The organism is Gottfriedia luciferensis (genome assembly GCF_002156865.1).
Lineage (GTDB): Bacteria > Bacillota > Bacilli > Bacillales > Bacillaceae_G > Gottfriedia > Gottfriedia luciferensis.
In genome coordinates this window covers 1-57,671 of the sequence record NZ_NCTA01000018.1, presented here as the reverse complement: position 1 = coordinate 57,671, position 57,671 = coordinate 1, and the positions used below count along the sequence as shown (strand labels likewise).

Annotated in this window: 50 protein-coding genes, 21 tRNA genes, 3 rRNA genes and 1 riboswitch (1 of these 75 running past the window's edge); of the genes, 15 read left to right on the top strand and 59 right to left on the bottom strand. The window is 34.1% G+C overall.

What is annotated here, in order from left to right:
• The 4 genes from B7R67_RS13685 to B7R67_RS13670 form a co-directional block, all read right to left on the bottom strand.
• Window positions 1–523, bottom strand: a 16S ribosomal RNA gene (locus tag B7R67_RS13685); its annotated part reaches 140 nt to the left of the window's first position; the annotation flags it as partial.
• Between the two features lie 82 nt (window positions 524–605).
• A tRNA-Gly gene (locus B7R67_RS13680) sits at window positions 606–679 on the bottom strand.
• 5 nt (window positions 680–684) lie between these two features.
• Window positions 685–761 (bottom strand) — tRNA-Pro (locus B7R67_RS13675).
• A 5-nt stretch (window positions 762–766) separates the two neighbouring features.
• Window positions 767–843, bottom strand: a tRNA-Arg gene (locus tag B7R67_RS13670).
• A 549-nt stretch (window positions 844–1,392) separates the two neighbouring features.
• Between B7R67_RS13670 and cls the strand changes: the two genes are divergently transcribed.
• Both cls and B7R67_RS13660 read left to right on the top strand, forming a co-directional pair.
• Window positions 1,393–2,835 (top strand): cardiolipin synthase, encoded by a 1,443-nt coding sequence (gene cls / locus B7R67_RS13665; protein WP_088071305.1) that lies wholly within the window; start codon window positions 1,393–1,395, stop codon window positions 2,833–2,835.
• A 122-nt stretch (window positions 2,836–2,957) separates the two neighbouring features.
• Window positions 2,958–3,749 carry a M15 family metallopeptidase gene (locus B7R67_RS13660; protein WP_158095109.1) on the top strand — a complete coding sequence of 264 codons (792 nt, stop codon included), beginning with the start codon at window positions 2,958–2,960 and terminating at the stop codon, window positions 3,747–3,749.
• 130 nt (window positions 3,750–3,879) lie between these two features.
• Here B7R67_RS13660 and B7R67_RS13655 read toward each other — a convergent pair.
• The 10 genes from B7R67_RS13655 to B7R67_RS13610 all read right to left on the bottom strand — a co-directional run bounded on the left by B7R67_RS13655 (window position 3,880) and on the right by B7R67_RS13610 (window position 5,581).
• Window positions 3,880–3,962 (bottom strand) — tRNA-Leu (locus B7R67_RS13655).
• Between the two features lie 13 nt (window positions 3,963–3,975).
• Window positions 3,976–4,048, bottom strand: a tRNA-Lys gene (locus B7R67_RS13650).
• 84 nt (window positions 4,049–4,132) lie between these two features.
• A tRNA-Gln gene (locus B7R67_RS13645) sits at window positions 4,133–4,207 on the bottom strand.
• A gap of 151 nt (window positions 4,208–4,358) precedes the next feature.
• Window positions 4,359–4,433: transfer RNA gene (locus tag B7R67_RS13640), tRNA-Gln, on the bottom strand.
• A gap of 181 nt (window positions 4,434–4,614) precedes the next feature.
• Window positions 4,615–4,690, bottom strand: a tRNA-Asp gene (locus B7R67_RS13635).
• A 12-nt stretch (window positions 4,691–4,702) separates the two neighbouring features.
• Window positions 4,703–4,778 (bottom strand) — tRNA-Val (locus B7R67_RS13630).
• Between the two features lie 11 nt (window positions 4,779–4,789).
• Window positions 4,790–4,864 (bottom strand) — tRNA-Glu (locus B7R67_RS13625).
• A gap of 7 nt (window positions 4,865–4,871) precedes the next feature.
• A tRNA-Ser gene (locus B7R67_RS13620) sits at window positions 4,872–4,962 on the bottom strand.
• A 7-nt stretch (window positions 4,963–4,969) separates the two neighbouring features.
• A tRNA-Asn gene (locus B7R67_RS13615) sits at window positions 4,970–5,044 on the bottom strand.
• A gap of 84 nt (window positions 5,045–5,128) precedes the next feature.
• Entirely contained in the window at window positions 5,129–5,581 is a 453-nt protein-coding gene (locus B7R67_RS13610) for a SprT family protein (RefSeq protein ID WP_088071304.1), read from the bottom strand.
• A 315-nt stretch (window positions 5,582–5,896) separates the two neighbouring features.
• Between B7R67_RS13610 and cmpA the strand changes: the two genes are divergently transcribed.
• A complete protein-coding gene (cmpA, locus tag B7R67_RS13605; RefSeq protein ID WP_088014579.1) occupies window positions 5,897–6,007 on the top strand; it encodes a cortex morphogenetic protein CmpA in 111 nt (36 codons plus the stop codon).
• Here the strand turns inward: cmpA and B7R67_RS13600 are convergent.
• The 13 genes from B7R67_RS13600 to msrA form a co-directional block, all read right to left on the bottom strand.
• Window positions 5,997–8,195 (bottom strand): Tex family protein, encoded by a 2,199-nt coding sequence (locus tag B7R67_RS13600; RefSeq protein WP_088071302.1) that lies wholly within the window; start codon window positions 8,193–8,195, stop codon window positions 5,997–5,999. The two genes, cmpA and B7R67_RS13600, sit on opposite strands and share 11 nt — an antisense overlap.
• A gap of 120 nt (window positions 8,196–8,315) precedes the next feature.
• Window positions 8,316–8,666 (bottom strand): type II toxin-antitoxin system endoribonuclease NdoA, encoded by a 351-nt coding sequence (ndoA, locus tag B7R67_RS13595; RefSeq protein WP_056476047.1) that lies wholly within the window; start codon window positions 8,664–8,666, stop codon window positions 8,316–8,318.
• A gap of 4 nt (window positions 8,667–8,670) precedes the next feature.
• The gene (locus B7R67_RS13590) at window positions 8,671–8,952 is read right to left on the bottom strand and encodes a CopG family ribbon-helix-helix protein (RefSeq protein ID WP_069033898.1); all 282 of its coding nucleotides are present in this window, start codon (window positions 8,950–8,952) and stop codon (window positions 8,671–8,673) included.
• Between the two features lie 133 nt (window positions 8,953–9,085).
• Window positions 9,086–10,264: an alanine racemase gene (gene alr, locus B7R67_RS13585; protein WP_088071300.1), complete on the bottom strand. Its 1,179-nt coding sequence runs from the start codon at window positions 10,262–10,264 to the stop codon at window positions 9,086–9,088.
• A gap of 165 nt (window positions 10,265–10,429) precedes the next feature.
• On the bottom strand, window positions 10,430–11,446 hold the full coding sequence (locus tag B7R67_RS13580; protein ID WP_088071298.1) for a LolA family protein: 1,017 nt from the start codon (window positions 11,444–11,446) through the stop codon (window positions 10,430–10,432).
• A 247-nt stretch (window positions 11,447–11,693) separates the two neighbouring features.
• The gene (acpS, locus tag B7R67_RS13575) at window positions 11,694–12,047 is read right to left on the bottom strand and encodes a holo-ACP synthase (RefSeq protein ID WP_088071296.1); all 354 of its coding nucleotides are present in this window, start codon (window positions 12,045–12,047) and stop codon (window positions 11,694–11,696) included.
• A gap of 24 nt (window positions 12,048–12,071) precedes the next feature.
• Window positions 12,072–13,037 carry a UV DNA damage repair endonuclease UvsE gene (uvsE, locus tag B7R67_RS13570; RefSeq protein ID WP_088071294.1) on the bottom strand — a complete coding sequence of 322 codons (966 nt, stop codon included), beginning with the start codon at window positions 13,035–13,037 and terminating at the stop codon, window positions 12,072–12,074.
• A 123-nt stretch (window positions 13,038–13,160) separates the two neighbouring features.
• Window positions 13,161–14,705: a DEAD/DEAH box helicase gene (locus B7R67_RS13565; RefSeq protein ID WP_088071293.1), complete on the bottom strand. Its 1,545-nt coding sequence runs from the start codon at window positions 14,703–14,705 to the stop codon at window positions 13,161–13,163.
• Between the two features lie 439 nt (window positions 14,706–15,144).
• Window positions 15,145–16,530, bottom strand: coding sequence for a UDP-N-acetylmuramoyl-tripeptide--D-alanyl-D-alanine ligase (locus B7R67_RS13560; RefSeq protein WP_158095108.1), 1,386 nt, complete (start codon window positions 16,528–16,530; stop codon window positions 15,145–15,147).
• A gap of 292 nt (window positions 16,531–16,822) precedes the next feature.
• Window positions 16,823–17,923 (bottom strand): D-alanine--D-alanine ligase, encoded by a 1,101-nt coding sequence (locus B7R67_RS13555; RefSeq protein ID WP_142289560.1) that lies wholly within the window; start codon window positions 17,921–17,923, stop codon window positions 16,823–16,825.
• A 146-nt stretch (window positions 17,924–18,069) separates the two neighbouring features.
• Entirely contained in the window at window positions 18,070–19,341 is a 1,272-nt protein-coding gene (locus B7R67_RS13550) for an MDR family MFS transporter (RefSeq protein ID WP_088071288.1), read from the bottom strand.
• A gap of 163 nt (window positions 19,342–19,504) precedes the next feature.
• Window positions 19,505–19,732: a hypothetical protein gene (locus B7R67_RS13545; protein ID WP_088071285.1), complete on the bottom strand. Its 228-nt coding sequence runs from the start codon at window positions 19,730–19,732 to the stop codon at window positions 19,505–19,507.
• Between the two features lie 360 nt (window positions 19,733–20,092).
• Complete coding sequence (msrA, locus tag B7R67_RS13540; protein WP_088071273.1) at window positions 20,093–21,043, bottom strand: peptide-methionine (S)-S-oxide reductase MsrA; 951 nt, start codon at window positions 21,041–21,043, stop codon at window positions 20,093–20,095.
• 152 nt (window positions 21,044–21,195) lie between these two features.
• Here msrA and mscL point away from each other — a divergent pair, with 152 nt between their 5' ends.
• The gene (gene mscL, locus B7R67_RS13535; protein WP_088071271.1) at window positions 21,196–21,585 is read left to right on the top strand and encodes a large conductance mechanosensitive channel protein MscL; all 390 of its coding nucleotides are present in this window, start codon (window positions 21,196–21,198) and stop codon (window positions 21,583–21,585) included.
• 78 nt (window positions 21,586–21,663) lie between these two features.
• On the opposite strand, the gene B7R67_RS13530 is transcribed toward mscL, so the two are convergent.
• Window positions 21,664–22,869 carry a coiled-coil domain-containing protein gene (locus B7R67_RS13530; protein ID WP_088071269.1) on the bottom strand — a complete coding sequence of 402 codons (1,206 nt, stop codon included), beginning with the start codon at window positions 22,867–22,869 and terminating at the stop codon, window positions 21,664–21,666.
• 197 nt (window positions 22,870–23,066) lie between these two features.
• Complete coding sequence (gene lysA, locus B7R67_RS13525; RefSeq protein WP_088071267.1) at window positions 23,067–24,389, bottom strand: diaminopimelate decarboxylase; 1,323 nt, start codon at window positions 24,387–24,389, stop codon at window positions 23,067–23,069.
• Window positions 24,390–24,526: 137 nt separating this feature from the next.
• Window positions 24,527–24,700, bottom strand: a riboswitch (Lysine riboswitch).
• 310 nt (window positions 24,701–25,010) lie between these two features.
• Here lysA and B7R67_RS13520 point away from each other — a divergent pair.
• On the top strand, window positions 25,011–25,883 hold the full coding sequence (locus B7R67_RS13520; RefSeq protein WP_088071265.1) for a cation diffusion facilitator family transporter: 873 nt from the start codon (window positions 25,011–25,013) through the stop codon (window positions 25,881–25,883).
• A gap of 41 nt (window positions 25,884–25,924) precedes the next feature.
• Here the strand turns inward: B7R67_RS13520 and B7R67_RS13515 are convergent, their stop codons facing one another.
• From B7R67_RS13515 to B7R67_RS13505, 3 genes are all read right to left on the bottom strand, one after another.
• A complete protein-coding gene (locus B7R67_RS13515) occupies window positions 25,925–26,578 on the bottom strand; it encodes a VC0807 family protein (RefSeq protein WP_088071263.1) in 654 nt (217 codons plus the stop codon).
• 143 nt (window positions 26,579–26,721) lie between these two features.
• A complete protein-coding gene (locus tag B7R67_RS13510) occupies window positions 26,722–27,189 on the bottom strand; it encodes a DinB family protein (protein ID WP_158095107.1) in 468 nt (155 codons plus the stop codon).
• Between the two features lie 124 nt (window positions 27,190–27,313).
• The gene (locus tag B7R67_RS13505) at window positions 27,314–27,700 is read right to left on the bottom strand and encodes a DoxX family protein (RefSeq protein ID WP_088071259.1); all 387 of its coding nucleotides are present in this window, start codon (window positions 27,698–27,700) and stop codon (window positions 27,314–27,316) included.
• 195 nt (window positions 27,701–27,895) lie between these two features.
• On the opposite strand from B7R67_RS13505, the gene B7R67_RS13500 reads away from it, so the two are divergent.
• Complete coding sequence (locus B7R67_RS13500) at window positions 27,896–28,540, top strand: TVP38/TMEM64 family protein (RefSeq protein ID WP_088071257.1); 645 nt, start codon at window positions 27,896–27,898, stop codon at window positions 28,538–28,540.
• Between the two features lie 98 nt (window positions 28,541–28,638).
• Window positions 28,639–28,950: a DUF4870 domain-containing protein gene (locus B7R67_RS13495; protein WP_088071256.1), complete on the top strand. Its 312-nt coding sequence runs from the start codon at window positions 28,639–28,641 to the stop codon at window positions 28,948–28,950.
• Window positions 28,951–29,099: 149 nt separating this feature from the next.
• Here B7R67_RS13495 and B7R67_RS13490 read toward each other — a convergent pair whose 3' ends face one another.
• The 3 genes from B7R67_RS13490 to B7R67_RS13480 all read right to left on the bottom strand — a co-directional run bounded on the left by B7R67_RS13490 (window position 29,100) and on the right by B7R67_RS13480 (window position 32,441).
• Window positions 29,100–29,987 (bottom strand): TVP38/TMEM64 family protein, encoded by an 888-nt coding sequence (locus B7R67_RS13490; protein ID WP_158095106.1) that lies wholly within the window; start codon window positions 29,985–29,987, stop codon window positions 29,100–29,102.
• 372 nt (window positions 29,988–30,359) lie between these two features.
• Window positions 30,360–31,199: an aldo/keto reductase gene (locus B7R67_RS13485; protein WP_088071252.1), complete on the bottom strand. Its 840-nt coding sequence runs from the start codon at window positions 31,197–31,199 to the stop codon at window positions 30,360–30,362.
• 27 nt (window positions 31,200–31,226) lie between these two features.
• Window positions 31,227–32,441 (bottom strand): MFS transporter, encoded by a 1,215-nt coding sequence (locus B7R67_RS13480; RefSeq protein ID WP_088071249.1) that lies wholly within the window; start codon window positions 32,439–32,441, stop codon window positions 31,227–31,229.
• Window positions 32,442–32,846: 405 nt separating this feature from the next.
• Here B7R67_RS13480 and B7R67_RS13475 point away from each other — a divergent pair, with 405 nt between their 5' ends.
• A complete protein-coding gene (locus B7R67_RS13475; RefSeq protein WP_088071247.1) occupies window positions 32,847–33,212 on the top strand; it encodes a winged helix-turn-helix transcriptional regulator in 366 nt (121 codons plus the stop codon).
• A 45-nt stretch (window positions 33,213–33,257) separates the two neighbouring features.
• Here the strand turns inward: B7R67_RS13475 and B7R67_RS13470 are convergent, their stop codons facing one another.
• A complete protein-coding gene (locus B7R67_RS13470) occupies window positions 33,258–33,932 on the bottom strand; it encodes a hypothetical protein (protein ID WP_088071245.1) in 675 nt (224 codons plus the stop codon).
• Between the two features lie 73 nt (window positions 33,933–34,005).
• Window positions 34,006–35,373 (bottom strand): alkaline phosphatase, encoded by a 1,368-nt coding sequence (locus B7R67_RS13465; protein ID WP_088071243.1) that lies wholly within the window; start codon window positions 35,371–35,373, stop codon window positions 34,006–34,008.
• 307 nt (window positions 35,374–35,680) lie between these two features.
• On the opposite strand from B7R67_RS13465, the gene B7R67_RS13460 reads away from it, so the two are divergent.
• Together B7R67_RS13460 and B7R67_RS13455 are read left to right on the top strand one after the other, a co-directional pair.
• Complete coding sequence (locus B7R67_RS13460; protein ID WP_088071241.1) at window positions 35,681–36,220, top strand: copper resistance CopC family protein; 540 nt, start codon at window positions 35,681–35,683, stop codon at window positions 36,218–36,220.
• Window positions 36,217–37,299: a copper resistance D family protein gene (locus B7R67_RS13455; RefSeq protein ID WP_088071239.1), complete on the top strand. Its 1,083-nt coding sequence runs from the start codon at window positions 36,217–36,219 to the stop codon at window positions 37,297–37,299. The genes B7R67_RS13460 and B7R67_RS13455 overlap by 4 nt, the downstream gene beginning before the upstream one ends.
• A 196-nt stretch (window positions 37,300–37,495) precedes the next feature.
• On the opposite strand, the gene B7R67_RS22180 is transcribed toward B7R67_RS13455, so the two are convergent.
• Entirely contained in the window at window positions 37,496–37,663 is a 168-nt protein-coding gene (locus B7R67_RS22180; RefSeq protein WP_158095105.1) for a hypothetical protein, read from the bottom strand.
• 75 nt (window positions 37,664–37,738) lie between these two features.
• Window positions 37,739–38,161 carry a methylglyoxal synthase gene (gene mgsA / locus B7R67_RS13450; protein WP_088071238.1) on the bottom strand — a complete coding sequence of 141 codons (423 nt, stop codon included), beginning with the start codon at window positions 38,159–38,161 and terminating at the stop codon, window positions 37,739–37,741.
• A 546-nt stretch (window positions 38,162–38,707) separates the two neighbouring features.
• Between mgsA and B7R67_RS13445 the strand changes: the two genes are divergently transcribed.
• From B7R67_RS13445 to B7R67_RS22510, 4 genes are all read left to right on the top strand, one after another.
• On the top strand, window positions 38,708–39,265 hold the full coding sequence (locus B7R67_RS13445) for a DUF1003 domain-containing protein (RefSeq protein WP_088071236.1): 558 nt from the start codon (window positions 38,708–38,710) through the stop codon (window positions 39,263–39,265).
• A 378-nt stretch (window positions 39,266–39,643) separates the two neighbouring features.
• On the top strand, window positions 39,644–40,291 hold the full coding sequence (locus B7R67_RS13440) for a 2OG-Fe(II) oxygenase (RefSeq protein ID WP_088071234.1): 648 nt from the start codon (window positions 39,644–39,646) through the stop codon (window positions 40,289–40,291).
• A 196-nt stretch (window positions 40,292–40,487) separates the two neighbouring features.
• A complete protein-coding gene (locus B7R67_RS13435) occupies window positions 40,488–40,838 on the top strand; it encodes an ASCH domain-containing protein (protein WP_088071232.1) in 351 nt (116 codons plus the stop codon).
• 5 nt (window positions 40,839–40,843) lie between these two features.
• Entirely contained in the window at window positions 40,844–41,278 is a 435-nt protein-coding gene (locus tag B7R67_RS22510) for a hypothetical protein (protein WP_088071230.1), read from the top strand.
• Window positions 41,279–41,434: 156 nt separating this feature from the next.
• On the opposite strand, the gene B7R67_RS13425 is transcribed toward B7R67_RS22510, so the two are convergent.
• Window positions 41,435–42,796, bottom strand: coding sequence for a D-serine ammonia-lyase (locus B7R67_RS13425; protein ID WP_088071228.1), 1,362 nt, complete (start codon window positions 42,794–42,796; stop codon window positions 41,435–41,437).
• Window positions 42,797–43,184: 388 nt separating this feature from the next.
• Here B7R67_RS13425 and B7R67_RS13420 point away from each other — a divergent pair, with 388 nt between their 5' ends.
• Entirely contained in the window at window positions 43,185–43,730 is a 546-nt protein-coding gene (locus B7R67_RS13420; protein ID WP_088071226.1) for a helix-turn-helix domain-containing protein, read from the top strand.
• A 306-nt stretch (window positions 43,731–44,036) separates the two neighbouring features.
• Here B7R67_RS13420 and B7R67_RS13415 read toward each other — a convergent pair whose 3' ends face one another.
• The 19 genes from B7R67_RS13415 to B7R67_RS13325 all read right to left on the bottom strand — a co-directional run.
• Window positions 44,037–45,824: a helix-turn-helix transcriptional regulator gene (locus B7R67_RS13415; RefSeq protein ID WP_088071224.1), complete on the bottom strand. Its 1,788-nt coding sequence runs from the start codon at window positions 45,822–45,824 to the stop codon at window positions 44,037–44,039.
• 94 nt (window positions 45,825–45,918) lie between these two features.
• Window positions 45,919–46,497, bottom strand: coding sequence for a sensor domain-containing protein (locus B7R67_RS13410; protein ID WP_088071222.1), 579 nt, complete (start codon window positions 46,495–46,497; stop codon window positions 45,919–45,921).
• A gap of 205 nt (window positions 46,498–46,702) precedes the next feature.
• Entirely contained in the window at window positions 46,703–48,043 is a 1,341-nt protein-coding gene (locus B7R67_RS13405) for an erythromycin esterase family protein (RefSeq protein ID WP_088071220.1), read from the bottom strand.
• A 561-nt stretch (window positions 48,044–48,604) separates the two neighbouring features.
• The gene (gene glmS, locus B7R67_RS13400) at window positions 48,605–50,407 is read right to left on the bottom strand and encodes a glutamine--fructose-6-phosphate transaminase (isomerizing) (RefSeq protein ID WP_088071219.1); all 1,803 of its coding nucleotides are present in this window, start codon (window positions 50,405–50,407) and stop codon (window positions 48,605–48,607) included.
• A 538-nt stretch (window positions 50,408–50,945) separates the two neighbouring features.
• The gene (gene glmM, locus B7R67_RS13395) at window positions 50,946–52,289 is read right to left on the bottom strand and encodes a phosphoglucosamine mutase (RefSeq protein ID WP_088071217.1); all 1,344 of its coding nucleotides are present in this window, start codon (window positions 52,287–52,289) and stop codon (window positions 50,946–50,948) included.
• A gap of 13 nt (window positions 52,290–52,302) precedes the next feature.
• On the bottom strand, window positions 52,303–53,586 hold the full coding sequence (locus B7R67_RS13390) for a CdaR family protein (RefSeq protein ID WP_088071215.1): 1,284 nt from the start codon (window positions 53,584–53,586) through the stop codon (window positions 52,303–52,305).
• Window positions 53,579–54,397, bottom strand: coding sequence for a diadenylate cyclase CdaA (gene cdaA, locus B7R67_RS13385; protein ID WP_088071213.1), 819 nt, complete (start codon window positions 54,395–54,397; stop codon window positions 53,579–53,581). The genes B7R67_RS13390 and cdaA overlap by 8 nt, the downstream gene beginning before the upstream one ends.
• 633 nt (window positions 54,398–55,030) lie before the next feature.
• Complete coding sequence (rocF, locus tag B7R67_RS13380) at window positions 55,031–55,930, bottom strand: arginase (protein WP_088071211.1); 900 nt, start codon at window positions 55,928–55,930, stop codon at window positions 55,031–55,033.
• Between the two features lie 361 nt (window positions 55,931–56,291).
• A tRNA-Ala gene (locus B7R67_RS13375) sits at window positions 56,292–56,367 on the bottom strand.
• Between the two features lie 25 nt (window positions 56,368–56,392).
• Window positions 56,393–56,467 (bottom strand) — tRNA-Gly (locus B7R67_RS13370).
• 16 nt (window positions 56,468–56,483) lie between these two features.
• A tRNA-Lys gene (locus tag B7R67_RS13365) sits at window positions 56,484–56,556 on the bottom strand.
• Between the two features lie 25 nt (window positions 56,557–56,581).
• Window positions 56,582–56,656: transfer RNA gene (locus tag B7R67_RS13360), tRNA-Gln, on the bottom strand.
• A gap of 8 nt (window positions 56,657–56,664) precedes the next feature.
• Window positions 56,665–56,749, bottom strand: a tRNA-Tyr gene (locus B7R67_RS13355).
• Window positions 56,750–56,767: 18 nt separating this feature from the next.
• Window positions 56,768–56,843 (bottom strand) — tRNA-Val (locus B7R67_RS13350).
• A gap of 10 nt (window positions 56,844–56,853) precedes the next feature.
• Window positions 56,854–56,928, bottom strand: a tRNA-Glu gene (locus tag B7R67_RS13345).
• 17 nt (window positions 56,929–56,945) lie between these two features.
• Window positions 56,946–57,018 (bottom strand) — tRNA-Thr (locus tag B7R67_RS13340).
• A gap of 9 nt (window positions 57,019–57,027) precedes the next feature.
• Window positions 57,028–57,102, bottom strand: a tRNA-Asn gene (locus B7R67_RS13335).
• A gap of 10 nt (window positions 57,103–57,112) precedes the next feature.
• A 5S ribosomal RNA gene (gene rrf / locus B7R67_RS13330) occupies window positions 57,113–57,228 on the bottom strand.
• Window positions 57,229–57,347: 119 nt separating this feature from the next.
• Window positions 57,348–57,671 (bottom strand): 23S ribosomal RNA (locus B7R67_RS13325); the annotation flags it as partial.

Sequence of the window (57,671 nt, the reverse complement as noted above, 5' to 3'; positions counted from 1 at the left end):
ACGTAGTTAGCCGTGGCTTTCTGGTTAGGTACCGTCAAGGTGCCAGCTTATTCAACTAGCACTTGTTCTTCCCTAACAACAGAGCTTTACGACCCGAAGGCCTTCATCGCTCACGCGGCGTTGCTCCGTCAGACTTTCGTCCATTGCGGAAGATTCCCTACTGCTGCCTCCCGTAGGAGTCTGGGCCGTGTCTCAGTCCCAGTGTGGCCGATCACCCTCTCAGGTCGGCTACGCATCGTCGCCTTGGTGAGCCGTTACCTCACCAACTAGCTAATGCGCCGCGGGCCCATCTATAAGTGATAGCCGAAGCCATCTTTCAATAAAGGAACAGGAGTTCCTTTATGTCATCCGGTATTAGCTCCGGTTTCCCGAAGTTATCCCAGTCTTATAGGTAGGTTGCCCACGTGTTACTCACCCGTCCGCCGCTAACTAATTGGAGCAAGCTCCAATTAGTCCGCTCGACTTGCATGTATTAGGCACGCCGCCAGCGTTCGTCCTGAGCCAGGATCAAACTCTCCATAAAAGTTAAGTTTAAATCTTGTATTGCTCAAAAAACTAATAATTGACGTTTACTTCATGTTTTGTTTAGTTTTCAAAGTTCATAATGGAGCGGGTGATGGGAATCGAACCCACGACCGAAGCTTGGAAGGCTTCTATTTTACCATTAAACTACACCCGCGAAGATGGTCGGGAAGACAGGATTTGAACCTGCGACCCCCTGGTCCCAAACCAGGTGCTCTACCAAGCTGAGCCACTTCCCGTAATATGGCGCGCCCGAAAGGACTCGAACCCATAACCTTTTGATCCGTAGTCAAACGCTCTATCCAATTGAGCTACGGGCGCATATTGTAAAGTGTGTCGTCTTCGTTAGCGACTTTTATAGTTTATAACATCTTTCGTTCGAAGTCAACATATTTTTAAAAGTTTTTTTCTTTCAAAAGCTTACTACGATAAGCTTTTATTTGACTTCGTTAAGTTCTAACGTGACTAGAACTATATTAAAGTAATGTACACTAAATGTCAACATTATTTCAATAAAAAGTTTACGATTTATTTACTAATGTTTGATTACATATAAATTTTGATCGATTAGTTTCAATTTAGACTAGTTGAATACTGTTAATTGGCGCAAAAGAATACTAGGAATAGAGCGTAAAGCCTACTACTGCCAAGACCTTCTCCGTCCACTACATTTACTAACCCTCTTTCTATTTATACTATTATATAGAATAAGTTCTTTAAAAAGTTTATGTCCTTTTTCCATATAAATAGGATTTATTATATTGTCATATTAAAAAGTGCAACTGTATAGTTTGGCTTATTTAAAAAATGATATTATTAAAGCTCATATAAAAATTATTTAAGAAACCCAAATTTAGGAAGTGTTTATAAATGGATATTAATATACTGACGATTCTTCTTATCGTTAATATTCTCTTAGCTGGAGTATTAGTATTTATCGAAAAAAGAGATGTCGTGGCCACATGGGCATGGCTAATGATTTTACTTTTTATACCGATAGTAGGATTTTTAATCTATCTATTTTTAGGTAGACAGTTAAAACAAAAAAATTTCTATCACCTATCAAGCAAAGAAAGAAGTTATCTTCAATTAGCAGTTACTGAACAAGCTAATCAAATAAATCATGATAATAACTTCCGCCAAGATGATTTATTATCAAGACATTCCCATTTAATTATGATGAATTTAAAATCTGCTAATGCACTATTAACAACAGATAATGAGATTCAAACATTCAGTGATGGGCATAAAAAATTTAATTCGCTTTTTCAAGATATCAAGTTGGCAAAAAAAGAGATAAATATTCAATATTATATAATCCAGCGTGATTCATTAGGGATAAAACTTAGGGATGAGCTAACTAAGAAAGCCAAAGAAGGCGTAAAAGTACGAGTTCTCTACGATGACATCGGCTCCAAAAGAATAACCCCTTCTTTTTTTAAAGAGCTTGTAAATCACGGTGGCGAAATAGAAGCGTTCTTCCCTTCGTTTCTACGACTTATCAATTTCCGATTGAATAATAGAAATCATAGAAAACTATGCATTATCGATGGGGAAATCGCATACATTGGTGGTTTTAATGTAGGTAATGAATATCTTGGAATAGATAAGAAATTTGGATACTGGCGTGATACGCATTTTCGTATTAAGGGTGAAGCAGTTAATCAAATCCAAGGTAGATTTATTTTAGATTGGCAGCAAGCTACAAATCAACATGTACATAGTATGGAGGACTTCTCTTTTAATACCGGTAAAGTCAATGGACATATCCCTATACAAATTGTTGCGAGCGGACCGAATTCAGAAACAGAACACTTAAAAAATATGTATGTGAAATTGATTATGTCCGCCAAAAAAAGTGTTTATATTCAAACCCCATATTTTATTCCTGATGCAAGCTTTATGGATGCGTGTAAAATTGCTATATTATCCGGTATTGATGTAAGAATTATGCTGCCAAGTAAACCTGATCACCCATTCGTGTATTGGGCATCATTGTCATATGCAGGCGAACTACTAAGCTATGGTGCAAAAATTTTACTTTATGAAAATGGTTTTTTACATGCTAAAACAATCGTTATCGACCAAGAAGTTGCTTCAGTAGGAACTACTAACATTGATACACGTAGTTTTAAATTGAATTTTGAAATAAACGCCATCGTCTATTCAAAAAAAGAGGCAACTGAATTACAAAATCTGTTTATACTTGATAGTGACCTTTGCAGTGAGCTTACATTTGAAAAATATCAAGAGCGATCAGTCATCATTAAATTAAAAGAAGCTATATCCCGACTTTTATCTCCAATATTATAAATTTCGTAAAACATTACACTTAGTAATTTTTCATTTGATAATTTTTAAATTGAATGATGATTTGTTCTATAGAATAATTGAAGAGTTGACAGTTATTAAATAAACTAATAAGAAGGTGAACGATGAAAAATAGTAATAGGTTGTTAGTATGTTTTTTAACTTTTTCATTTATATTAATCAGCTTTCTTATAAATTCAAACTCTACATATGCAGCAAATACTATTTATACAGTAAATGCTAGTACAACAGATAAATCAATCGGTTCTGTAGTTAAGGGACAAACTCTAACAGTTATTAGCAAACAGTCTGATGGATGGTACAAAATACAATTTAAAAACTCGACTGGATTTATAAGCAGTAAATATGTGGTTTCAGAATTCACAAACGTTAAGTCATTAGATAAAAGTATAATTGTCGATTTACGATACAATACAACAAATAACTTTACCGGTAAACGCATCTATCATTTCAGCCAAGCTATACTTAGGACAAGTACAGCAAAAAAGTTAGCTAAAGCAAACTCAATCCTTAAAAAACAAGGATATACAATTAAAATATGGGATGCTTACCGTCCTTTATCTGCTCAACAAACACTTTGGAACGCATATCCTAATTCAGATTACGTAGCAAAGCCTGATACTAAAAATATACGGGGACATCAATTAGGTGCAACAATTGATATGACAATTTGTACATTAGACGGCAAAGAAGTACAGATGCAATCTAAATTCGATGACTTTTCTTCAAGGGCATCTAGAAGCTATAAACGAAACAGTGTACAAGAAAAAAATTATCAAATGATGGACAAAGCGATGAGACAAGCAGGTTTTGTAGGTTATTCTAAAGAATGGTGGCATTATTCGGATACTAATCAAAATTTCAAACCGATTCAAGTAAATCCAGCTAATTATTAATGTTTAACTCACTTTTTAAAAAATTAAAAGTGAGTTTTTTATTTCGTAGTTTTTACCTTACGATGTAAAAACAAAAAAGAACGTTACATGTCATGTAACGTTCATATAATTTCATATTCAAATTTTTAGATGCGGCCGAGAGGACTTGAACCTCCACGGAGAAACCTCCACTAGGCCCTCAACCTAGCGCGTCTGCCATTCCGCCACGACCGCGAATAAACAAAAGTGAGCCATGAAGGATTCGAACCTTCGACCCTCTGATTAAAAGTCAGATGCTCTACCTACTGAGCTAATGGCTCATAATATAAAGATATTACAAGTATAACTAAAAAACTTGCTGTTTACACGATCGCATTTAAGATAAAAGAAAAACCCAATTAAAATGGCTGGGCTACCTGGATTCGAACCAGGGCATGACGGAATCAAAATCCGTTGCCTTACCGCTTGGCTATAGCCCATTGATCTAACATCATGAAATAACTTCTTCGAATATACTTCATGAACCCGCTCCGCAGGATTTTTTTATGTTGATTGCTCCCACATCTCGAATTAACTCCTCAAGATCAAAACAACCCACATTTAAAACTAAATATTTCTATCAAAACTAAATGGCTGGGCTACCTGGATTCGAACCAGGGCATGACGGAATCAAAATCCGTTGCCTTACCGCTTGGCTATAGCCCAATGAAGTTGCTGCGAGAATTACTCCAACGAATAAGCTACTTGGAATTGCACCGCACGATTTTTTTATGTTGTATTGCTCCTACTTCTCGAATTAACTTTTCAAGATAAACAATCCAACATCATACTGCACTACTATTTTCCTCCAAATAAAGAAAAAAATACTACAATTTGTAGTAAATAGTGGCGGTCCCGACCGGGATCGAACCGGCGATCTCCTGCGTGACAGGCAGGCATGTTAACCGCTACACCACGGGACCGTATAAAATGAATGGTGGAGGATGACGGGCTCGAACCGCCGACCCCCTGCTTGTAAGGCAGGTGCTCTCCCAGCTGAGCTAATCCTCCGTAATATAAAATGGTGACCCGTACGGGACTCGAACCCGTGTTACCGCCGTGAAAGGGCGGTGTCTTAACCGCTTGACCAACGGGCCTTATGTATGGCAGAGAAGAAGGGATTCGAACCCTCGCACCGCGTTAACGATCTACACCCTTAGCAGGGGCGCCCCTTGAGCCACTTGGGTACTTCTCTATAAAAATGGCTCCGCAGGTAGGGTTCGAACCTACGACCACTCGGTTAACAGCCGAGTGCTCTACCACTGAGCTACTGCGGAAAAATACAAAATTTATTCATCACATATAGTAATGTGGTGACAAGTAATAATATAAACTATACAGATATTACCTGTCAATACTATTTATAATTGTTTTAACGGGCTTTTACATATTCCACATACAAACCGTTTTATATCTACTTTCCTTTTTCTTAAAAAAGTTTGTCCACACCCCGAACATTGATATTTGTATTTATATGACACGGTCCTTTTTTTTATTGAAGTTAATGGTTTACAGTATCTCGGTGCACCTACTTTTTTTAATAAATCTTTAAAATCTTTATCCTCGTGTTTATAACCTTTCTTCATGAGATGAAGATGATAATGGCATAATTCGTGTAAAATTATCCCTTTTAGTTCGTCAATCCCATGCTCTTGATAGTACAGCTTGTTTAATTCAATATTACTTGTTTTTAGTAAATATCTTCCACCAGTGGTTCTCAATCTAGTATTAAAGGAGGCTTGATGGAGGAATGGTCGCCCGAAATATTTAATTGATAATTCTTCAACTAACTTTTGTATTTGTTCATTTTCCATCCTTACATCGTCCTTCTAATTTTCTTTTTATCATCTATATTCTAGTTAAACCACTCACAAATCCTTGGGTATGCGCATACATTAAACATACAAATGAGAATTTCAAAAGATCTTATTAGTACGATTTATACTAAATGGGCTGCTCTTAGTAAATCTCTCTACAATGGCGTAATTTTTGCTATTTAAAATGAACTTTACAGTTATCCTTTTTATACAGTGTATCGGAAGGTTACCCCTCACTCATTTATATTTCATCGCCCATCTCATATAAAAAGATGGGCGAAGATTTTTAAGCTGGAGGTTTTCATTATGGTAATGCCTAGTTGGCTTAAATCACAAATTCAAAAAGCATTTTATGAAAAAAATCGTTATCAAATAAAATTATTAAATCAATGCTGGTTTTATTATCAAAAAATTAAGCTTTAACGATTTCTTTTGACTCGATTGGTAACATTGATAAACCAACTCTTTGTTTCTTTTGATCTACTTCAGCTATCCAGACCTTGACTACTTGACCAACTGATACGACATCTAATGGATGTTTAATAAATTTGTTACTCATTCGAGAGATATGAACAAGTCCATCATTCTTTAATCCTATATCAACAAAAGCACCAAAATCGACTACATTCCTAACCGTTCCTTCGAGCTCCATTCCAATTTTTAGGTCTTCAATTTGAAGAACGTCTTGGCGAAGGATTGGTGCCGCTAATTCATCTCGAAGATCTCTTTCAGGCTGCATTAAAGAACTTAGAATATCTTTTAATGTAATTTCACCAATATCTAGTTGATTAGAAACTTCTTCTAAATTTAATGTTTTCAACTTATCTTTTAATTCATTTGACCCTATATGATTCGTTGAGAAATTTAATTGCTTTAATAATTTTTTAACTTGCACGTAACTCTCTGGATGGATGCTAGTTCGATCTAAAGGTTCGTCCCCTTCAAGAACACGTAAAAAACCAATACATTGTTCATATGTCTTTGCACCTAACCTCGGAATTGTTTTTAGTTCTTTACGGTTTGTTATTTTACCTTTTTCATCGCGATAATTAACAATGTTTTTTGCCACGGTTTTGGACAACCCTGAAACGTATTGTAATAGTGAGACCGATGCTGTATTTACATTAACACCAACTTGGTTTACAGAAGTTTCAACAACAAATGTTAGTGAGTCATTTAAGCTTTTTTGGGAAACATCATGTTGGTATAACCCTACACCTACAGACTTAGGATCAATTTTTACTAATTCTGCTAAAGGGTCTTGTAATCGTCTTGCAATTGAAACTGCGCTTCTCTCTTCCACTTGAAAATCAGGAAACTCTTCTCTTGCTAGCTCAGAAGCTGAATAAACACTCGCCCCTGCTTCATTTACGATTACATAATAAATGTTATTTTTCATTTCCTTCAATATTTCAGATATAAACAGCTCTGTTTCTCTTGATGCTGTTCCATTTCCTATGGCAATCATTTCGATTTGATACGTTACAAGAATATCTTTAATCTTCGAAACTGCTTGTGCCCGTTTGTTTCTTTGAACTTCTTCTCTTTCCCCTTTGAAAGGGTGCGGATAGATTATATCAATTTTAAGGACTTTACCAGTTTCATCTACTACTGCTAATTTACAGCCTGTACGGAACGCAGGATCAACCCCAAGTACAATCTTTCCTTTTAAAGGTGGCTGTAGTAATAATGACCTCAAATTCTCAGAGAATATATTGATAGCATGAGAATCTGCCTTTTCAGATAATTCTTTACGAATTTCTCTTTCGATTGAAGGTTGAATTAAACGTTTATACGCATCTTCCACAACTTCAATTAATATTGGACGGACAAACGTATCCTTTGTAATTACTTTTCTTTCTAAATAAGAAATAATTTCATCAAAAGGTGCTTGAACAGAAACTTTAAGAATGTCTTCTTTTTCTGCACGATTCATTGCTAGTATTCGATGAGGAACGATCTTGAAAATTGGTTCAGAGTACTCATAGTACATTTCATATACTTTTTTCTCGTCTTTTTCGGAATCTTTAACTGTTCCTTCAATTGTTCCTTTTTTAAATGTCACTTCACGAATCCATTTTCTATAGGTAGCTTCGTCAGCAATCCATTCTGCAATAATATCTTTTCCACCTTGTATAACTTCATCTACTGTGTTCACTTCTAAATCTTCATTTATGTATTTTAATGCTTCGTCTGCAAGTGAACCTTCTGTAGGCATTTTAAATACCCATTCTGCAAAAGGCTCTAAACCTTTATCTTTTGCGACTGTAGCTCTAGTTCTTCTTTTTTCTTTATAAGGTCTATATAAATCTTCAACTTCTTGTAACTTTGTTGCGACAGTTATATTTTTACGTAATTCCTCGGTTAATTTTCCTTTTTCTTCTATTAAACGAATTACTTCTTCTTTTCTTGTTTGTAGATTTACTGCATACTCGTATTTTTCTAAAATGGAATGAATTTGTACTTCATCAAGAGAACCTGTTTTTTCTTTTCGATAACGGGCTATAAAAGGAATCGTATTCCCCTCTTCTTTTAATTCAATTACAGTAGCGACTTGTTGTGGAGTAATCGATAAATCAGATGCAATTTTATTTATTAGTTGTTTTGACATAATCGTAAAGCCTCCAATTTCTGACAATTTTAAAGGACCTAAAATAACCCTTTCATGATGAAAGGGTTACAAAACAATATTATTTATAAGTTATGTAGTTAAAGCTGCTAAAAAGCAACTTTAAAAGTCAACAAGTCCTAAACTGATTTGCAACGCTTCATCAACCTGATCCATCATCTCATCATCAAGATGAGTTATCTTATCGGTTAACCGCTGTTTGTCAATCGTTCGAATTTGTTCGAGTAGTATAACCGAATCACGTTCAAATCCATATTTTTTAGCATCTATTTCAACATGTGTTGGAAGCTTTGCTTTTTGGATTTGTGCTGTAATCGCAGCGACTATAACGGTAGGACTAAAACGGTTACCGATATCATTTTGTATTATGAGAACCGGACGAACTCCACCTTGTTCTGAGCCAACTACAGGGGAAAGGTCTGCAAAATATACGTCGCCACGTTTTACTATCAAGTGATTACCCCCCGCTAACTAAGCGCTCCACTTTAGAATCCGCTTCAGACTCAGCATAGAATGACTCAGAAGATATTAATAAGTTGATTTTAGCCATTTCCATGTATCCACGTCGCATTTGTTCACGACTTTGGCGTCTTTTACGATCTTTTAAAAACATCTTAGTCGCTTGATAAATATACTCATTTCGATTACCGTTTTCTTGCTTTACTAATCCATCTAGTTCGCTTACTACGTGTTTTGGTAAACGTACTGTTATTTCAGTTGTCGCATTTAGTTCGGACAAGTTTCAGCACCTCCAGAATCAACTATTACCCATATATCTCCCTATGCTACATCATACCATTATTTTCAGGGATTGGAAAGACACATATCTCCGTTTATCTTATCCAAATAACAGTGTTTCATACTTTAATGCATCAATTATCAATTGAATCCGATACTAGATAATTACTTATCGACTTGATATTTCCATCTTTTTTATATACTCTTGGAACCCTGTTATTTATAAGACAAGTTACTTCATAATTAATTGTATTCATGTGCATTGCAACATCTTCAGCAGTTACAGCTGCACTGTTACTTTCACCGATTAAAGTCACTTTTGTACCAATTGGATAGTGTTTAGTCAATTTGATCATACACTGGTCCATACAAACTCTACCTACAATTTCTGCTTTTTCACCTTCTACTAACACTGAAAAACCTTGCATATCTCTAAGCCATCCATCAGCATAGCCAACAGGTAATGTAGCAATCCATTCTAAATCTGAAGTAAAATAAGTTGCTCCATAACTAATACCACTATTAGCAGGTACTTGCTTTACATGAGAGATTTTTGTATGAAACGAAAGTGCTGGTTTTAACGAGAAAGGAAGCAATGATTTAATTTCTAATGATGGAGTTAAGCCATACATGATAATTCCTACACGTACAGTATTAAATAAATTAGTCTCTAATGCTGCAGCTGCACTATTCGCACAATGGATTAACGCAGGAGAGAATCCGCTACTTTTAACCCATTCAATACATTCATAAAATTTGTCTACTTGTTGTTTAAAGTAAGTTCGATCTAGTTCATCAGCAGTTGCGAAATGCGTGAATAAACCTTCTAATTTAATCGATGGATTGTTTTGTAAAATCGTTGCAGCTCGATCCCACTCAGATTTTGTCTTAAGACCTAATCTACCCATCCCAGTATCAAATTTCATATGAACTAATACATCATCTGTTTGTTTAAGATTTTGTGAAATCCCTTCTAACCAATCAACATTATATGCTGATAAAGTTAATTTATGCTTAATTGCTACGTTAATATCTTCTGGACGAGTAGCTCCTAATACTAAGATTGGCGCTTCTATTCCAGCTTTACGCAGAAAAATCCCTTCATCAATAAATGCAACTAATAATCTTGTTGCGCCCGACAATAATGCTTGTTTCGCAATTTCAACGTAACCATGTCCATAGGCATTTGCTTTTAAAGCTACATAAATTTCTTGATGATTAGGGTAAAGCGATACGATATTTTTAATATTTGCTTCAATAGCATCTAGATCTACTTCAACCCACGTGTCGCGGTAAAAAGATGTTTTTGTCATGATTTACACTTCCTTATCGAATTACCCATTACTCTTTTTTATATGTGTAAAATTATTTGCTTATTTACTAGAATTGTCAACCATTTACTTTCTCACTCATATTTTATTTGAAATTTAAAAAGGCGTGATATAACTTATCACGCCTTTTTTAGTTTACAAAGTATATTATTTTGTGCCTGTATCTCCGACCGATTGCGCTACTTGAATTAACTCACTTTGAGTTAAACTCTTTGAAACAATTGTAAAATCTGTTCCACCATATGACCAAGTGATCATTTTATCAGATAAAGCTCCTACAGTTTTACCTAAATCGACTGGCTCACCGCTGATTTCCATCGTTGTACCAGATTCCGAAATCTTTGCTTTTTCTTCAATTAAAGTAAACGATTTTTTAGCACCTTTATATGAAAGGATGACTTGAACACCATTATCAGTTTTCACTTCTTGCTGATCCTCTAATGTTACACCTTTCATCAAATAATTAGGATATAGTGTAACTAATAAATCAGACTCATTATTGTTTGTAGAAGTAGGAACACTTAATCGAGCGCTTGTCATATTTTTCTTAACATCAAATGCATCATTATCAAATTTAGCATTGTATTGAACTTTATCAAATTTAACGTTTAATACTACGTTTTTATCCGTGTCTAATAATTTGACTGATTGAGGTGTTAATCCTTTTTTATTAAACGTAATTTCCTGCGTTGGCAACAATTGTCTATTCGTATAATTTGTTTTCGTTTCAAAAACATACCCTAGTTTAGTGGATTTAAAAGTTGCATTCTTATCTTGTACAAGGTCATTCACTAAAGATTCCGGTAAATATGGCTGGCTGCTATTTGATGGCCAGTCACTTTGGAAGCGATAGCTTTTATTTAACGCTGGTGTAAGAACAAATACACCTTCCTTGTTTCTTAAAATGATTTGATTTTGATCACTCTTAGCATTTTTTAATTGTACGCGGTAATAAGAAGGCTTCTTGTGCCAAATGACTACTTCATACTTTTGTGGATCATTTCCGTTATTAATGGTCAAAGTTGCATCTGCCTTATAACCATTCATCTTTTCCATCTGATTGCTAAGAGAACCTACTACATCATCCCTCGATTTCTTTCCACATGCAGCCAATGATAAAACTAACATAATGGCCATAAGCATAGCTACAAGCTTTTTCTTCATTTCCCCAGCTCCTTTGTTCCTCTTAAATTGTAAAAAGAGAATCTTATGCAAAGGCAATTGAATAAATTTGCGCGAGTAGCTTAGATGTTTAACCTAGATTTATTCATGCACGTTGCAACTCTGCTTCTCATATCCTCATAGAACTATATGAGGTCAAGCTCTAAAATATGCAGACTAGCATGACAAGCTAATTTAAAAATATCAAAAAAAATACAGCCACTCTTAAGTGAGCGACTGCTTAGAAAGATTATAATTGCTGTAAAACAACCTGCGCTGCGGCATAATGTTCTGTATGAGTAATAGACAAAAATGGTACGTATGGTAAATTAACAGTTAAGACCGGTTTTCCTTTTTCATCATTCAAAATTTCAATATCATGAAATCCTAGTTCTTTACCAATCCCAGTTCCAAATGCTTTTGAACAAGCTTCTTTTGCTGCAAATCTTCCAGCCAAAAATTCAAGCTTTCTTCGTTCTGATAAATTTATATAAATCTCATTCTCTGCTTCGGTAAGTATCCTCTTAGCAAAACGGGGTTGTGACGCAATAATTTCTTTCAGTCGTTCCATTTCTACTAAATCTAGTCCAATACCTACAATCATATTCCTCACCCCTTCTATCAAGCACTATCGTTTGAAATAGAAGCTTGCCTCATTAATTATCTCAATAGACGGATGATTTTTAATATCCTCCATTAACTGAAATAATGCATTATCTTTTTGTTTTGCTTCAATCATACAATCAATTTGATTAACTGAGCCATAAATTTCGTTTAAAAAAGTAATAAACATTTTCGAATCTACAAAATCAGCGTGAGCTCGTATATCTTTTTCATCTCTAGGACTAGAAATATGCATTTTTATAGGCAGACTAGAAGTTTTCCACGTATCTACAGCGCGACCCCAATTTTTAACCCAGTCTTCACTACTATGATTAACCAGATGGTGATGATAATCAAATACAACTGGTACACCTAATTTCTCACTTGCAAATAATGTTTCATCAAATGTAAAAGTTGTATCATCATTTTCAAACATTAACATTTTTTGAATCGAGGCAGGAATCACACTGAAATTTTCGATTAATTGTTCCAGCGATCGCTCTTTATCATCATACCCTCCACCAATATGTAATACACAGCGGTGTTCCGGCTTTATTTTCATCGCCTTTAATAACTGATAATGCATTTTTAAAGTCTTAATTGATGATTTCAATAGTTCTTCGTCTTGTGAATTTAATATAACAAAATGATCAGGATGAAAATCAATTCTCATATTATTTAAGCGTGCAAAATCTCCTAAAAGAAGCAAACTCTCTTTTATTGGGTTCATATAATTCCAATCTGCTACTTCTTCATGATTCGCTAAGGGGATTAACTTACTACTTAACCGAAAAAACTCTATATTATGAGCCTTATTATGTTTTAATAGCCTTAAACAGTTATTAATATTCGTATTAGCTATTTGCTCTAATTTCCGAATAGCTGCTTCTTTATCTTTTTGTTTCAAAAACTGTGCAACAGTCATCGTTTTTGAAGGCGAGGCATTTTGTAAATTCATACTCATTGCGACATATCCAAGTCTTACAAGCATTTTTATTCCAACTCTCATGTGTTTTTAATTAGTGTATGGAATCTGCCCAAATTCACACATTACGAGAGAATTAAATTATAAACAAAAAGGTACATGGATTTTACCATGTACCTTAACTAGTTCTTATTTATTGCTGTCTTGTGGTTTGCGTTGTCCGCCACGGTTATTATCACGAGGGCCTTCGCTACGTTTGTTACGGAAGCTTCCTCCACGGTTATCACGGTCTCCACGACGTCCATCTCCACGACGATTATCGCTACGACGTCCATCTCCACCGCCACGTCTATTTTCACCACGACGGTATCCGCCGCCACCACCGTTTCCTCCGCGTCCGCCACGGTCACGTTTGACCATTGGTGGCTCATCAGTTAAACGAACTGGTGTTTCATTTGGCTCTTTTGTTAACATTTTTAAAGCTGCAGCTACAACACTTACAGAATCATGCTCTTCAAGTAATTCTTCTGCAATACGTTTGTAGAACGCTAAATTATCACTTTCCATAGTCGAAGTTAATTTTTCTGCAATGATACGTTGCTGACTTTCAATTGCTTCGTCTAATGTAGGTGCAGTCATACGTTCCATACGACGTTTAGTTGTACGTTCGATATTTTTTAATTGATTAAACTCACGAGGAGTAATAAATAACATCGCTATACCTGATTTCCCAGCACGTCCTGTACGTCCAATTCGATGAACATAGCTTTCAGGATCTTGTGGAATATCAAAGTTGTATACATGTGTAACTCCAGAAATATCTAATCCACGAGCTGCTACATCAGTAGCGACTAAAACATCAATTGAACCAGCTTTAAATTTACGAAGTACTTGTTCACGTTTTGCTTGTGATAAATCACCATGAATACCTTCTGCAGCATAACCGCGTAAGTTTAATGCTTCTGATAATTCATCAACACGACGTTTTGTACGACCGAAAATAATTGCTAATTCTGGTGTTTGAATATCTAATAAACGTGTAAGAACGTCAAATTTTTTCTTTTCTTGAACTTCAATAAAATGTTGTTCAATGTTAGGCATTGTAACTTCTTTTGCTTTTACTTTTACAATTTGTGGATTTGTCATGAAAGTTTCTGCAATGCGACGAATTGGATCAGGCATTGTAGCAGAGAAAAGAAGTGTTTGTTTGTTCTCAGGAACTTCTTTTAAAATCGCTTCAATATCCTCAATGAATCCCATGTTTAACATTTCATCAGCTTCATCTAATACAACTGTATTAACATTGTTTAAACGAATTGTACGACGGTTAATATGGTCTTGAATACGACCAGGAGTTCCTACAATAATATGTGGGAATTTTTTTAATGAACGCATTTGGCGGTTAATATCTTGTCCACCGTAGATTGGAAGGATTTTTACACCTTTATTCATACCAATTTTGTGTAATTCTTCACCAACTTGAATCGCTAGTTCACGTGTAGGAGCGATAACAAGTCCTTGAACATTGTTACTGTCTACATCAATTTTTTCTAGTAATGGAATACCGAAAGCGGCTGTTTTACCAGTACCAGTCTGCGCTTGACCAATTACATCATGGCCTTGTTTTGCTAATGGAATAGTCTGCGCTTGAATTGGTGTAGCTTCCTCGAAGCCTAATTTTTCAATCGCAAACAGGATTTTACTACTTAATCCTAATTCTTGAAATGTTGTCAATTTGGTTAATCTCCTTTGTATCTCAATTAGATCTATAATAATTTATATGTTTCGTGACTGTTCATTTGGAAGGTTCGTTTTTAGTGGAAAACAATAGTCCGAAGTATCATGAAAAGGAAACAATATCTACTCATTATACGTACATTCTATCCAAAAAGCAAATGTAGATATATTTTAACAATTTGAATTCCGAATTGAATTTCGAACGAATTATAACGTTGAATTTCCGCTAAACCCCTTAATTCCCAACCTTTTTCTTACCTTTTATTACGAACAGTTTTCATTTGTTAAATTATACAAATAAAGTTTTCAATTTGTATATCTCTTAATTTTTATACGCTAACAAATCGTATTGCATCGGCTTTATTTTAAAATTAATAATTTTTAATTCTTATTTTCAAAAAATTACTGAATCAAAATAAAGCCGTCCAGAGTAAAATTATTTTTTCAATTCCAATAAAGCATTTACAACTTCTTCTAATTTCATTCCTCGAGAAGCTTTTACTAATACTAAATCATTTGGTTCCACTTGTTGTTTTAAGTCTTCAATCAGCTTGTTTTTATCATCAAAACTTTTTACTTTCGATGAATCCATTTTTTCAAATGCTGAAGTCGCTGCAAATTTACTTAATGGACCAAAAGTGTATAAGTAATCAAAATGAAGATTTACAACTTCTTCTCCAATTTCTTCATGAAAAGCAATTTCTTGATCTCCTAGTTCTAGCATGTCACCGAATACTACAAATTTCCGTTTATAGCCTGTTAATTCTGAAGCAAATAATAACGCAGCTTTCATAGACGTAACACTAGCATTATAAGCATCATTAATGATTGTTAGTCCATCTTCATTTTTCAATAGCTCCATACGCATTTTTGTCATTTCTAAACGCTGCATTCCGGAACATATTTCTTCCCAAGTTAAAGAAAATTTTCTAGCAACCGCTATAGCTGCTAATGTATTACTAATATTATGTTTTCCTAGTACGCCTAATTTGAAACGAACATTTTGAGCTTTATTTATTTCAAATTCACTACCAGTTTCATTCATCTCAATAAACGTAGGAAATACATCATTTGTTTCGTTAAAGCCAAAAGTTTCAATTGTATAAACTGAGCTTTTATCTTTTGTACCTTCAATTAATAATGGTTCATCGCCATTAATAACTAATAACCCATTTTTTGATAAGCCGCTTGCAATTTCAAGCTTTGCCTTTGCAATTCCAGCTCTAGAGCCTAGTTCTTGCATATGTGACTCACCTATATTTGTAATAATTGCCGCGTCTGGCTCAGCTAATTTTGATAAAAATTCAATTTCTCCAAAATTACTCATACCCATTTCTAATACAGCAACCTCTGTATCCTCTGCCATTGATAATACAGTTAACGGAAGGCCTATATGGTTATTAAAATTCCCTTGAGTTTTATGTACTTTATATTTTGCTGAAAGTATGCTAGTTAAAATATCCTTAGTAGAAGTTTTCCCATTACTCCCTGTAATACCAACTATTTTCCCGTTCCATTCTGTTAAATATGACTTTGAAAGCTTTTGTAAAGCCTCTAATGTATCGTCAACTAAAATAACAGATGCATTAGCTGGAACATTTGAATATTTTCTTGAACACAAGACTGCACTCGCACCATTTTCAAGCGCTTGAGGTAAAAATTGATGTGCATCGAATTTCTCACCGATAATCGGGATGAATAATTTTCCAGTTAATTCTACACGTGAATCAGTTGAAACTCCATTAATCGTTAGATCTTCACCTTTTAATTCACTACCGGGGATCATTTTAACGATTTGAGATAAAGTACGTACGATTGACATTTTCATCAACTCCTCTTTTATCGGATTTTCAATCAGTCTGAATTCAGATTTGAGACTCTATCTACACACTGAAACACCATTCAAACATGAATCGTGTTTCATACTGTTGACAAACGCTCGTTTTTCTCTTTGTTTCGCCTGATTGCGGGCTCATTACTATCTATGGTAACTCCGCTTTTCATCAGACTTTGCGCATCGAAAGACAAGCGTTTCCAATCAGTCTGAATTTCAAATTTTTGGACTTTGTCTACACACTGAAACACTATTCAAACATGAATAGTGTTTTAAATTGTTAAATATTATATTTAATTTGTTGTTTTTGCTCGTAACGCTCAATAGCTAGATCAATTAGTTTTTCAATTAATTTTGGATAAGTTAATCCAGTAGCCTGCCATAATTGAGGATACATACTAAATGGGGTGAAACCTGGCATTGTATTAACTTCATTCATTAATACACCACCATCTTCTGTTACGAAGAAATCCGCGCGAGTTAAGCCTGAACCATCAATCGCTTTAAATGCAACTTCCGCATAATGCTTAATTTTTTCATACGTCTCTGTTTCTACTGGAGCTGGAATAATTAAACCAGTTTCTCCACTTTCATATTTCGCGCTATAATCGTAAAACTCTACTGATGGTTTGATTTCCCCAACAACAGAACACTCAACCTTATCGTTACCTAAAACAGCAATTTCAATTTCACGTCCAACAATATTTTCTTCAATGATTATTTTGCGGTCAAATTGGAATGCTTCATCAAACGATGCGATTAATGCTTCACGGTCCTTAGCTTTTGTAATACCAACACTTGATCCTAAATTTGCAGGTTTAACAAATACAGGATACCCTAATTCTTTCTCTACTTTTTCGTAACAAGACTCAGCACTTGTTTTCCATTCTGATTTCAAGAAATGAACGTATTTAGCTTGAGGAATTCCAGCTTGAGCAAATAAATTCTTCATGATAACTTTATCCATACCAGCAGCTGAAGCTAATACACCGTTACCAACATAAGGGATATTTAATAACTCAAGTAAGCCTTGAACTGTACCATCTTCACCATTTGGTCCATGTAATAATGGGAAAATAACGTCAACTGGTCCAGTTGATTCTTGGTTAGAGGTTGCAGGAATAATTGAAGAAGTAAGTGCAACTGGAGCGATTTCATTCACATGCTGATCTTCATTTGAGAATTTTAATGCAGCAACACTTTCTACTTTCCCTTCGATTTGTTTTCCTTGTAACCATTCACCTTGTTCTGTTATATAAATTGGATACACATCAAATTTTGTGTGATCTAAAGCAGAAATAACGGCAAAGGCTGTTTGTAATGATACTTTGTGTTCAGCAGATTTACCGCCATATAATAAACCTAACTTAATCTTCATGATGTTCCCCCTACAATTTTTTGCTCTCCCTATTGTACCACTTTATACAAAAGTGTATAAGATTTTTATGGGTAGAAACCTATATTTCTTTACAACATATGCATATGCGTTCAATTTGTGATTTCTTTACAATATAAAAAAGTATAGCATCATTGTGCTATACCGTGTTCATTATCTCTTATTGCAACCTTTTCATCAAGCGAGCGGTACATTAATCCTGATATTACTACACCTGTACCTAAAATAATAAATAACCATAAACCTAATTTTAAATCAAATAAAAATCCACCGAGTAACGGACCAAGGAAACCTCCAATTGTCCATTTCATACTACCAACCGCCATATAAGTTGCCCTTAATTCTTCGGGTGCAATATTCGCTACAAATGTCATTTGAACAGGTGACATGACCATCTCACCAAATGTGTAGTAGATAAAAATAATTGCTAAGAAGAGCAATATCAACCACTTACCAAACCCAATTGAAAGTAATATTGGAGGTGCAAAGCCAATTGACAATATACCTAAACCAAATAAAACAGTTCCATAAAACATCGTTTTTCCAATCGAACGATTCGATAAATAACTTGAAATAGGAAATTGGAAAAGAACAACTAATAGTCCATTAATCGACATTAAAAATGGATAAGGATTCCACTCGCCAAAGTGTGAGCTAAATCGTTGTTTAAAATAAAGTGGTAGCATCCCTTCAATTTGGGAAAATCCCATTGAAATGATGACACCTGTTGCGACATAAAAAAGCAGTAATTTGTCTGAAAGTATGATATTCATAACCTTCTTAAACGGAATTTTCGTATCTTCTTTGTTAGAATTTGTATCCTTTCCAGCTGGAAGTGTTTCTTTTAATAATATGAATTGAGCAATACTGTAGAGACCTAATGCCGTTGCAGCAATATAAAACAAACTGTCTTTTGAAAAGAAGACAATCGAACTACCTAATAGTGGACCAATAACCGTTCCAAGATTACTCCCAACTCTTAATAATCCATATGCTTCAGTTCTCTCATCCGGCTCAGTAACATCAGCTACCATCGCAGACGCTGCCGGATTAAAAAACGAATTACTTATACCTAGTAAAATAGATAAAATTAAAAACGCTGTGTAACCTTCTACTAACGAAAACAAAACTAATATGATTGATGTTCCAAGCGTAGAAAAAACCATCATACGCTTTCGTCCATATAAATCAGCTAATCTCCCACCAATCATTGAGCCAAACAATGAAGCGATTGGTGAAATTGACATAATAAATCCTACCTTAAGCATGGAATCTACTTTTCCTTCTAAGTATAATGCAAAGAATGGCATAAGCATCATCATGGCACTACTCGTAATCGTTTCTCCAATTACTCGAATCCATACATTCCGATCCATACCTTTTAATTTTTTAAAAAAGTTCATCTCTAAACGATCCTCCTAGTTCATCTAATCTCCTATTTTTATGTTTATCGGATGAATTAAATTCAATTGAGCCTCTTATACACTCATCAGATAAAATATGTCACACAAAACAAAAGGGTGTTCATTGACTTTTCGTCATTGAACACCCACTCTTTTTAAACTTTTAAACTTGTTCTTTCGTTGAAATCGAAAACATCAATCCCAAAAATGTACCTAATAAAAATAAGGTTGAACAAGAGCCCATCAATACTATGCTCACCGTTAAACTTACGCTCGTATGTACGAAACCGCTTCCAGTGAAATATAGTAAAAAAAGAATAAGACCAATAAAAAAGGCAATACCAGAATATTGTGTATACGTTTCAACGATTTCATAATCAGTTCGCTTCATATGAATAACCTCCTGTATCATATTTTTGTGAATTGCAATACCTTAATTGTGACAACTTTGTGACACTTTTATATTAACACAACCATTTGATAATTGTAAATATTTTCTGAAAATATTTTGAGGAATTTAAAAGAGTTACAGTGTTAAGGTGCTAAGATTTTCAAAAGAGATTAACCCATACTTGCTACTACCAATCGTTCTGATCCCAACAACCATTAATAAACGAGACAATATAAAAAACCGAGATCATTATAAATCTCGGTTAGTGTTTTGATTAAACCTCTATCATCAGAATTACCTTTGACGGAAAAGTTCACTCCACAAGTAATTAAGAAAAGTTTTTCTGAGGTAATCTAAATATTATCTATTAAGAAAGATGCTCTTATAATTTCCGTAGCCTTCTTCGTCCATTTTCTCGTACGGAATGAACTTTAAAGCAGCTGAATTTATACAATAGCGTAAACCTTCAGGCCCTGGACCGTCATCGAAAACATGACCCAAATGAGAATCTGCTTCCGCACTTCTTACTTCAATTCGCATCATTCCATGACTATAATCTTTCTTCTCTTCAATTTCACCTTTAAGGATTGGTTTTGTAAAACTTGGCCATCCACAACCCGAATCAAATTTATCTAAAGAACTAAATAACGGAATTCCTGAAACGATATCAACGTAAATTCCTTTTTCCTTATGATTCCAAAACTCATTTCGGAATGGAGGCTCAGTAGCATCTTCTTGTGTAACAGCATATTGGATTGGAGTCAGTTTTTGTTTTAGCTCTTCTTGACCAGTTTTCCAGTGTTCTTTTATAAACTTTTGACGACCAGATCCTTTAAAATAAAGCTGATATCGAATTGGATGCTTCTTATAGTAATGTTGGTGATATTCTTCTGCTTCATAAAATGGTTTCGCAGATAATATTTCAGTTACAATTGAATTTTTGAATAGACCACTTTTTTCAAGTTTTTCTTTAGACGCTATCGCTTGCTCTTTCTGCGTTTCATTATGATAAAAAATAGCCGTTTTATATGAACTACCTCGATCATTAAATTGACCGCCTGCATCAGTCGGATCAATTTGCTGCCAAAATAAATCTAATAATTTTTCATATGAATATACTTCTGGATCAAATGTAATCTGCACAGCTTCATAATGACCAGTTAAATGCGTACATACTTCTTCATATGTTGGATTTTCTTTTTCTCCACCCGTATAACCAGAAACAACTTTTATAATCCCATCTTCTTGATCGAATGGTTTCACCATACACCAAAAACATCCTCCAGCAAAAGTAGCCAATTCAGTCGCCATTCCTTAATTCCTCCTAATATTTGTCATTAATTAGTATTTACCATAATAAAAGGCCGATATAAATATTTTTGCTTACATATCGATAATTGTTAACTTGAAAGATTTAATATTTGTATGTAAACTTATACGGTAATTAAACAGGAGGCGTTATCATGATTGAAGAATTTAAGAAGTTTGCATTCAAAGGAAATGTACTCGATTTAGCAGTTGGGGTAATTATCGGTGGCGCATTCGGTAAGATCGTATCATCTTTAGTTGGTGATATTATGATGCCAGTTATTGCTCTGATTGTTGGAAAAAATGATTTTTCTGGTTGGGTTTTCCATGATATAAAATATGGTACTTTCATCCAGACTGTGATCGATTTCTTCATTACTGCAATATCGATATTTTTCTTCATCCGACTGATTAATAAAATGTCATTTAAAAAAAAGGCAGTCGAAGAGGCAAAACCAGTTGTTCCTACTAAAGAAGAAGCACTTTTAATTGAAATTCGTGATTTATTAAAAGAACAAGCGAAAAACGAAAAAGGCATAAGTTAAACTTATGCCTTTTTCGTACTCTCCTATAAAATAAAAAACCTCGTACTATACTAAATATAATACGAGGTTAATAAACTATTAGAATTTGCCGTATCCTAAGAAGTGAGATTGAACCCAGCTATTACTTAAGCTGATTACACTAATCCCCTTACTTCCAGCATGAACCATTTTGTTTCCACCGATGTAAATACCCATATGTGATGGACCATTAATATAAGTATTTTCTAAGAATACTAAGTCACCTGGTGATGGAGAGCTGATCTTTGTTGCATTACTCCAATATGTTTTTACATTTCCACGAGAAATGCCATATCCATTATGTGAGTATACATACCAGATAAATCCACTGCAATCAAATCCACTTGGTGAAGTTCCACCAAATACATAAGGAACACCTTGGTATTTTAAAGCGAAATCTACAAGCGAGTTTCCTGTTGCAGTTGAGCCACCGTCATCTGAACCTTGATTAGATCCTGAATTTGAATTCGAATCTGAGTTTGAGCTTGAATTTGAGCTTGAATTTGAACTTGAATTCGAACTTGATCCAGTAGAAGCGCTGTTGTCATTGCTGTCATCATCACTTGATAAGTCTGCTAATTCAAGAGATTGCTGTTCAAGACGTTGTACTCTTTCATCTTCTTTTGCATTTTCTAAATCTTTAACAGCTTGCTTTAAGTTACTCTCTGCAGCTTTTAATGATTTTTGTTTTTCAGCTTGTGATTTTGAAAGTTCATTTTGTTGTACAATTAAGTCTTCTTTTGCTTTTACTAAAGCTTCTTTTTTCTCATCAACAAGTTGTTTTTCTTTTTTAACTTCTGCTTGTTCAGATTGTTGCTCTTTAATAATATTTTGGTCAGCTTCAAACAGTGTTGAAATTGAATTTAAACGATTAAAGAAATCAACAATTCCATCAGAATTAAATAATACATCTGTAACTAAGTTTACTTTTGGTTGTTTTTGCATAGCTACTAGACGATCTTCTAATACTTCGTTACGTTTTTCAATTCTATCTTGTAAGTATGTAATTCTTGCGTTTTTATCTTTTATAAGTTGTTCTGTTTGAGAGATTTCTTCTTTTTTTGCATCAATTTTTTTCTTAGTTGATTGAATCTCTTTATCTATTTTTTTTACTTGGCTACTTAATTCTTTAAATTGTGATTGGAACTTATCTACTTCAGCTTGTTTTTTATCTATTTTGCTATCAGCATAAACTGAAGCATTTGGCGCTAATGATAATACTATTGTACCTGCAATTGCCAGTACTCCTAGTTTTTTTCTTAACATTTCAGCGTTTCTCCTCTCGCTAATCTACCTAGTATTTATACCATAGATTTTCGAAGGGAGTCGCAATTGTTACAATATTGTAATATAAATGATAAATATGTCTTTATCTGTCGATAAATAAACATCTTTTAGTAAGGAATACGAAATAAAACACTTCTATTTTTTAATAGAAGTGTTTTATTTGTAATTTATGTCAATTATCTAGTAGAAGAATTTTCGATATATACTCGATCATTTCTAACTAAATCTTCATATGTTTCTCGGCGAACTACTTCTCTTGATACTCCGTCTTTAACGAATACAACCGCTGGACGACGTATTCTATTATAGTTACTAGCCATTGAATAGCCGTAAGCACCTGTACATGATACCGCTAATAGATCATTGTTTTCTACGATAGGTAATTCACAATCCCAAATTAGCATGTCACCACTTTCACAGCATTTACCTGCTATCGATACAATTTCTTTATTCTCTTCATTTGCACGGTTCGCAAGCATCGCTTCATATTTTGATCCGTAAAGAGCTGGACGAATATTATCAGTCATCCCTCCATCAACAGATACATATTTACGAATAGAAGGAAGAGTTTTTGTAGAGCCAATTGTATAAAGTGTAGTTCCTGCCTCACCGACAATGCTGCGACCAGGTTCCAACCACAACTCTGGCAGTTTATAATCTAACTCTTCACATTGTTTTTTTATAATAGAAGTAATTGTATCAATATGCTTTGAAACAGCTAAAGGTTCATCTTCTGAAGTATATCGTATTCCAAAGCCTCCACCTACATTTAATATTTCAGCTGTATATCCTAAATCATTTTTAAGTCCATTTAAAAAGCTCATTAAAACATTGATTGCATGGACAAATCCGTCCGGCTCAAAAATCTGAGATCCTATATGTGAATGAATACCTAATAATTTAATGTTCGATGAATTTAATGAAGCCTCTACCGCCTCATTTGCTTGACCAGACATAATATCAAATCCAAATTTCGAATCCTCTTGTCCTGTCATAACATATTCATGTGTATGTGCCTCTACACCTGGTGTAACACGTAATAATATTGAAACCATTTCATCACGTTGCTCTGCTAAAGCTTGTAGTAATTCTAACTCAAAAAAGTTATCGACAACAAAACATCCAATTTTTGCATTTAATGCTTCTTCAATTTCGTCTATTGTTTTGTTATTCCCATGAAAGTGAATTTTCTCAGCTGGATAACCTGCTTGTAATGCTGTATAAAGTTCCCCACCAGATACTACATCTAAACATAGACCTTCTCTTTCAATTAAACGGGCTTGTTCAACGCACAAAAAAGCTTTACTTGCATATGCAACTTGATATTTCATACCTGTATTTTTTAAAGCTTCATGAAATTCCCTACATTTTGATTCAATTAGTGATTCGTCATAAATATAAAGAGGTGTACCGTACTCTTTTGCTAATTGTACTGTGCTACAACCTCCGATTTCTAGATGTCCTTCATTATTAATTCGACTATTGCCATGTAAATACATTCGTATTCTCCCTTCAAATCTTAATGTAAGATCATTCTAAGAAGCTCTCTCAATGTATTAGTGTATTAAAAAAGACACATGAAGGATATGTTCATGTGCCTATCGCTTTTAAAATAAAAGGACTTAGCCAATCACATCTCTTCAATAGCTCTTCACAAACACATGTGACAGTACTACATTTATTCAATGTAGTCCCAGAACTAAAATGTGTGGCATTTTAGTTCTTCGGCATCGGATCCTTTCTCGTTTCGTCATTGAACCCACAGTTCTCTTAAACGATACTCTTATACAATGCAACCTCTACGAATAGACTGTTTTTTATTATATTAGTCTATGTATAACACAATCTAAAAATAGATGTCAAACCATTTTTAAAAATATTAGACGATATACTAATTCCTTTGCTACACACAAGCTTTTCCTTTTCAAAATATACTCTATACTATAAAATATATTTTATGTGAATGAAAAGGTGATTTAAAATGAAAATCCATTTAAAGAATACAAAATTAAACATAAAAAAAACAAACCACTAACGATCTGTTAGTGGTTTTTCTTTTTTGTTGCGTTAGGACAAAACTCTTAACTTTGGTGGAAAAAATTGGTCAGGGGTGATTAGATTTGCATTCAAGCAAAATTGCAATACTATCAATATGTAGTAACACATTCATTGTTTTATTAAAATTAATTGTTGGAATCATTACAGGCTCTGTCGCGATCATTTCTGAAGCAATCCATTCTTTATTAGATTTAGTTGCTTCAGTCATTGCATTTTTCTCTGTAAAAATTTCAAATAGACCACCTGACAAGGACCATCCATATGGGCATGGAAAGTTCGAAAACATTTCAGGTACTGTTGAAACGATCTTAATATTTGTTGCAGGGATATGGATTATAATAGAATCCGTTCAAAAACTTCTTAATCCAACACCAATTAAACTGCCTATTATTGGTGTCGCTGTAATGTTAGTAGGTGCACTAATCAATTGGAAAGTTGGAAAAATTGTTCAAAAAGTAGGAAATGAAACTCATTCTGTTGCAATGCAATCGAATGCTTTACATTTATTAACTGATGTCTACTCATCTATTGGGGTTGCAGTTAGTTTAATTTTAGTGAGTCTCACAGGTTGGGTTTATCTTGATGCATTAATTGGGATCGGAATTGCCTTATATATAATGAAAGAGTCTATAGAACTTGGACGCAAATCGTTCACTCCTCTACTAGATACTGGACTTTCCTCTGAAGAACTTAAACAAATTGAAGACGTACTATCATCTTTTAAATCACAATATATCGAGTACCATGATTTGCGAACAAGACGCTCAGGAGCTGAAGAGCACATAGATTTCCATTTAGTATTACCTTCAAATATGAATATCGAGGAAGCTCATATCTTATGCGACAAAATTGAAAATGAAATAAAAAGTGTTTTAGTTGACCCTAAAATATTAATTCACGTTGAACCAGAAAATGAAAAAATTCGCAAACTATAAATATATATTTATAAAAAGCGTACCGATATAGGTACGCTTTTTTAAATAATAATTTCATCTGAAGTTTGACCTGAGTCATCACCTTTTAACTTTTGAGCTCTCATTGTAACCATTGCATAGCCGATTGCCATAATAATACCAAAGACATATCCACCAACAGTAAATATAATTGTACGTGAATAATATGCCTTTATTCCATACGTATCAACCATCCACCATTGTGCAAATGCAAATACTAAATCTTTTATGATCCAAGCGACAAATAAATATTGAAACAGCTTAAATAGTGAAGGATGTTTGTATAATTTCTTACTTTCTTCACGGTCTTGTCCCTGAATTGCTGCAATATCGATCATAAAATAATATGGTAATGGTTTTTTCAAAGCCAATAATAGTAAAAACACTACAACAAGTGCAAAGTGATAATACACATTGTATAGTATTAAATTTTTAGCATTACCCGCTAATAAGTCCACTGCTGTGCTAACTGTCATCGTTGAAATGATAAAAATACCAGTTATATTAAACTGCTTTGTGTACCAAAAACGAAATAGAGTATATAAAATACCTGGGATAGTCGGAACGATCATTGCCCAATAGTCGCCAAGATATGGTTTTAGAAATTTATATAAAACTAGTGGAAATACTAAATACAAAATTAGATCGTAAATAATTAAATTACTTTCCTTTTTCATTTTAATAACCTCATTTTTTATTGTCGTACTATTCAAATACCCCATATTGCCGATGGTTAAAAATGATTATAACAAAAAAGTCTAAGAGCACAAAATCTTAGTTTCAGGTTGTAATCAATGTCACTTATTTTTGATTATGAAACTTATTGTCCAAGTGATCTCTTTAAACCGTTCATTAATCCATCATGTAATCCTTCATGGAAGATGTTAAAGCTAATCATATCTCGCACTGTTTTAATTTCAAAACCACCTAGCTTCATCTCTTTTTGTAAGACTTCATCCAAACGTCCTTCGTATGTAGAAATAACTTGTTCTACTTGCTGTTCTAATAATGTAATAATTTCTTCAAATGATGGTGGCTCACCTTGCCAATCACTAGGTTTCGTTCCACCTTTAAAAAAGTCGATAATTTCTTTTGATAGACGATTTTCATCACCGGTATTTGCATATAGTAATTGCTCATATGCTCCTAAAATATGACCAGCATTCCAACGAATGTTGTTATTGAATCCTTTTGGAATTTTATCCACAACTTCTTTTGAAACAGAGTTAAGAATTCTTAATGTATAAAACCTTGTAAACCTAAGTTGTTCAAAAATTGAATCTTGCATCCCACTACCTCCGTAATATTCATGATAGTTACATCGTATCATGATTTGAAGGAAAATTTGCATTATAAAAGGAACATTCAATAGAATGTTCCCTCAGTCTACAGACAAAGTACTGAAAGTCAGATTAAAATAATGTCATAGAACCCGGTCCCGTTAGCAATAAACCTACAGAAGCTGCAAGTATTAGTAAATTAAACTCAAACCCGTTTGAGCTATTCCAAAATCCATTCTTTAAATGAACTTTTAAAACTGCTACTGCCATTACTATTATAATTAACCATGCACCGATTGTTGTATATACACCAGCCGCTACAAAGAATCCACCTACTATTTCTGCTGCCCCTGTTATAAATGCAAAAAATGCTCCTGGCTTGATTCCAATTGATTCCAACCATTGACCAGTTCCTTTAATACCGTAACCACCAAACCATCCAAACACTTTCTGTACTCCGTGAGCCACTAAAATAATACCTAAAACAAGTCTTAAGACTAATAAACCTTCATCAAGCATATCTCCACCTCAATTCTCTTTAATTTGAGATATTTATTGCTTAATCATTGTTATTCTTATTTTTACTTAAATATGTCATCTATAAAAAATTTAGAGCATGATTATAGAATTTTAAAAAAATGAATCAGTTTTCTCCAATTTTAAGAATAGAATAGGATAACAGAAGATTTCCAACATAAAAGGAGAGCATAGAACATGAAAAAAGTCGTTCCACTAATTGTAATCGGCTTTTGGATTTTGATGCTACTACTCGCTATTCGATATCATTTATTTCATTTATCATTGGTGGATATAAAGCATTTTATTGCAAACTCTCCAATTAATCCGATGGTATTATTTGTTTCAATTTTCTGCTCCAGAATCTTTCTATTCATACCTAGCTCTGTTCTTATAGTAGTAGGTAGCTTATTTTTTCATCCACTTGAAACAATTCTCTTATCTTTACTTGGAATGATCATTACTGAAACCATTATCTATCTTTTAAGTAAAAGTATTTCGAGTGATACAATTCAGCAATTTATGGAGAACAAATATCCTACTCTTTTTAAGGACATTATCACTAATCGAAAAAAATACTTATTCCTAACCGTTGCCACACCTCTAGCTCCTACCGATGGAGCCTGCTTTATCGCAGCTTCTATAAATATGCCATATTTATCTTACATTGCAATTGTTCTTGCGGGTAATATTCCAATCGCTATTCTTTATACTTTATATGGGAATTTCTTATTAGGTTCTCCTTGGATTACTTTAAGTATTTCTGCTACTGTCTTAACACTTTTTCTGGTCTACATTTTTCTTAAAAAGAAACAGAAAAACGATACTCATTACTCAGCCTGACAAATTAAGCATTTTTATTCATAATTAAATCGATTTTTATCGATAAAATAATCTATACTAAGATTAATTAAAAATTTTCAAGAAATAGAGGTGATTAAATGGAAACAAATAAGATTTTGTCCTCATTATGTTATTTTAGTATTTTCTTTGCACCTTTTTTATTCCCGATTATTGTATATTTTGTTGCTAAGGATTTACAAATCAAATCTCATTCTAAAAGAGCTCTTTTTTCGCATCTACTCCCGTTTATTACAATCATTGTTTTAGTTTTAATTTCTGTTTTCACATTTAATAGCATGGGTAATGGTGTGGGCTTTGCTGTTTTCGGTGGATTTGCACTAGCGGCCATCGTTAACCTAGTTGTCTTTATTTGGAATATTGTTCAAGGAATTAAAGTTTTAATGGGGTAAATCAGTTAAAATTTCTACAATATTTCTCAGGAAATTTTCATTTTCGACAAAATACAATTTAGCTCACATTAAGGGCAGTCTAAGCAACGGAGAAAAAGCGTTAGCTTGGAATTTAAAAGGCAATGTATTTTTTTTACATTGCCTTCTTTTTATTTACCAGAAACCAAATAAGCAGTACGCTTTGAATTGGCTCTCTTTATTGATTTTTTAATAATGAATGATAAACAGAAAATACAAGCCATTACAATTGAGCTTATTAGTGCTAATTGAGATGTCGTTAATGAGAATAATTTAGCTAAGTATACTGAGTATGATAATAGTGAAGAAGTAATTAATTTTGAAATCGAAGCAATTACAATGAACTTTTTGAAAGATACTCTACTAATTCCGGCGCCAACACAAATAATTTCATCAGGTAATATTGGAATGATAAACATTAATGTTAAAATAAGCGTTTCATTTTTCAAAACATATTCCTGATACTTTTTTAGCTGCTTTTCTTTAACAAATTTAGATACTAGCTTCAGTCCACCTATTCTTGCTATAAGATACATCACGACAATCCCTAAACTGGAACCTAAAAATCCGATAGCTGCTCCTGATAATGAACCTATTACAGCACTACCTGCAGGGATCGTAATTGCTTCAGGTAATGGTAAGATAATCGGTTGAAAAAAGCATATTACGAAAAATAATAATTTTGCTGTAGAAATATGATCTGTTAGGATCTTTTCAATTCCATACATATCTACGAAAACTAAAAATTTTGTGATATAAAATACTAATCCGGCGCCTCCAATACATAAAAACAAGATGATAAGTGCAATTCTTGGAATGATTAATAGGTTTTTATGATTTGATAAAATAAGAACAAAATCAAGCAATACTATTCCCATAATTGTAAGGATTAGTAATAACTTGTACACCACTACTATCGTAGGTAAAAAAAGTATTAATAAAAAGATAGAAATTGTAGCTACTACAACATGTAATGTAATTTCCTTCATACATTTTAATTGTTTATTTTCATTCCTCAAAGAATTCATCTCCCTACTACACGACCGATACCTTGTTTCATCGTTTTATATAAATCTACTGACTATATAATAGTAAAAAATTGAGAGAGTATTTTAAATGCACCTAAGGATTAAACAAACTACGACTTAAGGCTTATTCTAAGGAAATTTCCACCTTAAACATCTATTTTTACATCTAATGTTAAAACGATTATTCGACTTGCGACAGAAAATGTCCTTTTTCTGCTGTTGAATTCCATTACGGAATTGTAGATATGCCTCAGATGATTTTATCCATTCCAAATTAACCATACTATTTGAACACTAAAAAACGACTGTCATTTGACAGTCGTTTCAGTTTTTTTCTGGTTGTTAATTAATTTAATACCCAGATTAAAAATCAAAATGATCTGGGTCTGGACCCACTCGATGATTCTGATTTAGAGCATTGATTAAAGTCATATCTTCTTCAGTTAGTTCAAAGTCGAAGATATTAGCATTTTCTTGAATTCGATGTTCTTTGATTGATTTTGGAATAATGACAATACCGTTTTGTAGATGCCAACGTAAAACTACTTGAGCGATTGATTTATTATGCTTGTTTGCTATTTCTTGTAATGTTTCATTTTCGAATAACTGCCCTTGCATTAATGGCGCCCATGCTTCGACTTGTATCGAATTTTCTTTTAAAAATTCTCTTAGTTCAACCTGGCTTAACATTGGATGTAATTCAATTTGATTTACCATAGGCATAATTTCAGCATTCGCTATTACTTCTTTTAAATGATGAATTTGGAAGTTACTCATTCCAATCGCTTTTACTTTGCCATTTTTATATAGTGTTTCAAGTGCTTTCCATGATTCAACAAATTTGCCTTCTACTGGCCAATGAATTAAATATAAGTCTAAATAATCAAGACCTAATTTCTTTAAACTTAATTCAAAAGCATCTAAAGTTGACTGGTAACCTAAATCTGCATTCCATACTTTTGAAGTAATAAATAACTCTTCTCGTTTAAGTCCATTTTCTTCTAATGCTTCTTTTATTCCTTGACCTACTCCTTCTTCATTTTGATAGATTGCGGCAGTATCTATGCTGCGGTAGCCATTTCTTATAGCTGCCTTAACGGAGTCTATTACGACTTGCCCATCCTCTACTTGGAAAACTCCTAACCCTAAAACAGGCATTTCTAAACCATTGTTTAATTTTACTCGATTATTTATACCATTCATCTTTCTAACTCCATTTTTATTCTGTTTTTATATTGTTTTCGATTTTCTTTTTTCTAAAGAAGCACTCCAAATACTTAGCAGAACTGCTCCAAATACCATAATTCCACCAATCCATGGTGTATGAATTAGGCCGATTGTATCCACAATTATACCGCCGATAAATGCACCAATTGCAATACCGATATTAAATGCTGCAATATTTAACGCAGATGCAATGTCTACAGCTGTAGGAACGTACTTTTCAGCTAATTTGACAACATAAATTTGAAGACCTGGTACATTCATAAAGGCAAGTATACCTAAGAAAAATATTGTAACGACTCCAACTAGTTTAAATGGTGCTGTAAATGTTAGAACTACGAGTATAATCGCTTGAACGACAAACATCCAAGTTAAGGCTTTTAAGGGATTCTCATTAGCCGCTTTTCCTCCAACTGTATTCCCAATCGCTACTGCAATTCCATAAACTAGTAAGATCAAACTCACTGCATTTGGAGCAAACCCAGTAATTTTTTCAAGAATTGGTGCCAAGTATGTGAATGCTACAAAAGTTCCGCCATACCCTAGTGCTGTAATAGAAAAAGCTAAAAGTAATGGAGCATTTGTTAAAACCTTTAAGTTATCGCTAAATTTTGAAGCCGGTGCTTGTTTAATTGTTTTTGGAACAAGAATTGCGATTGCTATGATCGCAATTAAACCTAATAAAGCAACAGCCCAAAAAGTTGATCTCCATCCAAAATGCTGACCAATAAATGTCCCTAGTGGAACACCAGTTACAGTTGCAACAGTTAATCCAGTAAACATAAAGGCGATTGCACTAGCCCGTTTGTTTTCAGGAACTACATCCGCAGCAATTGTTGAGCCAATTGCAAAGAACACCCCATGTGAAAATGAAGTAATAATTCGTGCAACTAGCAATAATTCAAAGCTAGTTGATAAAGCAGCCACACTATTACCTACGATAAAAATAATCATTAATAGCATTAATAACGTTTTTCGACTTATTTTATTTGTTAAAGCCGTTAAAATTGGCGCTCCAAATGCTACACCCATTGCATAGCCCGAAATTAATAACCCTGCTAATGTAATTGAAATTTTCAAGTCATCAGCAAGAGTTGATAATAAACCAACAGGAACAAATTCAGTTGTTCCAATCCCAAATGCACTAATAGCTAAAGCCATTAATGCAGGCGTGCCACCTTTTTTCTCTTGTATATTTATCGCAGTAGCAGTCGAATTCATAAGAATCCTCCTTGTTTTTAATATTTTTAATTTGAGTACAAAGAAACATGGCGCCTGAATAAAGTCTCATTGTCACTCAAAACATATATGAAACGAAATAGTTAAAAGTTTATCGTTTATACTTTTCAATTCTCATTGTGGAAACTAGATAATCCATTAACTATTTGTCATTATGAGCGATAGGATACAGTAAGAGAAGTATGCACTTTGAAGTGATATAGTTACTTTTTAGTAACATTTTTGAGAATAAAGGGTTAAATCTTGGAAAATTTTATAAAATAAATTTTATCGGATTAGAAACTACACAGTTCGTAGAGAGAATGATATGATATTTTAATCGTAAATAGTATTCAAAACAGATCTTTTTATTGAATAAAATAGCACTTGACTAAGGAGAGGAGAAATATGAAGAAATATAATATTCCAGTAGAAGCTTCATTAGATGTTATAGGCGGTAAATGGAAGGTCGTTATTCTTTGTCATTTAACAAAAGGAACGAAAAGGACGAGTCAATTAAAAAGATTAATGCCTAACATTACCCAAAAAATGCTAACTCAACAATTGAAAGAGTTACAAGAAGACAATATTGTTAAACGTGAAGTTTTTAATCAAGTTCCACCAAAAGTAGAGTATTCTTTGACTGAGTACGGCTGGTCTCTAAAAGAAGTCTTAGATTTATTATGTACTTGGGGAGAGAACCATATCGAACAAATGTATCCTGACAAAAACGAAGTACTTCTTCCACCTGTAGAAGATGAAATAACTTTATAAATCTAAACAAAAAACTCCTTTTTAAGGAGTTTTTGTTTAGTCGTTTCATTTATTAAAGTCCACTTTTATCGTCTGTGCCTTAGCAATTGTATTATGTTTTTCATCTAATACATCACTTGTTGTTAATTCAATCCCATTTATACCTGGGGAATCTTTTCCAACAATAAATCCCATCGCGCCTTGCTTTGAGGCATTCGGGCCAATTTCTCCACCTAAATATTCAATATAGAAATCATCTTTAAATTCCTTTTGTTCTTTATTGCTTGTTATTAAATGTGAAACTGGACCAAAGTGTAAATTTTCTGCTGAATGATTAATTAGTTCAACCTCTACTTTTATAAATCTGAAACTTTCGTAGCTCTCTGTATAGTAATGGAAATAATCCATTAATGAGTAGGTTGGTAAGTTTTTAATAAGCTTTACATTTTTAATTTTCATTTCAATAGGTCCGATTGTATAAGTCTTATTTAATGAAGCAATAGCTTCCAAAGTTACTTCACCTTTTTCATCTTTAAGAACCTGACCTTTATGAAGTAAGGTAGTATCATCTGAAACCTGAGGATTCGGAACATAAATATCAGAAATAGATTTCGCTCTATTTTTGGACATTGTAGAATTGTTCTTTACGTTTTTAGCAGCAACAGTTTTTTCCTCTTTCTGTACAAAGTTACATCCAGAAAGCAGCAAAGATAGTAAAATAAGCGGAATTATTTTTTTCATAGAAATCCCCTCTCATCCATAAGTTACTTAGAAAAATCCCGTTAAACATTCTCATTCAACGGGACTAATCATCTTATTTACCATTCTTTAAAATATTGAAGATGTTTTTGGCTTGATCTGTGTTATCAATTTTACCTGCAAATAATTGACTTCCAGGGCCATATGCATAAACATTCACGTCTTCACCAGTGTGTCCACTTGTCGTCCAACCAGTAACTGTTCTGTTATCAAAAATTGCTTCAATTGCATTATCAATTTCTAACGCATTTTTTGACTGAGCTGCTGTTTTAACTGATTGAATTTCTTCGGGTTTTAAATCTAAATTAATATAAGATTTTAATGTGCTTTCTACATCTGCACCTTTACTGATTTGTTCTGCCATGAAATCTGGTGTTCGTTTAGCTGCAGTGATTGGAGCGCCATACCAGTTGTAGTCACCTTTGGCACCAATTGAATAGCCTCCTGTTGAATGGTCAGCAGTTGCAACAACTAATGTATGCTTGTCCTTTTTAGCAAACGCAATTGCAGCTTTAAATGCCTTTTCAAAATCTTCCATTTCACTCATTGCGGCAACAATGTCATTGTCATGCCCAGCCCAATCGATTTGACTACCTTCTACCATTAAAAAGAATCCATCTTTATCTTTACTAAGCTTGTTAATTGCCGTATTTGTCATGTCGCTTAGAGATGGCATAGAATCTTCACGATCAATCATCTTCGGCATACCACCTGGAGCAAATAAACCTAAAATTTTATTGTTTTTATCTTTTAACATTTCACTTTTATTTGTTACATATGAGTAACCATCTTTTTTGAATTGTTTTGTTAAATCACGATCATCTCGTACGAAATTACTTAATCCGCCACCTAACATTACGTCAATTTTATGACCGCCTTTAATCATCTCATCATAATAATCGTCAGCAATGGCATTCATATTTTTACGACTTACATCATGTGCCCCGTAAGAAGCTGGTGTAGCATGAGTAATTTCTGATGTAGCAACTAAACCTGTTGATTTCCCTTTTTCTTTTGCAGCTTCAAGTACTGTTTTTACTTTTGATCCATCATTATCTACACCAATTGCCGCATTGTATGTTTTAACACCAGCTGACATTGCTGTTGCGGCTGCAGCAGAATCAGTAATGTTTTGCAACGGATCCTCTGGGTATGTCATTTGTTGTCCAACTAAATAATGATCAAATTCTGTTTGTTCGACTACTTTTGTTTTTGGATCATCTTTTAAATAGCGGTAAGCAGTTGTGTATGAAACGCCCATACCGTCTCCAATTAAAAAGATTACATTTCTAATTTCATCTTTCTTTGAAACTTCTTTAGCTTGTACTTCTTGATTTGCAACTGATCCAATAATTGCACCAAATGCAATAGTTGATAACACGGCCACTGGAATTAGTTTCTTTTTAAGCGTATTTCTAAACATTAGAAAAACCTCCTTAAAATTAAAAAATAATTAGAATTTACTTTTTAATTCTAATGAGTTTTTATTAAATTGATTCAGAGTCTTTGTAAATTGAGAATAAAGAATTATTTTTAAACGGTAAATTCTATCAATGTTTATTAATTCATCTCTAATTGTTTCAAAGAATACTTCACAAATACATCACATTTTTATACTAAAATGACTAATTGAATAAGAGTGGTTAATTTAACTAAGTACTATTAATAAATTTGAGAATTTACATTATATTAAATTAAGCACTAATTTCTACATAAAGAAGGAGATTTATATGAAAAAAGGTTTGGCTTTCATTATTTTGTTACTATTTTTATTCCCCACTATGGCAAGTGCACATACGAAACTTGTATCGTCTAACCCATCTAATGGGCAAGTTGTGACGGAGCCAATCAATCAAATTACAATAGAATTTGAAGAAGCTCTTGAGAAATTAGGTACGGTAAAATTGTATAAAACAGGAGCTGCTGCTACTGTTGCAAACGTATCAGTTAAGGGTAATAAACTGATTGCTGACTTACCAAACAGTTTAGAAAATGGTGATTATAAAATTGAATGGAAAGTAATAAGTGAAGATGGTCATCCAGTTACAGGTCAAATCCCATTTAAAGTTCAGTTAAAGCAGGTTGAAAATAAGGCTACAACTGAAAATAAAACGACTGACAAAGCAGTTAAGGATAAAGCTACAGAAAAACAACATAAGGAAGCTACTCCTAAAAAAGAAAAATCTAAATACCTTATTCCATTAGTTGCAATCGGTGTATTTGGAATCGCGTTAATGGTTGGTGGAGTTTTACTTTGGAATAGAAAATGAGTTATATCATTCCGTTAACTGAATTTATTTCTTATGTGCTTTATTCGATATTGGCAGGAAAATTCATATTAGACTTTGTTCCTACTAGTAAAAAACCTACACTAAGCATTTCTAAAAAAACTGTAAGCTGGATTATTATTGGAGCATTGTTCTTCTCTTTGTTTCCTGTTTTAAGAGTAATACTCTTTTTTCTAGATGATATTAATCTTAAATTAGCGATTTACACTGTGTTTATAAAGACAGCCATCGGGAATGCATGGATCTACTCTGCTCTATTTGCGATTATGTTAGGGATTAATATCTTTAGTGATGGCAAAAAGTTTTTTAATTTCTTTTGGTTCCTCTTAATGATTTTAAGTATCGGTTATGCAGGTCATATTACTTCTATGAATTTTTGGCTGGGCTTGATCTTCCAAAGTAGCCATTTACTAATGGTTTCTATATGGAGTGGAGTATTATTTCATGTCGCATGGCTTGCTAAAGATACGAAAAACTATACCAACTTTTTAAGATGGTTTACCCCTTTAGCAATAATTTGCGTTATCGTTATATTTAGTAGCGGAACCGTTTTAATGTTAGAAGTCGTAAAACTCAAAGACTATACAAATGCTTGGTTATTACCTTATGGACAAATGTTACTATTAAAGCATATTAGTATTATTCCAGTCTTATTTTTTGCTTTTTTTAACAGCATACTAATAAAAAAGACCGCTGATAACACATCTAATAACATAAGAAAATGGTTAAAAGCTGAGTACATTATGATTACATTCGTTTTCTTTTTCACAGCAATAATGGGTACTCAATCTCCTCCACATCATATTAATTTAACTTTGAAAAATGAAGGATCTTCTAAATGGATTGAATTTCTGATGGGAATTGATATTGTTTCGCCAATGAGAATAGCCTTTACTTTTACATTGGAAGGAACATTGCTGATGAGTATGTCAATTATCTTCCTAGTGTTACTAGTAATCAGCTTTATAAAAAAGACGAAGATCATCTTACCGATAGGATTTGGCATTTGTTTTGTCATTGCACTGTATCTAGGCTTAATGTCTAACGTATCAGTCCAATAAAGAAAACTCGCCGATTGGCGAGCCTTTAGGCGAAGAAAGGTTGGTTGCACTTATACTTCATACTTTAAATTGGAAACTACGTTGAATTTTCTAAACACTACCAATTTATACTTCTTAATTTGTAAAAAAAGATTGTACTTATGTATTGAATACATATTGTACAATCTTTTTTATTTAGCTCTTACTAATCTATTTGTTAACGTCCATGTCTCCAGTTTGTTGGTTGACCTGACGAAGGGCAATTTGGGAATTTTTGTCCTGCTGTTAATTCAACATGTTCACCGTCAGCGTCAGTATAATACCCTGTTATCATAACTGTCTCACCTGTTTTATGTGTGTGTTGGTATCCTTGATTTTGATCCATAATAATCCTCCCATTCCAATTTAAATTGAACAAAGATTACTATTTCCCTCATTATAGTTAATTATTCTAAAAACACTATTCGTTTTCTTCTTTATTTTGCTTTTCGTGAACTAGATTTCTCCAGCTTAAATCTCCTCGTTCTAGTCCATGTATTAATATTTCCGCTGTTCCCATATTTGTGGCTAAAGGGATTGAATAAACATCACATAAACGAATTAAAGCTAAAATATCTGGTTCATGTGGTTGTGCTGTAAGTGGATCACGAAAGAAAATGACAATATCCATTAAGTTTTTTGCTATTAATGAGCCAATTTCTTGATCTCCCCCTAATGGTCCAGAATTAAATCGATGTATTTTTAAGTTTGTACTTTCCATAATTCTTGTTCCAGTTGTACCAGTAGAATATAGTTCATGCTTAGATAAAATAGATTCATATGCCTTTGCAAAATTTACTAAATCATTTTTCTTTTGATCATGTGCAATGAAAGCAACTTTCAAATATAAACATTCCTTTCTTAAATAGAAAATGGAATTCAAAGGCTTGAACATACTTTAGAATCCCTAATTTCAAAAATACATTTTTTCAGTATAAAAACACTTTAATGTAAGAATAAAACCAATTTTATTCTTTGTAAATCATAAGTAACGTTGGAACCATTAGCGTTATCTCGCTAAATTAGTTTAAGGTTATTCGATGGTGCTATTTATCTTCATTATACTCTTTTTCCATTACAGGAATTTATTTACTAGAATATTGTTTGCATCTTTTTTTCGGTTATTCTTATTATTGAATGCTTAGTGCAAATATAGTTCTCAAAAGTATAGTCAAATTGGAAGAGCCATCATATAATAAATTAGTGTTTTTATTAATAAAGTGAGGTGGAACATTTTTATGGGTAGTCCCAGTATAAGTAGGTCGGGTTATATTCCGATATCAGAGGAAGTCATTCAACTGAATAGTAAAGGCGGATTACTACATAAAAATAATATCCGTCTTCCATAATCGATAAAATGACTTCCTCTCTTCAAGAGGAGGTTAATGGAATGGTACAAAAAATTTGGCAACAAATGAATCTAAAAAGATACGTCAAAAAACCTATTAAAATTCAAGGATTTGATATTGATTTAAACCAAGAGAATCTATCACGTATTGATCGACTTGTTGATCGTTACGAAGTAGAAATTCTTCACCAATTAGATAATGAATACATCCAAAAAACGAAATGGTCTGAAAAACTAGCTGATAAAATTGCTCAATTTGGGGGCAGTTGGAAGTTTATCATTTGGTTTAGTTTTATACTTGCATCTTGGATTTTATGGAATTGTTTACAACTAACAAATCGGTTTCATTTTGATGAGCCACCATTTATTCTACTAAATTTATGTTTATCATTTATCGCAGCTTTCCAAGCACCAGTTATTATGATGAGTCAGAATCGTCAAGCAGCACGTGATAAACATGAATCTGTCATCGACTTTGCAATTAACTATAAGGCTGAACAAGAAATCGATGACATGCAAAACCGTCTTACAAATATCGAAGGTCAATTATCAGAGATTAGAAATTTACTAAAAGACTTAAAGGAACAATCTGAAAAATGAATAGAAAACGAATGGGGCTGTCTCGTAAGTCAATCTGACAATGAGAAAGCCCCTTTATTATTGTAACTCTATATTTTTGATACATATCTTTAGCCAAACCCAATAGGACTAACCCCCTAAGTCTATTTACGCAGGTGGGCTTCATTTCCAATGATTCAACTCCACTCTATCATTCGTCTAAAAAGCCATGTCATTATTTGCAGGAAAATGGTATCACCGTGAAGAATTATTGAAGAAAACAATATTATATTCTTTAAGCAAAGTGCGTTTTTAATTTCACAAATATTCTGTTATTCATTTTTGCCGCAACTATTATGACTCACGCTATTTATTTTCAAAGGTAATATCAAACGAAATGATACAGGGAGATGTGAATAAATGTTAGAAGTAGGTACTTTAAATGAAACCGAACAAACCATTTTTAAGCATACAGGTCCGATCATACAAACAGTTGACCGCGAGATTCAGATTATTGATCGTCTAGAAGAACCGCTAATTGTCTTACTCGGTAATGTTTTAAGTGATGAAGAGTGCGATGAGCTAATTAACCAAGCGAAACATCAAATGAAGAGGTCTAAAATTGGCTTAACTCGGGATGAAAGTGAAATGCGCACAAGTCGCGGTATGTTTTTTGATGAAAGTGAAACGGAACTCATCAAACGGATTGAAAACCGAATTGAAACGATTATGGATATTCCAATTGAGCATGCTGAACCATTACAAGTCCTTCATTATGAACCTGGACAACAATATAAACCACATTTTGATTACTTTTCTACTAATCCGACCTACAATAATAGAATTAGCACACTTATTCTCTATTTAAATGATGTTGAAGAAGGCGGAGAAACGTTTTTTCCTACACTTAATTATTCTGTCGCTGCAAAAAAAGGCATGGGGCTTTACTTTGAATACTTTTATCAGGATGAAAAAATTAATGAACAAACTATCCATGCAGGAAACCCTGTCATTAGCGGAGAAAAATGGGTTGCGACACAGTGGATGAGACGAAAACGTATTCGCTGATTACAAAAAAATTATCCAAAAGAGGATGGTCATTCATGATTATCCTCTTTTACTTATGTAACTTATTCCATTTTTATCCTATAAAAAATTTGCTAATTTGGTATTAATATCTTTAAAATGGTATTAATTGTGTTTTTATTTTCAATAAACACATTAAATAGCCTGAATTGAAATGGAAAAAAGGAGAATGAATTAGATGACAAATCAAAAAGAAACTAACGCTTTGCCACCAAAAACATGTACAATTGAACGCCTTATTACGATTAAGGAAGATATCGAAAAAGTACTGGCAGGACAAAAAACGGCTACTCGCCGCAACGGGAGATATGCAGATATTGGTGAAGTGATGACTCTTGAAAATCGTCAGTTTGTTGTTGAACGTGTTTATTCACAATCCCTTGGTGAATTGACAGATGAGCATGCTAAACAAGAAGGCTATACCAATGTAGAAGAGTATAAGCAATCTATCCTATCCATTCACCCTGGAATGCCTTGGCTTCCAAATATGAGAGTTTGGGTTCATGAGTTTAGCCTCATCCAAGATTAAATGATATGCTGTATCGATTGCTTCTATATATACATATCTCTAGTGTAATCTTATCTATTGGCCCATTTTTTATTTTGTTTCCAATCCTAAAAAAGCTGAATGTCTCCGAGTCCGCGATACAGCAGAGCTATCTTGATGTATTCCGTTTTGCAGTCAGATTGGCTAAGCATGCTGGGCATGTACTGGTTGGATCAGGGGTTTTGTTGGTACTAGTAGGTTCTTGGTCATGGAAGACCTCTTGGATTGTAATGACTATACTTCTTTTAGTAAGTTCATTATTCTTTCTAGCTAGAGCCTTTTCGCCAACCATTCGAAAATTCAGCGAACCAGACCAGGACCGAGGAACATTAATTCAATTACTTCGTCGTTCTACCTGGATTTACATCATTCTTTTGATGGTTATGCTATGGTTTATGGTGGTAAAGCCTACATTATGGTAGATATGATTCAATGTAAGCAGACAGGTTGTCTTCTATCGAAGAAACCTTGTCTTTTTTTTTATCGATGATAAGAGCCTTACTACATTCTATACATAGCAAGGCTCTCTTAAGTTATTATAAATAATAAACACAAGACTAAACTAAACCAATTAAAAATTATTGCTGTTTCTCAAGGGCTAGTTTTGCTCCTTTTTCATAGTATTTCGTCCTCATTTCTTCTGGAACCATGCTTCCACCCGTTCCCCAAACAATATGGATACCTTTACTCATCTTTTCCGTTAAATGATGTTGCTGTAAATATTCAATGCCTTCTTTGCATAATTTACTTGGACCGATCATGCCTGCTAGTGCAGAAGGTTCTAAATGAATTCCCTCTGTATCGACTAGTTCTTTTAGCAACTTGTACAGCTGTTCATCACTAACGGTATAATTACCACTTAAGAAAGGTTCGATCGTTTTACCAACAAACCCGGATGGCCTTCCTACAGCTAGCCCATCCGCGTCTGTTACGTTATCGATCCCAACATCTTGTACAGATACTTTATCATGTAGTCCAGTCATTAAACCGAGTAGCATACATGGTGAGTGCGTTGGTTCTGCAAAGAAACAGTGAACATTGTCTTGATATAATAATTTTAAACCAAAAGCTACACCACCAGGACCACCACCTACTCCACATGGAAGGTAAACAAATAAAGGATGATCTTCATCTATTGTTATCTCTTGCTCTTCTAATTGCTTCTTCAAACGTGATGCTGCTACAGCATATCCTAAAAATAGATCATGAGAATTTTCATCATCGACAAAATAACATGTTGGATCATTACTTGCTTGGATACGTCCTTCCTCTACAGCTTTACTATAATCTGCTTCATATTCAATCACTTTGACGTTTTTGCTTCTAAGTAAGTCTTTTTTCCACTGTTTTGCATCAGATGACATATGGACAGAAACATTAAAACCTAGCTTTGCACTGATGATGCCAATACTAAGTCCTAAATTTCCAGTCGATCCCACTGCAATTGAATAGTGTGAGAAAAATGTTCGAAACCTATCACTATCTAAAATCGAATAATCATCTTGAAGAGTTAACAATTGATGTTGAAAAGCTAATTCTTCTGCATGTTTCAGAATTTCATAAATTCCACCTCTCGCTTTAATAGATCCTGATATAGGAAGATGACTATCACATTTTAAGTATAACTCTCCTAATATAGGTTGCTGATAAGCCTGTTCTAAGGATCTTTTCATGGCCGGAATTCTTACTAATGGTGATTCTATGAGACCATTCATTTCTTTCGTTTCAGGGAAAACCTTGGCAATAAATGGCGCGAACCGTTTCAACCTTTCCTCCGCATCTCTTACATCTTTATGATTAAGGGGAGATTTTTTAATTCCCGTATGGAAATCTACAACATTTGGATTGAGCCAAAACACTTCATCCATCGAAATAAGCTTCTTAAGTAATGGATATTTGTCTTTCCATTTTTGCAATTCTTTGCTTTCAATCTCTTTCATTTGTTTGATCCTCCTAATTTTCGATACAGAAACTACTATATTTATTACTCAACTTTCTCACCCTAGTCACAGTAATACGTACTCGGTCATTTAGTGGGTTCCATCACATATTTCCAATTATATGAAAAACACCTCATTGTTTGGTATAGTGAGATTGGGAAATTAAAAACTATTAAAAATATTTATAGCACTGGATTGACGGCCTTCCAATTTACTTTTAAGGAGTATTTGCCGATTTCACTCAGTGATCGTTGAATTAATGGTAATTAAATATAATTAAATATAATTAAATATTATTTAATAGAGTTTAACACACCTTTCTCATTCTGTTAAACCATTTTTTTAAAACTTAAATTAAAATTTAATAAATCCTTAAGGAGTATCAATGATGGAAAATATAGATATTGGTAAGCAAGTTGAAAAAGCTAGAAAAGCTAAAGGATTGAGTAGTAGGGAATTAGCAAAATTAGCAGATATTACACCTTCAATGTTAAGCCAAATTGAACGTGGTTTGGCTAATCCTTCTATCCAAACCCTAAAGGTATTAGCTAAAACCCTGAATGTTCCAACCTTTAGTTTTTTTCTCGAGCAAACAATTACGAAGGATTTAATTGTTAGGTCTAGTAATCGTAAGAAAATGATCATTGATAATTTATCTTATGAGCTATTGTCACCTGATTTTACAGGTAATTTAGCAACAGCAATTATGAAGGTTCCTTCTAATGTTTCTTCGTCAGAAAAACTCCTAGAACATAAAGGAGAGGAAGTAGCATATATTATGGAAGGGAAAATTAAGCTGTATTTAGATACTGAAGAATATATATTAGAAGCTGGCGATAGTGTAAAAATACCTGCAAATTTGAAACATAAATGGGAAAATATTTTTAATCAAGAAGCAGTTGTATTATTTTCAGTAACCCCGCCTGCATTTTGATGTAAAAAATGTTAAATGAATATTCTCCGAGAATCAGTGTTCCTCTTAAAGAGGGTACATTTCTCTTAAAACTATCGAGTGAACATTTGGTTAAGAATGTTTTTATCCAATCTATTTTTCAACAGCGTTAAAACAGTCACTTTTAAGAAAGTGACTGTTTTTAATTTAGAACTTCTTAAAGCCAAAAATATTGTACATCAACTGGAGATGCGAATTTACTCGTTTTGAGGTATTTGTTGTTTCTTTGCTTGATTGTGATGTGGTGCTACGCTATTTAGGTTCTAATGAAGCAACAAACCAGCTTTCTCATTCAATAATTCCAATTTCTTGAGCCTTCTGGACAGCTTCTTCCTTATTACGCACTCCTAACTTTGTGTATGCCACGGAAGCATAATTTCTGACCGTACCATTCGACAAATATAACCTTGAAGCTATCGTAGTGTATCGGAGTCCCTTTGCTACGAGCTGCAATATTTCTATCTCTCTGGCTGTTAGCTCATAAGCATTTGCTCTTGATTGTGGTGTCACGTCTTGCTTATCAAACTTCTCAAATATTTTGTGAGACATCCCCTGATCAATAAGGGTCCCACCTCTGTGAATAAGTCGGATCGTATTAGCTAGCTCCAACGTTTCAATTGATTTAAGTAAAAAACCATCTGCACCGTTACGAAGTGATTCCAACGCCTGTTCCGTATCTTGAAACGTTGTAAAAATCAATACACGGATATGTGGCCATTGTTGCTTAATCTTTTTGGTCGCTTCGACTCCATCCATGTGCTGCATATCTAAATCCATTAGTACAACGTGGGGTTGAAGGCGCCCGCACAAGTCAATGGCTTGAATTCCATCTTCAGCCAAACCAACTACATTTAAATCTTCATATCCGTCGAGTAGTTTACTTAAACTTTCCCGAACAAATGGCTGGTCGTCGACAATTAACAAACGAATAGGTTCATCTTTTATTTCAGTTTGTCGCGGTATTGTACAGGTAACAAGCATTCCTTCATCTGGCTTTGTATACACAGACAATTGACCTTGCAAATTCATTGCCCGCTCTTTCATCGCATTAATACCAAAGCCTTCCTGCCATTCTACATTTCCCTTTCCATTATCTTGGACTTCCAACCTCGTATATTGTTGTTCAAACTGTAATGAAACTGTAATCTCATTCCCCTGACCATGACGTACTGCATTCGTAAGGGACTCTTGTAAGCAACGAATGAACGCTATCCTCGCTTGCCGAGACAGTTGGTATTCCTCTCCAAATGCTCGAAAGCTTACATTCACACGAGCGTGCTCCTGAAATTCAGCTCCAAGATTTTGTAGAGATTGAGTCAAGGAAAGCGATTGACACGGGGACTCCATTTGATGTAGGTAACCTCTCACGTCCTCAATGCTTTTACGTCCCATTTCAAGTAGAGAATCTAGCCTTTGTAAACCCGTTTCAGTAACAAGCTCGGTACGCAATGTTTCCATACCCAAAATAATCGAAGTATAAGCATGGCCAACTGTATCATGAAGCTCACTAGACAGCCTGCTTCGTTCCTCTGCAATTGTAATGCGTTCGATCTGTGACATATATTGCTCAAGTACCGCATTTTGTTTACTAATCGCTTCATTTTGCTTATGATTGACGATTAATAAATGAAAAGCGAACCCCATTACATAAGCGAGTCCGTAGTAGGTGACCATAATCCAATAGCTATTACTTGGCGCAACCACATAGAAAATTCCAGTTATTATAAATACTGTTGTTGGAGCTGTCCAATAATAGGACAAATGCTTACTATTTGCTGCGATAAGAAACGCCGCTATAAGAAATGCGCTGTAAGCTTCTGGAAATAAAGAGGTTAAATAAATACATAGTCCGCCATATATCAGTATTTCTGTAAACAAGTAATTTTTATAATTGAACAGTAAGGCTACCCACGGAATAGAGAAGGCAACAACCTCCCAAAGAATAACAATCCAAAGTGGTAATGTTAAACCATCCTGAAAATTTAATGTTGCTAGTATAATAGACACACTAGTTAGGAGACGTATTCCCAGCATTATCCAATCATACCAAAACCAATACTTAACCAAATCCAACAAGTCATTTACCCCCTAAGTAGCCTTCCTTCTTATTTCTATATTATAAAATAATCTTTCTTGGATTTTTATACTTTTAAGTTTAGATAATAAACTTCTATCGATTTAGCTGCTTAATCATGCTATATGTATAGCCTCCAATTTTTTTTGCCAAACCATCAACTATTTTAATACTTATGATGGTAATCACTAAACCCATAAACATCACAAGGAGTGACTTGGCAAAAGTATCTACCTGTATGAAAAGGATATTCACGTCGATGTATCGATATAATAGTGGTGCCAACAGAAACAAAAGTGGCATTACATAAAAAATGACCGCACTAATGAGACTCAAAATTCCAATTACAAATTTCTGCATTAACCAAAAGACAGCAGACCAATTGCGACGATTCGTAAGTTCAAACTTCACTTGAGCCCAGTCCGATGTATCCGTATTTATACCACTATTGTAAGAGTCTGTAGAAATATCAGTATAAATTTTCGTTTGTATGCGCTCATATTGGATAAAACGTGTTGTAGTCTGTAGTACGCGTATAACTAATGGAATTCCAACTACGGTAAATGAAAGGGTGAAACTAAATACTAGGGATACCAGGTAAAAACAAAAATAAAACAATCCTGTAACGAAAGTTAGCAATAAAAAATAACCATTTTGGATGAATCTTGATTTCATAAGGTTCATCACTCCTCTCTGTTTAATAACGGCATCATACTGCTTACTTTGTCATACTAACCAGTGTAAAAATGTCATATGACATTTTTAAATGATGCTATAAAGGGGAGAGCAGCCTACTCATCGTTAAAAACAAGATGAATTTATTAATCCTATACAAAACAATCCCATTCTCAGCTCTGCAAGAAGGGATTATTTTGTACTCTTATCTAATATGAGATGGACTTGTTTTTCGGATCTGAAAAATTATATCGAACTGTTCAAGCAATGAAGTATCAAAATATAATGAACCGTTTGGGACAAGTTGTCCCCCTATACTTAGTAACGTCCTCTTTTCTTTAAACCATTTCTTTGCTTGACCTTTAAGGTGACGGTTATCCAACAAAAACATTTCATATGGGACTTTTCCAAGCGTATAATTGGAACTAGTCACATCTTGTGGAATAGTTTCCGTTGCAAGCTTACCTCCGGTGGAAGGATTATATTCGCTGTACAAGGTGAATTTCCCCTCCGTAGTTGTACTACCAATAGCGACATAATTATTGTCTAAACGCTCTTTCAAAAACTGACCCGCTACATTAGGGTATAATTTATCATCAATAATACCTTTGGCGATGTGGATATTGTGTGCCCATACCATCGTTTTACCGCCAAATGTCTCTTGTGCCCACATTGCATGATCCGCCAAGTATTGATCGTGTAGCTTTACTATACTTGGATAATCATTAGGAAGCAGCATTATTGTAAATTTCTCTATTGCATTTGCCGTCTCTTTCACCCAGAGAAACTCGGATGAAACTTGATCTGTGTTCGCTTGTTCATTTTCATCTTTTAGCAATTGGACTACTTTCTCAGCATTTGCCTTAAATTTTTCTTTTATTTCAGGTGCAAGCTGCATGTATTCCTGTACACTTCCAGTAAAAGAAGACAGCTCTTTATAGTTTTCTTCTACTTCTGCACGCAAATCTGGTCGATGTAACTTTACATAATCAATTACTTTATCATAGGCACTTTTGTCCATTGTTTTTAAATCAAGTCCGATAAATTGGATCTTCTTTTTATTGGATGGATCAGCATTATAATCTTTCATCCACTCAATCATGGCTATAATTTCATCAGTAGGATATAACAATTTTAAAAATTCCCTAGGGTCTCCTTTTCCTGTTTGGATATATTCATTTAGCTTTAAGCCGTTCCCCCAATCTTCTTCCATTCCGAAATTCGTAAAACCCATCTCAGTTACCAAATATTTCACAAGGCGAAACTTCATGGTAAATATTTCAGAGCTTCCATGAGTATTCTCTCCTAATCCTACATACTGGGCGCTCCCAATCATGTTCTTAAGTGGTTTCAAATCATCAAATGGTTTTGCTGGTTCGATCGTTTTTAATTGCATTGCCTGTGATTGTATTGATTTAACGATATTATTTTGAATTGGTTGAGCTGAATCTTCGACTGCTATCGTTTGAGCTTTTCCTTCTCCACCGCATCCAGTGACTAATATAGCAGTACTAACCATTGCGCAAAACATCTTTTTCTTATTCATTCTTCTCACCTCAATTGAATTATTTACAAAAGCAAGTTTGATTCATGTACTTGCACGAATCAATTGCCTAATTCAATTGTTATTTATTCAATATCACATTTCCTAGTTACACATTGTCATAAGATTATTTGACACAAGTCATAGGCTAATCATTACACATTTTGGATATGTACAATCAACAGTTGTAATACCAGCAAATATTGGATGTTGTTCATTGAACTTTCCATAAATTAATTAAGTGGAATACTTCGAAAATATTTAGAATCCAAATAAAAAAGAGGCTGATGTACATCATAGCCTCTTTTTTATTTATATATTTTTAAGCCTTAATAGGTTTTTTTACTACTACACGCTCATCGATTTCGCTAACATGAAAATCTTCTTTTGTTGGAATATTTTCATTTTCTAAATTTATCATTTACTTCCAACTCCCAGTTAAAATTTTAACTAACTTTTTGTAAATAAACACACTTTTCACATTTAACTTATACTGTTATGAAAAATTTTAATATAAGTTGTGATACGATTAGTTATAACTCACACTTAATTAAGCTAATTTGATTATTCAACTGTAACTGATTTTGCAAGATTACGTGGTTTATCAACGTCACATCCACGGTGTAAAGCAGCATAATAAGAAATTAATTGTAATGGTACTACAGATAATAATGGAGATAATTCTTCTTGCACCTTAGGTAAGATGAAGCGATCGCCTTCCATATTTAGACCTTCCATTGAAATGATACAAGGATTTGCACCACGAGCTGCTACTTCTTTTACATTTCCACGGATATTTAAGTTTACAGATTCTTGAGTTGCTAAAGCAAATACAGGAGTTCCATCTTCAATTAAAGCAATTGTTCCATGCTTTAACTCTCCACCAGCAAATCCTTCTGCCTGGATGTAAGAGATTTCTTTTAATTTAAGTGCACCTTCTAGGCATACGAAGTAATCAACGTTACGACCAATGAAAAATGCATTTCGAGTAGTTGCTAAATATTCAGAAGCAATTTTCTCTAATTCTTCTTTTTGACCACAAATTGATTCCATCGCATTCGCAACGATTCCAAGCTCTTTTACTAAGTCAAAATTAACTGCTTTTCCTTTTGCTTTTGCTAAGTCATTTGCAACGATTGCTAGTACTGCTAATTGTGCTGTATAAGCTTTAGTAGATGCTACTGCAATTTCTGGACCAGCATGTAAAGGAAGAGTGTAGTTCGCTTCACGTGATAATGTAGAGCCAGGTACGTTAGTAATTGTGATTGCTTTGTGACCTAATTTATTTGTTTGGACTAAAACCGCTCTACTATCGGCAGTTTCACCACTTTGAGAAATATAAATAAATAATGGTTTTTCTGATAGTAATGGCATGTTGTAAGAGAATTCACTAGCAACATGTACTTCTACAGGAACGCCTGCCATTTTTTCAATAAATTGCTTTCCAACAAGACCAGCATGGTAGCTAGTTCCACAAGCAATAATATATAATCTGTCAGCTTCTGCTAGAGCTGCTTTTATCTCATTGTCGATTACAAGCTCGCCATTTTCATTTTGGTACTTTTGGATAATGTTACGAATTACTAATGGTTGCTCATCCGTTTCTTTTAGCATGAAATGAGGATAAGTTCCTTTTTCGATATCGCTAGCATCAATTTCAGCTGTATAAGGAGCGCGTTCTCTAATATTACCGTTAAGGTCCATTAACTGAACATTGTCTTTAGAAACTAAAATAACTTCTTTATCCATTAATTCGATAAATTGATCAGTAATTTGAAGCATTGCCATTGCATCAGAAGCAATAACATTAAACTCTTCCCCAATACCAACAAGTAATGGACTTTTGTTCTTAGCAACATAGATTACATCTTCGTTTTGTTTATCTAATAACGCAATTGCATAAGAACCTTTAAGAAGTTTAAGTGTTTCTCTGAATGCTTCCAGAACAGTTAATCCTTTTTTGATGTTAAGTTCTACTAATTGAACAATTACTTCAGTATCTGTATCACTAGTAAATTCAACATGTTGTAAATAATCGTTTTTTAATTGAACATCATTTTCGATAACGCCATTGTGAACAAGTGTAAAACGTTCTGTAGAACTTTGATGTGGATGCGCATTACGTTTACTTGGAGCACCATGTGTTGCCCATCTAGTATGACCAATCCCAACATGTCCGTCCGCTTTTTTAGGGATCGATTTACGTAATACTGCAATACGACCTTTTTCTTTATAAACTTCTACACCATTGTCTGTTAAAAGAGAAATCCCAGCAGAATCGTATCCACGATACTCTAATTTCTCTAAACCTTTTAACAAAATTTCTTTCGCATTATCATTTCCAATATATCCAACGATTCCACACATAAATAACTATTGCTTAGTAAGTCCTAAAACAAGACATACAAAAATGTATAGGAATGGAACGCTGCTTTCCTAACCGTTTAACTATAATTTTCGATTCCCTCGTCATGTTTAATAATGGTAGAGGACTTACAAGCAATATCCACCTACCTTTCATATTCCGCTCATTAGCGAGTTCATTTTTTTAGTTTTTAAACGGTGTATCAGTTATTTACTTTTGTGCATATGGTCACCCATATGTTTTATGCAAATAATTTCGGTTGTGATACGTCAACCGGGAGTCATCCGCCGAATCTTCGATAAAACTCCACCTCGTCAACTACACTTCTTCGTCCTGTGTAGTTCTGGCGCTTTTTTTAAACTATTTATTGTTTATATACTCCTTTCCTGTTAGGAAAACAATAAACCAACTATACTATATAGTATTAAAAATGGTCAATAAAAATATTTATAGTAAATTAAAGTATAGTCGTTTATATAACAAAAATATGCATAGACTCACACAAAAGTGCTCATCTATGCATAGAAATTTTATTTATTTTTATTCTCCAACTTCTTCTTTTACTACTGCAACAATGCGTTCTACATACATTTTACATTCTGCTTCAGAAGGAGCTTCAGCCATTACACGAATAAGAGGCTCTGTACCAGAAGGACGAACTAGGATACGTCCATTCCCATTCATTTCTTCCTCTACTTCTGCAATGATTGATTTAATACGCTCATTATTTAGCGCTTCATTTTTATCTGTTACACGAACGTTAATTAAAAGCTGAGGATATTTTTTCATTTCACCAGCTAATTGCGATAAAGTTTTTCCTGATTCTTTCAGAATGTTAACTAATTGAATTGCACTCAACATACCATCACCAGTCGTAATATGATCTAAAAAGATGATATGTCCAGATTGCTCACCGCCAAGATTGAAGCCATTTTTTCTCATTTCTTCCATTACATAACGGTCACCAACACCAGTCACAGCGCTTTTCATTCCATTCGTTTCTACAGCTTTGTAAAAGCCTAAGTTACTCATTACAGTTGATACAACAGTATTTTGTTTTAAGCGACCTTTTTCATTTAAATATTTTGCACAAATATACATAATTTGGTCACCATCAACGATCTCACCATTTTCGTCAATTGCAATTAGACGGTCACCATCTCCATCAAATGATAGACCTATATCGGCACCTTTTTCTTTAACAAGTGCTGCAAGTGCCTCCGGATGTGTTGAACCTACACCATCGTTTATATTAAATCCATTTGGATTTGTTCCCATTGTTACAATATCTGCTTCTAAATCAGCAAATAAATAAGGTGCTAGTGAAGATGTTGCTCCATGTGCGCAATCAAGAGCAACTAATAAACCAGAGAAATCCTCATCAACTGTATTTTTTAGGAACTGTAAATACTTTTGACCACCTTCGAAATAATCATTTACTTGGCATAGATCATTTCCAGTTGGTCTTGGTAATTTATCTACTTCTGCATCCATTAGTTCTTCAATCTCTTCTTCTTGCTCATCCAATAATTTGAATCCGTCAGGACCAAAAAACTTAATTCCATTATCAGCAACAGGATTATGTGATGCTGATATCATAACACCCGCTTGCGCTCCAAGAGCCTTTGTTAAATAAGCAACTCCAGGTGTTGAAATGACACCTAATCTCATAACCTCTGCACCAATTGATAGTAATCCTGCGATTAACGCTCCTTCAAGCATATGTCCTGAAACGCGTGTGTCACGACCTACTAAAATTTTAGGTTTAACATTACTTTTCGTTAAAACATAACCACCGCAACGACCAATTTTATATGCTAATTCAGGAGTTAATTCTTTATTTGCAACTCCTCGTACACCATCAGTACCAAAATATTTACCCATCTTAACTCTCCTTCTAATTCGATGACTGTCCAACAGCGTCTGATTTTCCTTCAGTTTGGCCAGACTTTTTATCCGTAATTTCAATTGTTACTGTATCAAGGTCGATGCTATAAGTAACTCCTTTAGGTCCACTTATTGTTAGCGCTACTTCCCGAGTACCTGCATCTAGACCATTAACTTTTGCTGTTACACTTATGTCACTTGCTTTAATTGCATTCAGGTCTGTTTGAAAACCATTAGCAGTAACTACTACTTTCCCCGATGAAGGTTTCACAATCTTATATGAAAATTGATTATCTTCTCCAACTATATTTATTGGGATATTATTAAACTTCTGCTCGTTCTGTTCATCAAAATTTACATCCACATTAATTGTACCTGGATCAATTCTAAATGCACCATTTGGAGTAGGAACATCAATTTCGTAAGTTCCACTTTGATTAATGGATGATAAATCTACTGGAATTACTAAAGGTCCCTTAAATTTATCTAGCCAATCTTTAGGTGCATAAATTTTTACCGACGATACATTGCTCACAAGTCCATTTAGTTTTAATCCATCTGGTAATGTGCCTGTTTGCACTAATTTAATAGGAAAATTAGCACTTTCAGAAACAATTGGGACTGTTACTTCAACTTTTTTAGGAACAGTGCTTAAAGAAAGCTGATTGCCTTTCTTGTTAAATAATTTAACAGGTAAAACCTGACTAAATGTCTGATTAGCATCGGATACATCTATATCAACACTTGCATAAGCAACTTGTGATACCTCTTCAGTTGAGCCCACTATTTTAATTAATCCCGGTTTGACTATTGCATTTTCAGCTTTATAACCATGTTTAATATTTTTTTCATTTAAATAGACAACTTTAACTGAGACTTCTTTTTCAATTTTTTCTTTAATCGTTACTCTAACCGTCCTCGGCTTAATAGTTGCCTTTATTTTATCTGAAATATTTCTTATTTTTAAAGGTACTTCATATGTACCAAGGGCATAAGAAGTTAGATCTAAATATACTTCAAAATCCTTTTTCATTTCAGCCGTTTTTACGATACTATTCGGCCCATCTAATTGCACAGAAACTTTCCTAGGAATACCAGTTACAATTAAGTTGTGCTGATCGTAAATAGGCGTTACTGGTACATCACGTACTAATTCTTTATTATTAACAAACGGTATGTCACCTAGCCCTGATGTATTTGATGACGGTGCTAAATTGACAGACATAAAGAGTAGTAAGGTTACTAATAATGCAATCCCTCTCAATATCCAACGATTATCCATAAAATTATCCATTACGTTTCACCTTCCAATTCCATTTAGATGTAGTGGACTCTTCTGGTGATTTTAGTTCCGAGCTTAATAAATTAACAAGCTCGTCTCTCGATAATTCTCTATATAGATTCCCATTTCTTGCTACTGAAACTGCTCCTGTTTCTTCTGATACTACAATTGTTAAACTATCAGTAACTTCACTTATCCCAACTGCAGCACGATGTCTTGTACCTAATTCCTTCGAGATAAATGCACTCTCAGATAACGGTAAATAACAGGCTGCTGCTGTAATCTTTTCACCTTGTATAATGACTGCTCCGTCATGAAGAGGTGTATTTGGAATAAAGATATTTATCAGTAGTTCAGATGATAGATTCGCATTCATTTGAATACCTGATTCAATATAATCGCCCATACCAGTTTGTCTTTCAAATGAAATAAGGGCACCTATTCTACGTTTAGCCATGTATTCAGTGGCTTTTGCTATATTTTCAACAAGATCATTTCGATCATTAATTCCACTACCTGTTGTTCTAGAGAAGAATCGACCTCTTCCAAGTTGCTCTAATGCTCTCCTTAGCTCTGGTTGGAAGATAATAATAACTGCTAAGAATCCCCATGTTAATGCTTGATCCATTAAAAATTGTAGAGTGTGTAGTCCAAATAAACTACTTAATACTTTAACAACAATAATGATGGTAACACCTTTTAATAACTGGACAGCCTTCGTCCCTTGAATAATAATAATTAATCTATAAATAACAAACCAAACTATTAGTATATCTAATCCATTTTGTAAATACTGTAAAAAATTCATATGTAAAGAAGGCATCTTTTACCCTCCTAATTCTTTATATTAAAACCATATCTTGAGTATTATATCATATTTTTGTAATACACAAAATTTGAGAGTAATTAAATCTATTAACAATTCTTTAACTACTATATGAATAATTATAATTTTAATAAAAGGCTCTTTTAAAAAGAAGGTTGATTTCCGTTACAGGATGCTCGCTTTCTTAAGAGCAGGAACAAGGAAAGGCAGGATTAAGGAGAAAGGAAAGATATAAAAGACTTTAGTATATTTTATTTATTTCCTCTAAGCCTGCTCTTCCTTTATGCTTTCCCTGCCATTCCTGCTCTTTCAGTCTCCCACCTTCCACTCCAATCAATCTCTTTAAATATTCTATACTTTTAGTTCTATAAAAATATTTTTCGAAAAATATCTTTTGTAAAATATCAACAATTAACTTTAATACAGCCTAATAATAAAGCACTATTAAGAAAGACAGTTATTAAACGTTAAGTTTTAATTATTAACAGAGTGTGAATTGCTTTACTCACAGTCCATCTTACCTGCGAGTGGTTTATTCATATATATTTTTTTTATAATCTATTTCATCAATTTAAATTTATTAAGGCAAATAAAAAAAGCTAGCAGTTATGCTAGCTTTTTAAGAAAAAATTATAGTAACTTTTCACCAAGTAATGAGCCAATTAATGCTACAGCAACGATCGCTGTTCTATTTCTTTCATCTAAAATTGGATTTACTTCTACGAATTCAATTGAAGTAATAATGTCAGAATCAGATAACATTTCCATTGCTAAATGACCTTCTCTATAAGTAATTCCACCAGGAACAGGTGTACCAACGCCTGGTACGTGAATTGGATCTAAACCATCAAGGTCTAAAGATAAATGAACACCGTCACAATCTTTTAAATGATCGATCGTTTCTTCCATTACTTTTGTCATTCCTAATTTATCAATTTCGTGCATTGTATATACTTTGATGCCTAACTCTTTAATAATCTCTCTTTCACCTTCATCAAGATCACGAGCACCGATGATGACTACGTTCTCTGGTTTTACTTTAGGGAAATAACCACCGATTTTCGTTAATAACTCGTGTCCATGTCCTAATGAAACAGCTAATGACATGCCATGAATATTACCAGATGGAGAAGTTTCAGCTGTATTTAAATCTCCGTGAGCATCAAACCAAATTAAACCAAGATTATTATAATGCTTTGAAACACCAGCTAAAGTACCAATTGCAATACTATGGTCGCCACCAAGTACTAATGGCATTCTATTTCGTTTAATAACTTCATCTACTTCAACAACAAGCTTTTCACATGTTTCTTTTACAGATTTTAAATTTTTTAAGTTATGTTCAGTATTATCTTCTTGTATAGGTGTACGTTCTACTAAAATATCCCCTAAATCTTCAACATTGTAAGACATACGTTCAATACGCTCATGTAATTGTGCATATCGAATTGCACTTGGTCCCATATCTACTCCACGTCTTGTTTGTCCTAAATCTAAAGGTACGCCAATTATTGAAATTTCTTTTAACATGATTTTTCCCCCATTGTTTAAATTCGCGCAAGAAAACGCTTACTTAACTTGTTAAAAAATAAAAATAAATTTAATTTTTAAAGTTACTAATTATAGTAATAGTTTAAATCTTTTGAAACCGATGGGTCAACTCGACATTTTTTTGTATACATATGCATTTTAGAACTACTTTATTAAATGACTTTAGATAAAAAGCTCGCCAATTGGCGAGCTTTTTATGCGAAAACAGTGGATTCTTACACTATGTTTAATCCCTAAAATTGGCTACTACGTTGAGTTTTCTACATCATTGCAAATTTATAATTCCTTAATGTACAAAAAAAACCTTAGTCGTTTGACTAAGGTTTAACTTTATGTATATTGGTGGAGCCTAGCGGGATCGAACCGCTGACCTCCTGCGTGCAAGGCAGGCGCTCTCCCAGCTGAGCTAAGGCCCCATTATTTTATTTTTTTAAACGAAAATGGAGCGGAAGACGGGGCTCGAACCCGCGACCCCAACCTTGGCAAGGTTGTATTCTACCACTGAACTACTTCCGCATATAAAAAAAAAGAGTGAGCCATGAAGGATTCGAACCTTCGACCCTCTGATTAAAAGTCAGATGCTCTACCTACTGAGCTAATGGCTCGTATTCATTTTAACAAATAAAAAAATGGCTGGGCTACCTGGATTCGAACCAGGGCATGACGGAATCAAAATCCGTTGCCTTACCGCTTGGCTATAGCCCAACAATAAATGGTGGAGGGGGACGGATTCGAACCGCCGAACCCACAGGGAGCGGATTTACAGTCCGCCGCGTTTAGCCACTTCGCTACCCCTCCGGTATTTATTAAATTAGATGGTGGAGGATGACGGGCTCGAACCGCCGACCCCCTGCTTGTAAGGCAGGTGCTCTCCCAGCTGAGCTAATCCTCCATAATATAAGTGGTGACCCGTACGGGATTCGAACCCGTGTTACCGCCGTGAAAGGGCGGTGTCTTAACCACTTGACCAACGGGCCAAAAATGACTTTTCCTAAGCTTCCAACCGGGCTCGAACCGGTGACCTCTTCCTTACCATGGAAGTACTCTGCCTGCTGAGCTATGGAAGCGTTAAAAAATGGCTCCGCAGGTAGGGTTCGAACCTACGACCACTCGGTTAACAGCCGAGTGCTCTACCACTGAGCTACTGCGGAATGATCTTAAACCAAGCGACGTTCTACTCTCACAGGGGGAAACCCCCAACTACCATCGACGCTGAAGAGCTTAACTGCCGTGTTCGGTATGGGAACGGGTGTGACCTCTTCGCTATCATCACTTGATTCAATTTCTTAAGGACATTAATTATTATATCAAAATATCTCTTAAAGTCAATAACTTTTTTGATATTTTTTTATAAAAATTGTACCCTCAAAACTAGATAATATCATTATCAAACTTGTTAGTTAAGTCCTCGACCGATTAGTATCAGTCAGCTCCACGTGTCACCACGCTTCCACCTCTGACCTATCAACCTGATCGTCTCTCAGAGGTCTTACTAGCTTAACGCTATGGGAAATCTCATCTTGAGGGGGGCTTCATGCTTAGATGCTTTCAGCACTTATCCCTTCCACACATAGCTACCCAGCCATGCTCTTGGCAGAACAACTGGTACACCAGCGGTGTGTCCATCCCGGTCCTCTCGTACTAAGGACAGCTCCTCTCAAATTTCCTGCGCCCACGACGGATAGGGACCGAACTGTCTCACGACGTTCTGAACCCAGCT

Bases quoted from the DNA above. Each gene is read 5' to 3' on its own strand.
- B7R67_RS13420 (WP_088071226.1), top strand. From the start codon at position 43,185: ATGGAAAATATAGATATTGGTAAGCAAGTTGAAAAAGCTAGAAAAGCT.
- rocF (WP_088071211.1), bottom strand. From the start codon at position 55,930: ATGTTAAAAGAAATTTCAATAATTGGCGTACCTTTAGATTTAGGACAA.
- B7R67_RS13485 (WP_088071252.1), bottom strand. From the start codon at position 31,199: ATGAATGGTATAAATAATCGAGTAAAATTAAACAATGGTTTAGAAATG.
- B7R67_RS13530 (WP_088071269.1), bottom strand. From the start codon at position 22,869: ATGTTAAGAAAAAAACTAGGAGTACTGGCAATTGCAGGTACAATAGTA.
- mscL (WP_088071271.1), top strand. From the start codon at position 21,196: ATGATTGAAGAATTTAAGAAGTTTGCATTCAAAGGAAATGTACTCGAT.
- B7R67_RS13455 (WP_088071239.1), top strand. From the start codon at position 36,217: ATGAGTTATATCATTCCGTTAACTGAATTTATTTCTTATGTGCTTTAT.
- alr (WP_088071300.1), bottom strand. From the start codon at position 10,264: ATGACAAAAACATCTTTTTACCGCGACACGTGGGTTGAAGTAGATCTA.
- B7R67_RS13435 (WP_088071232.1), top strand. From the start codon at position 40,488: ATGACAAATCAAAAAGAAACTAACGCTTTGCCACCAAAAACATGTACA.
- B7R67_RS13510 (WP_158095107.1), bottom strand. From the start codon at position 27,189: ATGCAAGATTCAATTTTTGAACAACTTAGGTTTACAAGGTTTTATACA.
- cls (WP_088071305.1), top strand. From the start codon at position 1,393: ATGGATATTAATATACTGACGATTCTTCTTATCGTTAATATTCTCTTA.
- B7R67_RS13410 (WP_088071222.1), bottom strand. From the start codon at position 46,497: ATGAAATCAAGATTCATCCAAAATGGTTATTTTTTATTGCTAACTTTC.
- glmS (WP_088071219.1), bottom strand. From the start codon at position 50,407: ATGTGTGGAATCGTTGGATATATTGGAAATGATAATGCGAAAGAAATT.
- B7R67_RS13505 (WP_088071259.1), bottom strand. From the start codon at position 27,700: ATGCTTGATGAAGGTTTATTAGTCTTAAGACTTGTTTTAGGTATTATT.
- B7R67_RS13405 (WP_088071220.1), bottom strand. From the start codon at position 48,043: ATGAATAAGAAAAAGATGTTTTGCGCAATGGTTAGTACTGCTATATTA.
- B7R67_RS13470 (WP_088071245.1), bottom strand. From the start codon at position 33,932: ATGAAAAAAATAATTCCGCTTATTTTACTATCTTTGCTGCTTTCTGGA.
- B7R67_RS13545 (WP_088071285.1), bottom strand. From the start codon at position 19,732: ATGAAGCGAACTGATTATGAAATCGTTGAAACGTATACACAATATTCT.
- B7R67_RS13560 (WP_158095108.1), bottom strand. From the start codon at position 16,530: ATGTCAATCGTACGTACTTTATCTCAAATCGTTAAAATGATCCCCGGT.
- uvsE (WP_088071294.1), bottom strand. From the start codon at position 13,037: ATGCTTGTAAGACTTGGATATGTCGCAATGAGTATGAATTTACAAAAT.
- B7R67_RS13475 (WP_088071247.1), top strand. From the start codon at position 32,847: ATGAAGAAATATAATATTCCAGTAGAAGCTTCATTAGATGTTATAGGC.
- B7R67_RS13580 (WP_088071298.1), bottom strand. From the start codon at position 11,446: ATGAAGAAAAAGCTTGTAGCTATGCTTATGGCCATTATGTTAGTTTTA.
- B7R67_RS13445 (WP_088071236.1), top strand. From the start codon at position 38,708: ATGGTACAAAAAATTTGGCAACAAATGAATCTAAAAAGATACGTCAAA.
- acpS (WP_088071296.1), bottom strand. From the start codon at position 12,047: ATGATTGTAGGTATTGGACTAGATTTAGTAGAAATGGAACGACTGAAA.
- cmpA (WP_088014579.1), top strand. From the start codon at position 5,897: ATGCCTAGTTGGCTTAAATCACAAATTCAAAAAGCATTTTATGAAAAA.
- B7R67_RS13480 (WP_088071249.1), bottom strand. From the start codon at position 32,441: ATGAATTCGACTGCTACTGCGATAAATATACAAGAGAAAAAAGGTGGC.
- B7R67_RS22180 (WP_158095105.1), bottom strand. From the start codon at position 37,663: ATGGATCAAAATCAAGGATACCAACACACACATAAAACAGGTGAGACA.
- B7R67_RS13550 (WP_088071288.1), bottom strand. From the start codon at position 19,341: ATGAACTTTTTTAAAAAATTAAAAGGTATGGATCGGAATGTATGGATT.
- B7R67_RS13465 (WP_088071243.1), bottom strand. From the start codon at position 35,373: ATGTTTAGAAATACGCTTAAAAAGAAACTAATTCCAGTGGCCGTGTTA.
- B7R67_RS13515 (WP_088071263.1), bottom strand. From the start codon at position 26,578: ATGAAAAAGGAAAGTAATTTAATTATTTACGATCTAATTTTGTATTTA.
- B7R67_RS13600 (WP_088071302.1), bottom strand. From the start codon at position 8,195: ATGTCAAAACAACTAATAAATAAAATTGCATCTGATTTATCGATTACT.
- B7R67_RS13500 (WP_088071257.1), top strand. From the start codon at position 27,896: ATGAAAAAAGTCGTTCCACTAATTGTAATCGGCTTTTGGATTTTGATG.
- lysA (WP_088071267.1), bottom strand. From the start codon at position 24,389: ATGTATTTACATGGCAATAGTCGAATTAATAATGAAGGACATCTAGAA.
- B7R67_RS13495 (WP_088071256.1), top strand. From the start codon at position 28,639: ATGGAAACAAATAAGATTTTGTCCTCATTATGTTATTTTAGTATTTTC.
- B7R67_RS22510 (WP_088071230.1), top strand. From the start codon at position 40,844: ATGCTGTATCGATTGCTTCTATATATACATATCTCTAGTGTAATCTTA.
- msrA (WP_088071273.1), bottom strand. From the start codon at position 21,043: ATGGCGACTGAATTGGCTACTTTTGCTGGAGGATGTTTTTGGTGTATG.
- B7R67_RS13425 (WP_088071228.1), bottom strand. From the start codon at position 42,796: ATGAAAGAGATTGAAAGCAAAGAATTGCAAAAATGGAAAGACAAATAT.
- cdaA (WP_088071213.1), bottom strand. From the start codon at position 54,397: ATGCCTTCTTTACATATGAATTTTTTACAGTATTTACAAAATGGATTA.
- B7R67_RS13440 (WP_088071234.1), top strand. From the start codon at position 39,644: ATGTTAGAAGTAGGTACTTTAAATGAAACCGAACAAACCATTTTTAAG.
- glmM (WP_088071217.1), bottom strand. From the start codon at position 52,289: ATGGGTAAATATTTTGGTACTGATGGTGTACGAGGAGTTGCAAATAAA.
- B7R67_RS13610 (WP_088071304.1), bottom strand. From the start codon at position 5,581: ATGGAAAATGAACAAATACAAAAGTTAGTTGAAGAATTATCAATTAAA.
- B7R67_RS13460 (WP_088071241.1), top strand. From the start codon at position 35,681: ATGAAAAAAGGTTTGGCTTTCATTATTTTGTTACTATTTTTATTCCCC.
- B7R67_RS13390 (WP_088071215.1), bottom strand. From the start codon at position 53,586: ATGGATAATTTTATGGATAATCGTTGGATATTGAGAGGGATTGCATTA.
- B7R67_RS13660 (WP_158095109.1), top strand. From the start codon at position 2,958: ATGAAAAATAGTAATAGGTTGTTAGTATGTTTTTTAACTTTTTCATTT.